This window comes from Pseudomonas sivasensis, from assembly GCF_052938085.1.
Map to the genome: position 1 here is coordinate 2,440,736 of NZ_CP176442.1, position 57,671 is coordinate 2,498,406.

A 57,671-nucleotide genomic window follows, 5' to 3' on the forward strand; every position below is an offset into this window, starting at 1 on the left:
ATGAGCCCGATCAGGGATGAGGCGGTTAACAGGCTGACGGTAGCGGCTGCCAGTTTCTGGTCTTTGAGACGACGAAGCGTGGCCGCCAGAATCAAGCCGGGAATGGCCGTCGTCAGTTGAAGCGTGCCGTGTACCGTGCCTGCTTGCTCCGGGGATATGCCATGGTCCATCAGAATGGTCGGCAGCCAGCCGACGGCGACATAAAAAGGCATCGCGTTCAGCCCCATGAACAGTGTGACCTGCCATGCCAGCGGCGAACGCCAGACGGCCACGGTTGGCGCTTGTTTCGGACCTGACAGATTTACGTGTTCGTGTTTTTTCAACTGCGGCAGCCACACCACCAGCGCCAACAACGGGGCTGCGACCAACAAACTCAGGGCAATCGGCCATCCCCATGATTGGGTCAGCGGAACTATTACGGCTGAACCGACAGCGCCCGCTGCACCCATGGTGATGGAATAAGCGCCGGTCATGGACGCCATTTTTGTCGAGAAGTCGCGTTTGATCAGGCCGGGCAGCAGCACGTTGCCCAGGGCGATCCCAGTGCCTATCAATATCGTACCGGCGTACAACACCCATGCGCTGCCTGCGGAGCGGAGCAGGATGCCCGCTGAAATGACCAACAGTGCACCGAAAAGCGTGCGCTCGATGCCGAACCTGCGGGCGACCGATGCGCTGAGCGGGGAGAAGGCTGCAAAGGCAAGTAATGGCAGTGAAGTAAGCAGGCCTAGAGCTGAGGCGCTCAAGCCAAAATCATTCTGGATCAGCGGCAAAACGGGCGCGATGCTGGTAAAGGGAACGCGCAGGTTCACGGCGATAAGCAGAATGCCTACGACGAGCGCGATGGCATGCCACTTGTTTTTTGTATCTGACATATTCTTTATCTGTCCTCTTAAAAGAAGACAACTGTAGAGAACTTCAGAACCGGCTAATATAGATATCAAGACACCTGATATCTAAATTATGCCAAGCTCAAAAAATGTCGTTTCCTCGCCGGAAGATTTCGATTCAGACCTTTTCGCCCAGGCAGCGATTGCCCTCAAGGTTGCGCCTGACCTCAATGATTCGGGTGCCCGTCCGCATGATCATCGCAAAGGCCAGCTCATCCTGTCTTTGCATGGCGCAGTGAGCTGTGAGGTGCAAAATGCACTCTGGCTTGTCCCTCCCCAGCACGCCGTATGGATCCCGGGCGGCACGCCGCACAGTTGCCGAGTGACCGAAAACGCCCGGACCTGCTTTCTGTTCGTTGAGCCCGGTGCGGCAGCCATGCCTGAAGAATGCTGCACGGTTGCCATTACGCCCCTTGTTCGGGAGATGGTCCTGCATCTCGCTGAACAGGAACCTGCTTACCATTCCGAGGGCAAGACAGCTCGGCTGGTTGCAGTGCTGCTTGAGCAGCTTTCCGATGCCCCGCTGAAAGAGCTGCATTTGCCGATATCAGACCACCCCAAGATCAAACAAATCGCGGATACGCTCTTCTCAGATCCAGGCGACCGAACCACGTTGCGCGAGTGGGCCACTCGGCTTGCAACCAGTGAACGAACGCTGGCCAGGCTTGTAGAAAGCACGACCGGGCTGAGCTTCGGACGCTGGCGTCAACAATTGCATTTGATGATCGCACTGAGTCATTTGGCGGAGGGGGTATCCGTGCAACGTGTGGCGGGCATCCTGGGATATGACTCTGTTAATGCATTCATCACTATGTTCAAGAAAGCACTGGGTAAACCGCCTACTCAGTATTTTTCCTCTCTGCGCTAGTGCTCTGCTGGCTGATACAAAGCGCCGAGGCTGTAGAACGATCTGTCTGCTATTGGCCGGGAGCTGCGGTACGCAACTGAAAGCTTCCGGCCCAAAAAAGCGGCTCCGAATCGCCGAATGAAGGCTAAGAAACCTGATCACCTATCACTATGATGGGTGCTCCGAAGGTTACATCAGATAGCCGAGTAGCCTCAGCTAATGCCCGTAAAGGGGCACGCAAATCGAAAAGTGTCAGTGGATTCAGTGGGCGGCATTGCAGCTCATACCCCCTCAAGGCCTGGCGTGAATCGCGATGAACGTCTGACCAGTCGTACGCGAAGAACCCACGTTTGGCAAATTCAACGAAAGCGTTTACGCCAGCCCTGGCAGTGACCCGATCTACATCGGACACCTCCGGCAATGAAAGGACAAATTCTTCGGAGTTTTCGACGGAGGGCATTGCGGAATCAGGAACCGGCCCTGGCCCCCCCGTAGTGAAGAGCGCAACCTGCCCGACGGCGTCGGTGGCGACCCATCCAACATCAAAGTCCTGGAGAACGAAGGGAGCCACCATTTGCACCTACTTTATAAAAAGGGACGAGTTGATTTCCTAACTCTACTTGCCAGCCCAGAGTGTGTAAAAGCGCGTCGGCAAACTCTTAAAGCGGGAAGAAATTCGACGAGTTCATTGCCCCAGCTTTAAACATCCGGTTCTGGCCGATTACTGCCCGCTACGACAGGCAGAAATCGGCCAATAGCGGAAAGTTGGTGACTAGAAAAGTCGAAAGCGGAACGAGCCATCGAGACTGCGGCGACTACGCCCTATCTATTCGCCCGGAGTAGCAACCCTGCTTGGCATTGTGAACGTGAATGTAACTAACCCCTGGATCAGCAAACATCCGAGTAACAACAGGTTCTATCGCTATTCCATCTACGACGTCGGCATTGAGCATCATCCCATCATCAGTGAATGCACGAAGTGATAGCAGACGGATTCGCATAGACTCGGGTATCTGATCGACTGCGTCATAAGCTTGCGTAGCCCACTCCCTTATGAAGATCGCATGTGAGGCACGGTATGGCGTCTCGGCTGGCTGAGAGAGATGGTTGAGTAAAAGCACACTCTGACCTAGCTCTGCATCCTTTATTTCGATACGGTCAGGAAAGCCTGGGTTGCTGTCGACCATGTAACGCTTTATCCCGAGAGATGCTAGCTCTTGGTCGGGCAATCCAAACAGTGACTGGAATGGCTCGGGGGAAAGGCCAGTTATACGAAACGCCATGGTTAAACTCCTATTAGTTGGAGTCGTATCAGGCTGGAATTCGTCCAGCACTTACTATCCGTTTCTTGCTGCCTTATTCAAGCTGACCGAGACCGACTGCTTAGGGTCGATAGCTGCCGGTGACGACTGGCAGTCATCGGCCAAAAGCATCCGGTCAGTCTGGTCCTAGCTGAGGAAGCTGACGCTTGGATCTGTCTATACAGCCATGGGCAGTTCATTATTTTGAGGGGGCCGAGCTTAAGTTTTGTGCAGCGGTGTGCCCAAAAGGTACTTTCAGCGGTTGGTATACCAATAGTTTATAAAACCAAAGTCTTCAACAAAATCGGTCAGAAGTGGGTATTCACTCTCGTGAAAGCGCTCTGGGGTGTTTACAGTTCGTCTGTCTAATAATTACCAAAGTTATTTTTTTTGCTGTGAAAACTGACTTGGCGATATGCCATGCCAGCGCTTGAATGCCTGGGAGAAACTTGACAGGTCGCTGAAACCTAAGCGTTCAGCGATCTCAGTCAGGTTGTGACCGTCCTTTAGCAGATTGATGGCGTTGCGACTGCGGACGTCGGCGAGCAGTTTTCGGAATGTTGTCCCTTCCTCTTTTAATCTGCGTTTGAGTGTGCGCGGGCTCACATGTAGTAGTTCGGAAATGCTGGATAGATCGGGCATGCCATTATCCGGGGTGTTCAGGTAGTGCTGCACCAATGCCGTCATCCCGGCGTGTGCGATGCGACGTTGCATCAGTTGCGTGCACATCTGTTCGCACATCGAAACAGTCACCGCGTTGGCTTGAGGTAAAGGGAGACTGAGAAAAGAGCGATTAAAGGCCAAGCTGTTGCTATTAGCCGCGTACGAAGGGGCACACCCCAGCACTTTCACATTGTCAGGGATAGGCGGCGGCTGCTTGCTCAGGCAGAAGCGTGATAACGAGAAGTCATTGCCGCCCAGTTCCTTTAGCAACAGCGCAGCCGCTGACATGTCGCGGGTCAATAGAAATTCGCGTAGGTCCGGTGCTAATCCTAGAACGGCAAAGGTCAGCACTCCTTCATCGCCTTGTTCCTCATAGGCGACCACCGTGAACGCGTAGGTCAACGGCAAAAAGCGCAGCGCCAGGGCCAGCGCATCGCCGACGGTTGCACTGCTAATCAGACCGTAACCGAATAGGCCGTAGGTCGAGAAGTGATAGCGCGTGCCGACTTCGAAACCTAGCCCCGCAGCATGGCCTGATAAACGCAACAGGTTTTCGGCAACGCGCAGCTCCTGGTCGGCAGTTAACTCCAAATTCGGATCGGTCAATTGAGCCAACGTCAGTCCCGAGCCGAGCAAAATCTTTTCAGCCCGAAAACCTTTTTCATCGCCGAACTCAACCATCAGCAAGGTACTGGTCGGACCCCGAAGAAAATTCCTAAAGCTCATACCGAGGTGCCTTCGATGAAAACATTGGCCCAAATAATAAAGTAGTTGTCCCGTTGCAGCATTCGGATCTTTAACAAGGCGCGTCACCATTGAGTCACACGGTTCGCCGTTCCAACAACAATAAAAGGTCACCGCAGCGCCTGGTCAAGCCAGGTCGCGCGTTTGCGAAGCCGCAAACGCCGCTCTGCCTTGCCCAAGGAATAACAACCATGAAAAAGACTTTCGATTTCATTGTCGTCGGCGGAGGTTCCGCTGGTTGCGTGGCGGCCGGACGGTTGTCCGAAGATCCGGACACCAGCGTCTGCTTGCTGGAAGCGGGAGGGGAGGGACGGTCCAGTCTGGTCCGTATTCCTGCTGCGACAGTGGCCATGGTACCGACCAAGGTGAACAACTGGGCCTTCGACACTGTTGCGCAGGCCGCGCTGCTAGGACGTACGGGGTATCAGCCGCGAGGCAAGACGTTGGGCGGCTCTTCGTCGATCAACGCCATGATTTACGTGCGTGGGCATCAGTGGGATTACGACCATTGGGCTTCTCTGGGCAATCCTGGCTGGGGGTACAAGGACGTCTTGCCGTATTTCCTGCGCAGTGAGCATAACGAGCGCCTTGATGATGCCTGGCACGGCAGAGACGGGCCGCTATGGGTCAGCGATTTGCGCTCCGACAACCCCTTTCAGCAACGTTTTCTGGAGGCTGCCCGCGAGACCGGGTTGCCGCTCAACGACGACTTTAATGGGGCAGAGCAGGAGGGGGTCGGTGCCTATCAAGTCACGCAAAAACATGGCGAGCGCTACAGTGCGGCACGCGCTTATCTGCTGCCCCACATTGGCGTGCGCGATAACCTGAGCGTTGAAACCCGCGCCCAAGTGCAACGCATTCTGTTCGAAGGTACTCGTGCTGTGGGTGTGGAGGTGTTGCAACACGGACAGGTTTACGTCCTTCGAGCTCGGCGTGAAGTGATCCTTGCCGCAGGTGCGTTCCAGACCCCGCAGTTATTGATGCTCTCCGGCGTGGGGCCGAAGGTGGAGTTGCAGCGCCATGGCATCCCGTTGTTGCACGAACTGCCGGGGGTCGGGCAAAACCTGCAGGATCATCCGGATTTTGTCTTCGTCTACAAGACAAACAGCCTCGACGCCATGGGCGTTTCCCTGGGCGGCTGCCTGAAAATATTGAAGGAGATCTGGAGATTTCGCCAAGAGCGTCGCGGCATGCTCACCTCTAACTTCGCTGAAGGGGGAGCGTTTCTCAAAACCTGCGACACATTAGACAAACCGGATATCCAATTGCATTTTGTCGTTGCCCCGGTCGAAGACCATGCGCGTACCTTGCGCATGGGGCACGGGTTATCGTGCCACGTCTGTCTATTACGCCCGCGTAGTCGCGGCAGCGTTACGTTGGCGAGTAACGATCCACAAGCGGCACCGCTGATCGATCCGGCGTTTCTGAAAGATCCGCAGGATCTCGAAGACATGGTCGCGGCATTCAAACTCACCCGTCGTCTGATGCAGGCTCCTTCACTGGCCAAGTGGATCACACGGACCCTGTACACCGAAGGGGTCGAAACCGATGAGCAGATTCGCACTCTGCTGCGTGAGCGCACCGATAGCGTCTATCACCCCGTGGGCACGTGCCGAATGGGCGATGATCCATTGGCCGTGGTCGACGCTCAACTGCGCGTACACGGCTTGCAAGCTCTGCGCATCGTCGACGCATCAATTATGCCGACCCTGATTGGCGGCAACACCAATGCGCCTACGATCATGATCGCCGAGAAGGCCGTGGACTTGATTCGTGGTCTCCCGCAGACGCATTCGTCCGCCCGTTTCGAAAACGCCGTCGCTGCTAAAGAGGTGCCTCATGTCACAGCCTGAAGCGCAAGTCGATAATCAAGCGGACAAGCCCCTGAGCGCCATTATCATCGGTACGGGGTTTGCCGGCATAGGTATGGCCGTGGCCCTTCAAAAGGCAGGGGTGAAGGACTTTCTGATCCTGGAGAAGAAACTCGATGTTGGCGGCGTCTGGAGGGACAACAGTTACCCCGGTTCCGCGTGTGATGTGCCTTCGCACTTGTACTCGTTCTCGTTCGAACCGAACCCGGAATGGAGCCGGGTGTTCGCACCCCAGGCCGAAATTCATGCCTATCTGCGTCGTTGCACAGAGAAGTACGGGTTGCATCCCTCCATTCGTTTTGGCGTTGAAGTGTTGTCCGCTGAATTCGATGAAGCCAACTCGCTCTGGCGTGTGATTCTAAAAGACGGCCAGGTGCTGAGTGCTTCCCTGTTGATCAGTGGTACCGGCCAGCTCAGCCGTCCGGCATTCCCCGCGCTGTCGGGTATGGAGCGCTTCAAGGGCCATGTGTTCCATTCAGCGACCTGGGACCATGATTATCCGTTGGCCGGTAAGCGGGTGGCGGTGGTCGGTACCGGTGCGTCGGCGATTCAGTTCGTACCGGCGATTGCCGCAACTGTCGGGCACCTGAAAGTCTTCCAGCGTTCGCCGGCGCACCTGATGCCACGGCCGGACCGCGCCTACTCCGAAAGGGAAAAGTCGCTTTTTCTCAGAATGCCGGGGTTTATGCGCGCCTACCGCGCTCTAATCTATCTGCGCTACGAATCACGCGCGCTGGCCTTCACCCGTTTCAAAGGCCTGATGAAGTGGGCGGTGGGGGTCCCGTTTCGTCGATTACTGGCCGAGCAAGTGCGCGATCCGTCGTTGCGACAGAAGTTGACGCCGGATTATCCGTACGGCTGCAAACGTATTCTACTGTCCAGCGAGTACTTCAAGACCATGAGCCGGTCCAATGTGGAACTGGTGACGCAGGGAATTGCGCGGGTCAACGAGAGCGGTATTGAGACCGTTGACGGTGAGCGACATGAGGTGGACGCGATCATCTACGGCACCGGTTTTGCGGCAACCAAGTTCCTGGCGCCGATGCGTATCGTCGGACGTGGGGGGGTGGACCTGAACTATGCCTGGCGCAATGGTACGCGTGCCTATCTTGGGTTGACTGTGCCCGAGTTTCCGAACTTCTTCATGTTGTACGGACCGAACACCAATTTGGGGCACAACTCAATCGTTTATATGCTGGAGAGTCAGATTTCTCATGTCATGCGTTGCTGGCGTATGCTCAAGGACACGGGTGCCAATACTGTCGAAGTTGATTCGAGCGTGTATCAACGCTTCCACAGGCGTACTCAGCAGCGCCTGGCCGCTACGGTATGGAGCGGCTGCAAAAGCTGGTACGTCGATGCCTCCGGTAATAACAGCACTAACTGGCCGGGTTTCACACTCAGCTATCGCGGGTTAACTCGTTTTTCAGGCTTGCACACCTATCGTTTCAGCCGTCCGTTCGACGGTGGTTCGACCATAGCAGCCCCCACGGGGCTAAAGGAAAAGCTGAGTGCTGGGTTCTTAAGGCTGTTTTTGCGCACCACATTCCGTTCACTGATCGGTCCGGGCTTGAGCGCTGCGGCGCAGCGTAAAGTGGTGCGCGTGTTGTCGGCATTGATGCCGGGTACGCAAGGTGTGTTTCAGTATCGTCAATTGGTCAATAACGTACCGGTGCAAGTAGTTGCTCCTAAGCAAGGCGAAAACGGTGGGGTGATCCTGTATTTGCACGGTGGGGCGTTTTGTGTGGGGTCGCCGCATACTCACTGGAGCATTACAAGCCGTCTTGCCAGGAGCTCGGGTATGTCGGTGTGGGTGGTTGATTATCGATTGGCACCGGAGAATCCGTGTCCTGCGGGGCTCGATGATGCGTTGCTCTGCTACGAGGCGCTGAGGGCTCAGGGCTATACACCCTCACGGATTTTCCTGGCGGGTGATTCAGCCGGAGCTTCGTTGGCGCTGTGCCTGGCGCTAAAACTACGCGACATATACGTTCGCTTTGCCGGCGCGCTGTTATTGATGTCGCCGATGGTCGACCCACGTCTTAGCGGCACCTCTATGTTCTCGCGCAAAAAGCAAGATCCGATGATCAGTCGAGGCTGGCTGGAGCAGGGGTTGAGGTGGTATGCCGGTGAGCTGATGGAGCAGCCGCTGCAGGTCAGCCTGAAAGGGCTACCGCCGATGATGGTTCAGGTCGGCGACGATGAGTTGCTGCTGTCCGACTCCACTCGCTTAGCCGAGCACGCCATCTGTAGCGGAGTCGATTGTCGTGTGGAGATCTACATGACGCGGTGGCACGTCTTTCAATTGCAAGCGTTCTACCTGCGTTCAGCGGCAAATGCGCTACAGGCCATAGGCAGTTTTGCGCAGGGGCAACTGCCCCGCTCAGGAGAGCAGCAATGAAACCCTACGTGCTCAACGGCCGCGTGGTGGCTATCACGGGCGGTGCCGGCGGCCTTGGGTTGGCTCTGGCCAAGGCGCTTCGCGCCAAAGGCGCCCGGATCGCGCTGCTTGACCTCGATGGCGCGGTTGTAGATGAGAAGGCTCGTGAGCTGGGCGGAACCGATGTCGCAGCTGGCTGGCAAGCAGATGTCTGTTCTCTGGATAGCGTCGAAACAGCCATGGCTTCGGTCGTTCAGCATTTTGGCGGAATCGATGTGGTGATTGCCGGCGCAGGCATCTACGTCGTCGACTCCATGGCCACTATGGAACCTCGTCTATTCGAGCGCCACACCGACATCAACCTCAATGGTGTCTTCCGTACGTTCCGTGCGGTGCTGCCTTACGTGAAGGAGCGTAAGGGCTATCTCATGGCGATCTCATCAATGGCTGCATTCATCCATGGCCCGCTCAGCGGTCACTATGCGGCTAGCAAGGCGGGGGTCTGGGCGCTGTGCGACAGTGTCCGACTTGAGGTACGTCATCTTGGGGTCGGCGTAGGATGCGTGCACCCGACATTTTTCAGGACCCCAATGATGGATGCTGTACAAGCTGATCCAGTCGGGAACAAGGTCTGGGGCGGAAACGAGAGGGGGCTATGGAAAATGATTGGACTCGATGATGTCATCGTCAGCATCGTCAAGGGTATCGAGCGTCGTTGTGACACTGTGATTATTCCCAAGCGCAATACTTTAGTTGCATGGTTGCCAGGCATATTTCGCCGTGTGGTCGAAGCAGTCGGCTTCAAGGATGCGGATATTGTCGAGACCATCCGACTCGCCCAGCAAGCACGCGGCGGAAAATAGGAAAGCTTAATTTCCTCTTGACCCCAACCAATATCTTGATACCAATGACTGCTGATGGCCGGTTAGCGACGGCCTGACTTCGACCGTCGCTATGCATGATCAAACCTCAGTCTGTTCCGCCATCTCCAGGGCGTCATCGACCTCAATACCCAGATATCGAACAGTGCTCTCCAGCTTCGTATGGCCGAGCAGCAACTGAACCGCCCGTAGGTTCTTCGTTCTGCGATAGATTAGTGATGCCTTCGTACGTCTCATTGTGTGAGTGCCATACATGGCTGGATCAAGGCCTACGGCTTTCACCCAGCCTTTGACGATACGAGCGTATTGACGAGTGGATAGATGGTCTGAGGTATGTAGCCGGCTAGGAAAAAGGCAGTCCTCGCTGCGAAGTTGTGCCTGATGTATCCAGGCCACGAGAGCTGACCGTGTTTGCTCAGTGATCTCAAACTGCACTGGTCGCTGCGTTTTCTGCTGCATCACCATGGCTCGTGATGATACGTGCTCGCCATGGGCGACATCACGCACGCGGAGCTTGGTTAAGTCGCAGGCTCCAAGCTTACTGTCGATGGCCAGATCGAAGAGAGCCAGATCCCGGGTTCTTTTCGCAATTTGAAGCCTTACTCGGATGGCCCAGATATCTCTCAGTCGGAGTGGGGCTTTCTGCCCGACTAGTTTTCCTTTGTTCCAGGGCTGACGGCCGCAGGTAGCGATGATGTTCATGACAAGTCCTCCACGTGTGGAAAGACAAGGATGGCTAATCAGAGCGACGGTCGCTAACCGGCCAAAAGCGGTCATTCATCCAAGTACCGTTTTCGGCCAAAAGCTGACGTCACCCAAGCCGCTTCCGCTAACGTCGGACGGTCAGCCTGGGTGGCCGCGCTAACAAATGGTTATATGATCTGCCTACTAAATGAGAGCCGATTCAGGCCTATGCTTCTTCAACAACCACCTGTATGAAAAGAGCACGGCACGATGATAAATGATTCAGATTTGGCCGAAATGATTCCTTCCGCGCTAACAGGTGTAACTGTCGGGATCGGTTCGCAGATCCTGCTTTTTGGCGATATGGCTAGCGTGTTAATTCAGTGCCCATTCGCTTGTGATATCAATAGGGTATGCAAGTGGGGGCATGGTGAAGATGCTGCCACAAGCCCTTTACTTTTCGACTTTCTAAACCACGATGTAGAAGCTTTTTCAATTGATAGTTTTGGGGTTTTCACCATCACCTTCAGTACGCAAATGATCTTGCAAATCCATCCTGAGAAAAATGGATTGGAGTCTTATGTCGTGAGTACGCGGCACGATATATTTCCCATCTTGGTGTGGTAGCCAGGAACGCGATGGCTATACGACGCGAGCCCCGGCCTCCGCTCTGACTCTGGTTGCTGACACCTGTGGGTCGTCAGCTGCCGGTAGAGATAGGCTGCAACCGACCCTGTGCTGTCGCTTGTACCCCATGCACCACTTGAGCAGTGAAGGAGTCCCTATATGAAAAAGCCCCCCTTGTACCTCTTTGCCAAGGTGCGGTGCATTTGTGAGTATCGCCCCAGTGTTACGGCTATCGTGCTGTTTGGTCTCGAGGTTGAGGGTGAGGACGAACCACCGGTTTATATGGAGATTCGCTTCATTGATTACACCAGCCAGCAGATTGAAGGGGACCATCTGATGCTTTCGCTGGAGGAGGCACTTGAGTACGCTCAAGCTGATTACGGTATCCACCAGACTGATTGGCGTGCGATGAACCAAGAGGAAATTGATCGGATTACATGGTAGCTAGAGCAGCTACCGGGCCTGTTCCTGACTCGGCGTTAAAAGACGAGTGAGAACCGCAACTGATCAAGAGGAGCCCCTTCCGATGATCGCTCGCAAGACGTTGCAGCCCTCAAGGCCTCAGAAGGAATCCGTTTCGGACATTGTAGAGTTCGGTAATTTGACTGCTCGCCTGCCGCTATGAGTCGAATGCCAGATCGCAGCTCGACGTTGCACTTAAAGCTGTCAAGGTTGCCTAATGCCCTAGGCAGCGTCCGATCCGAAACTGCCATTGCGTCTTTTACACGCCGAGACCAGAACGGCTTGGGCTTGGATTCGTTCGAACCTTTCGTGGATGGTTCAGTGCAGAATTTGCGCGATGGTTTGCGCGACAAAAGCCGACCATGCAAAGAGATTCTCCGACGCTTGTTCGCTCTCGCTGAGCCAGTACGTCCTGGCACCCATAAAATATCCCCTGACATTGATCCGTAAGTGGCAGCCATCGGCTAGGCGTGAATCACACGCCCTTCAGTTAACATCGATGCCAGGATAAAGATCCGCAGGTGGGTGGTAATCGGGATCTTCAAAACGACTATTGTTGTAATGCATTTTGGCAGTAGGCCCCTCGCCTTCGTACGTCACCTCAGAATTGGGAGTCAGATGCCATCCGGTCCCATCTTTGTCGCGTTCGATCAGCGACGGATACAACGTACATGTCCCGCCCGAACCGGATGTCAGCATGAATTGGTAATAGCGTCCGGCTTGGAGCGTGAAGCAGTAACGAGTGCGTGTCCCGTGGATACGCCAGCGGCTAAATCTGTGTCTCGTGCCCAAGAAGCCTCGCAATAACCGTACATATTTCTGGAAACTGTACAAATCCCTCGCGGTCGAGAAAATGTCCCCCACCACTAACGACTTCTTGCTCGGCTTTGAGGTTGCGGGACAGTTCGATAGATGCTGCCGGCTCAACAATTGAATCGTTGTCGGAAAACAGCGAGATGATTTTCTGTGTACGACGGCAAACTTCCGCGTGGTCCAGCGGTGCATCTGTGAAGGCGTGTAGCTCTGGCAACGTAGACACCGTTCTATCGAAGCCGGAGACCAGCAAGACTCCGCCAGTTAGGGTGTGTGCGGGTAAGGACAACAAGTGCCGTAGAGCAGCGATGCATCCAAGACTATGCCCTATGAGGATCGTGTTTGTGTCAGCTGCTGGCAGTGATTGCTGCAACGCCAATGCCCATTTTATTGGATCAGGATTGAACGAATCAGGCATAGCTGGAATGCTAACTTGCGCGCCTTGCTCCCGTAGCACCTCCGCCAACCACGGAAACCAGTTCACATTGGGCGAGGCAGTATAACCATGCACAATTACAACGTGTTTACCGTCATAGCGGTTCGATGTTCTGTTGGCTGCATGCATATTGGGTATCAGAGATCAGCGGATTGATCGGTCGCTGATACTACACTTTCTGCTTTCGGCCGGCGAGGATGTCACAGCTGATAAATTGAGCGATCTGGATGATTCCCTGCAACGCGTGTCGTGGTATGCGTCCAATCGCGGCCATCGGCAATGCGGTTGTAATCTAGGGCTGATGGCAATTCGTGGCCGTCAATGACCACGACTCGTGCTGGTCACTCCGTTGAAAATGGCTGGTCAAATGCGATGCAAACGAGTGGTCAAGTGAGGGCCAATTTCGCATGAGTGACACAAGGCCTGATTTCGGCAAACTCGCCCTGCCGCAAGAAGCGATGCAGTCGTGTTTTTTGCGGCACAGGCGGCAATGGCAATGGATCACTGATTTGGATGTGGCGGATGGCTCCTAGGTGACGTCTGCGCATAAGCAGCTTCCTTGGTATACCGTTGTCGTACGCTTTTCCGATCATGCGAAAATGTCAGCGTAACCCTCCACTTAAGTCAGTCGACCTACCTGTAAAGATCCTAACAAACCAAACCGTCGAGGGCGTGGGTGGCTCACAATCACACTGCGATTTATCGGGCTGGCGAGTTGGAGGGCTGATGGGGTTTTCGCGAGCAAGCTCGCGCCTACAGGCGTGAGATGTCGGGGGGACGTATGCATAGCGCCAGGTCAGCGCCTTTCCAGCCAGGCAAGCCTGAGCATTTCATGTGCCCCGGTCGGTTACGAGGCACATGGTAGCTCCCTTCAGCCACCGATATCCTGAGGCAACGCCAAGTAGAACGATAAGGCACCAAAATATACTGGCGAGCGTCTGCTTCTGGCCGAAGCACCGCCTCCGATCAGGCTTGTTTGACGCCGTTGGGTAACATCAGCAGGCAAGCATCAGCAACGGCATGGGCAAACGGGGCGAAGTCCTCGGTATTAGCGGCGATGATGTTATCAGTCGCGCCATGGACGCCCGCATAAATGAGCAATGCCACAACGTTCGGATGTTCTGGCGCCCAATTGCCGGCCAGCTTGCCCCCTTCAATAATCGCAAGCAATTGCTCGAGAATAGCGTTCTTCGAGCCGTTGGCACGATCATGATGGTGGTGGTTCACGTAGACGATATCGTGGATACGATATGTCTTGACGTAGGTTTCGATGTTGGCGTGAATCCAGGCGCGAAGACGCTCTTCCCAGTCATCGGCAGCGCAGCGCGCCATTGCATTGTCCAGGCTGAGCATGAAGCGCTCGGTATAGCGCACGGCCAGAGCGTCAAGCATTTCGTTCTTGGAAGAAAAGTAGTGATAAAACGTGCCCTTGGCCACTTGAGCTGACTCAACGATCTCGTTGATCGTGGTGGCCTCGACCCCCTGAGCTAGAAAAAGCTTCTCGGCTGCCGCCATCAGTTCATCCAGACGTACTTCGGCGGGTTTGGTCCGGGGCTTGGGAGCACGTTCTGTCGCCGGAGCTTTTACGGGGGCTTTGGTTTTCATCGTCTCGTTTCAAACAATTCGTCAAAGGAAATCAGTGTAAAGGAGGGAACCAATCGAGGTGGGAAAAAGTTGGAATGATCCATTGACCGACGGTCAGTCGGCAAATATCATGAGGCATGAACATTGATCGCTCCGCCTCAGATAACCCGGTCACCCGCCGCTTTCCCCGCATAGCGGCGCTATGTGCAGCCTACCTCGGCACGTTTCTCGCTACGCTGGATATCAGCGTCGTGAACGTGGCACTACCGACACTGCAAGACGCGTTGCAAACGGATATTTCCGGTCTTCAATGGGTCGTCAATGCATACACGATCTGTTTGTCAGCCTTCATGCTGTCTTCGGGGCCAATCGCCGATCGTTATGGGCATAAGCGGGCCTGGCTGGCAGGTGTAGGGGTGTTTACTGTCGGCTCAGCAGTTTGCGCTATGGCATCCAACCTGGATTTACTGCTGTTCGGGAGGGCGGTGCAGGGAGTCGCCGGTGCGCTTCTGATCCCGGGTGCCCTGCCAATTCTCAGCCATGCATTTCCAGACGCTGAAGAGCGTGCTCACGTCATTGGTGGCTGGTCGGCGTTCAGCGCATTGGCGCTTATCCTGGGGCCATTGCTGGGTGGCTTGTTGCTCCATGGCATAGGTTGGCAGAGTATTTTTGTTATCAACCTGCCTCTTGGGATGATTGCCATAGGCCTGGGCATCTGGGGGATCAGGGAGCACAAACAGCAAGCGCGCACAGCGCTGGATCCGGCAGGGCAAGTGCTCAGCGTCGTGTGTCTTGCCAGCCTGACTTATGGGCTCATCAGTATCGGCCAGCCGGGCTTGAACTCTTTGATACCCATAGCGGCGCTGGCAGTTGCCCTGGTGGTGTTTATTTTGTTTATGTTTGTAGAGCGGTGTGTAGATCGACCGTTATTGCCACTTTCGCTGTTTCGCAGGCGTTCGTTTGCCGTGGTCAACCTGGCCTCTTTTACCCTGGGTTTTTCGTACTACAGCTGCCTGTTCTTCTTCTCGATCTATTTACAGACGATTCAAGGCTTGTCAGTGGTTGAAACGGGTTGGCGAATGATGCCGCAGTTTCTGGTCACCGGCTGCGTGTCGATTTTGTACGGGCGCTTGAGCGCAGTGATGACATCGCGAAGACTTCTGGTGGCCGGTTATGGCGTGACGGCGCTGGCGATGTCTACCATGGTGACCTTCACAGCACATACCCCTTATTGGATTGTGGGCACCCTGTTCGGGCTTCTGGGGCTCGGAGCCGGTCTCGCAGTACCTGCCACCAGCATGGCGGTTATGACCGCCGCACCGATTGATCGTATGGGGGTGGCCTCTACCACGATGAACGCGTTGCGTCAGATGGGCATGACAATCGGCGTCGCCTTTTTGGGCACGCTCATGAGCAGCGAGGCGTCACGAGTGCTAGCTGCCGCGCTGCGTGATCAAGGGGTAGCCAAAGCGCCTGAGATTGCGCGGTATGTGATTGCTCATGGTGTGGCATCAAGTGACTCGCTGATTGTTTCTACACTTTTTGTTCCCGCGATGGAGCACGGGTTTCATGTGGCAATGATGGTTTCCGGGCTCGCCTGTGCACTGGTGGCCCTGATGCTGTTAATCACCTCTTTTGAGGCCGACACCTTGCCATCGCCCCCACCGAAACACACAGATGGCGGCTGACTTTGCTTCAGAGTGGAGCCAGCCTTGAAATTCACCTGCAGTTCTGTGGTCTGTACAACAATCCCGTAAAGGACTGTTTTATGTCTATTCGCCGTACCCTCTGTTTCCTGACGCTGCCGTTGTTCGCAGGTTGCCAGTATTTGCCCCACACCAACTACTTCACCGCGCCCGAAAACGAGCCCAATCCTGCCTGGGTACGTATCGTCGACTACACGCAACATGCCGAAGTTTACCAATACGAAAACGGTAAACGTTCGGGCGGCGCTGTTCGCACCGGCCTCCTGCCGTTCACCCATACACAAGACGTGGGCATGCCCAAGGCAGGGCAAGACCTCACATGGGACTATTACGAAACGCGGATCCGACCCGGTATCGAAACGCAGGTGGATCTTTTCTGGGAGGGGTCACGCACTCGCTCCTGCCACATCTCGACGAAGTTTACTCCCCAAGCCGGACTCTATTACCAGTTCAGGCTGACATCCGGCTCATCAGGCAGCTGTAGGGTGTACGCATCGCTGATTGAGCGCGACACAGAAGGAAACGGTTGGCATCTCACGCCAAATCCGCAGGTGACCTACAACGGTGATGGACCGACGGCCCAAACCTATTACCAGAACAGTAGGTTTGAGGACCCCGATTATCATCCACCTGAAGCTCTGTATCCGGGGATGGACATTTACTAGACAGGTGCACGACTACAAGGAATCGTTAATTGGCTAGCGCGAAATACTTCCGAACGCTCGGCGAGCGAGCCTCAGAAGATGTGTTCGCATGGGCGGCATTTGTCGCGCAAACAGAATTCCAGTGGAAAGACACAGCGTCAGTCCAGGACGCCGTCGCCTGGCAGCGTATTTGGTTCGAGCTTGAAATACTCAACGGGCTTGCGTTGGCGCATTGGGAGGATGAGGGAAAGCCTATTAACTGGTCGAGCCGCTGGAATACCGACTATCGACAAGAAGCGGCGGCCCTGGCGAATGACTTGCTGGAGCTTTTGTGCGATGCAGAATCATCTGGAGGCTGAACCATCACGCTGGTCTCACGCAAAGAGCCCAGAAGTCGGATTGCGGCGAACAACGACCCGACGGTCAGCTCAATAGGCATCTAAACCGCTCTTCAGGGAGTTTCTCTGCAAAAATCGCGTCGGCTTTCAGCAGCACACCCTCAAATATGCCAGCTTATCCATCCCCATCCGCGCGCTTGTGCAATAGAGCATTTTATAAACCGCTCACACCGTATTGTTCCTCACTGCGTTGATGCTCTTTTGGCTGATACTGCGCGTAGAGGTTGTAGAGTGATCACGGGATGACTGCTTCTGGCCGATTTCTGCCTGTCGCGACCGGCTGAAACCGACCCAAAGCTGACGGTGGACTTAGGCAGAGATCGGCCAGCAGCTGCCAGCCGCATGCGTCTTGAAAAGTAGCGGCGCTTCACTCCTTCCACATTTAATTATCTTCGCTGTGCATCTAGTGAATGGGTTGATCCGTATGTGCTCTTGAGGGCTCGAGTGCGATGAGTATCCGAGATTATCAAGCGATGCAGTGCGATGAGTGGTTAGGCATTTCATGATCCGAACCGTCATCTCTGCCAAGGACAGCTACGATCATGATACGACCACAGTTAGGTACTGCCATGAACGCCAAGGATGACGCTCATTTTTTGGACCGCCTATTGCGCGGAGAACAAGACGCATATCGTGATTTGGTGTGCACGCATCAGGGAGCCATGAAGGCCATAGCTTATGGAGTCGTGGGGCGGCACCATGCAGATGACGTAGTGCAAGAGGCATGGCTTGCGATTGTGAAAGGCATAGGCAAATTTCAGAGACGATCTAGCTTAAGAACCTGGATGATGGCCGTCACGTCCAATACGGCGAAGTGCCGATATAAAGCTCGGCGAAGTGAGTCGAATTGTATTCCATGTACCTCGTGGATTGAGGGAGGAGGCGTTTTAGTCGTAGGTGATTATTCCTACACTCCTTCCGTGATATCGCATGAAGATAGCCCTGAAGCACTTCTGAGCGAATCCGAGCTATATGCTCGCATCAACATTGCTCTCGAGACTCTACCGGAATTGCAGAGAAGCGTATTGATATTGAGGGAGCGCTCTGGGTTGGATCTAAACGAAATTTCTACGCTTCTTGGGATATCGCTGACTAACGTAAGAGTGCTATTGCACCGAGCTCGTTTAAAGGTTTTTTCTGCAATAGCGAAGTACCAGTCCGCTCTTGATATGTGAGCATTAGGAGGATTTTTCCAACGGTCTGGATGGCTGATTGAATAGCCCCTGTTTCTGTAGACACCTGATGACCGCTTTTGGCCGATTTCTGCCCTTCGTGAACGGCAGCTTTGGACCGGTCAGGCTCGGCCAGCGGACTGGTCAAATCCGATGCAAACGACTGGTCAAGTCGAATGCAAATGGGTGGTCAAGTCCATGCAATTACTCAGCGCGGTCGCTAGCCTGGGCCGGCACCCCATTGAAAGCGGCCAAAGGCTTGCGGGGGATGGAGGCATTCTTCATTCCAGATTTGATTCCCTGCCCTCAGAGTCATGAACGGTGAATACCGTTGCATCCCGGCTCATTCATCCCAACTTACTCGCCTCCGACAATTTATTCCTACCGCTGACCTTGCGCGTCCAGAGGACATCCTAGTGGTGGATGTTTGTGGTGACCAGATCAGGGCCATCATTGATTGGATCACGCGGGCGGTGGCCCTCGAGGCAGGAATAGCAAACGATGGGTGCCTGACGGAAACCATCGTTTGAATTTGACTGGAGATTAATGTGCCAGCCAAGACTCAACAGTTTTTGAGCCGTGTTCAGCTTTCCACTGCTTCAGCGTTTTGTGATTGCCGCCCTTGGTTTCGACGACTTCACCGGTTGTAGGATTCTTGTAGATTTTCACTTGGCGTGGCTTGCGTGCACCAGACTTTGTCTCTGAGGCAGGGACACGACGACTGGCCTGAGGATCAAGCAGGTTGATTATGTCTCTCAAGCTATACCCGTACTTGGCAAGCAGGGCCCGCAGCTTCGTTTCGAATTCGATTTCTTGTTTGAGGCCGGCGTCTCCTTTCAAAGCCTCAAGCGCGTGCAACTGCTCCGCCAGGTGTTTTTCAAGCTGACGAAATTCTGCGAGTTTGGACATGAAAATCTCCGTTTCGGTGGTTGCTAACGCCACATTAAAGGTAAGGTTCAGAGGCAGCTTATATGAGGGCTATTAAGCGCGCATCGATAAAATGGTGCCCAGAGTCTATATGTTGATTTCACATTAATCATTCTCGTGTAATTCATTCGTTCGACCGCGATGATATGTAAAGTCTAAGGACTCTGTTACCCGCACAACGGCCGTGGTATGCTTGAACTGCGAAGAGCGATCCCCGAATCCTGGCTCATACTGGCGCAGGACTATCAAGAGGACTAGATGCGCGTTATTCGCAGCAAGGTAATTTCGAATTAGGTCGGAGCGGCATAGCATACGAGTTCCGCTCGAGCGATCTCCTTCATTGCGTTGGGCTTCTTGGCACCAAGCCTCGCAACGCATGAGAACAAACCCAGACGGGTCGGCCCAACTGCGCCCATACGGGTCTTGAGGAGTGATTCGTGCAAATGCATTCACAACACTGGACAGCTTTCTCCGCTCAGCAGCGTCGACCACTCCGAATGGGTCGGTCTCATCAATGCCAGCATCTGAGCTCGTATTGACCACCCAAGGTACAAATGGAGGGTGCGCTAGCTCGGTTGCAGGATTCGTATCGTCGTATTCGTCCAGACGCGGGATATAGGCTTGAAAAGGGTCCTGGGAAGCTAAATCGGACGAGACTGTTGAGCTCTCCTCGGCAGAGACCAATGCAGAGTTGATGTGAACGTCAATTCCGTCGACAGACTTCCAGTCACCATCAACCACCATCCAGTCGCCCACATCGATATCGATGCCCAGCAGGGATTGAAGCTTGCTAGGCTCTCCCGTTATGCCCACTCTATCTCCACTTACATCACGTAAATTAATTCGTGTTTCCATAGGCCGCCAATCCGTTCCATCCGCCAACCAGAGCCCATCCTTGCGAGTCAAAACTCTCCGACTCAGCCATTCATTCCAAGGGTTACCCTCATCATATGGCCGCCGAGATACCGCATATTTGGCAAGAAACTCACCGGCTACCCCATGTAGGGCATGCCAACATAACTGCCCTCCGTAGGTATGCTGATCAGCAGAGAAGTTCATATGTCCACCACGACGGTATACAGATCGACCACCTTGATCCGACATATGTGTGATTTCAGCATCGTGCTTTCTCACCCATTCATTCATCGCATCTGCCGTAAACCAGTACTCTTTGCCGAATACGTCTCCTAAATTAGAGACATCGCACTTACCAAAGTCGTATTCAAGATGTAGCTCCTTTTGTGGTTTGAGCGTGCCTTCTGGGCGGGATTTGTAAAAAGAACCACTAAAATACTTTTTTGTCTCATGTAGTAAATTTTGCGATTGGTTGACATGCTGAAGCGCGCTTAACGTTGTTTGACTAATATTTAGATGGCCGACGCGGGCACAGATGAGTAGGGCTTCCGCTGCGAAGTGTTTGAAAAGCACGTGAGGGTCTACGCTGCTCAGAGCTATTCGCTCAAGAAAATCGTGATGTTTAGCGACAGCTTTTGGTTCATCGAGAGCAATTCTGGCCAAGGCTATCAGTAGCCAAAGCTTTGCGTGTAGATGAAAGAATGGTAACTCCTGTGCTTGAAACGAATCTGCGCAGGTCGTAGTAAATTTCAATACGGCCTTGTCCAAAATTTCCGATCGGTTAAGTCGTACGGCTACTCTGAGGCTATGAGCCGCCATCCATCGCCTCTCAGCCTGAGCAGAACCAAGCGCAAACCAAATAAGTCCTGCCGCGACTTCCGTTTGATCGCCTCGCGGGTAAAGAGCAGATCGCCAAGGTCCATCCACTACAGAAGACGCAAGTTTAGCTGCCCCTGTATTTAAGAGCCTCTGCAGCGCAGCCTGGCCTACACCACTCGCAGCCATAGTATTTACGGCTGTTGCAAGGGCTAGCCAAACGGATGCAGAGACTTCAGCACTCGGCCGACAGAACTCCCTGATCAAAGCGAAGATAATTGAATGACGATCTAATCCTGAAAGCTTTGAGAGTTCGGCTATATCTGAGATGGATAAATAATCAAATGAAACGAAGTCCGAAACGTGCTGGCGAATGATGATCTTGGCGCAGCCGGTTAGGGTGATAGCAACAGCATTCGACGCCTTAGACCAAGCCTCCTTGCACGCACTAAGTATGCGAAGCTTCTCATGGAGTACCAATTGGTCTTGACGAGCGATCAAAGTGAGATATTGAGGCCACTCGCCATATGGAACCTTTACCTGTAATCGATCAAAAAAATCGCGCTGATGCCCCCACCCCGACCCATTCAAACTTTTTAGCTCTTCCATTGCATTTGCGAGGGAAAGCTCATTTACGGGGGTAGATTTGATGACAAGTGACGTGAGTAGCGACTCGGCGGCGTCCTGTGCCTGTTGTCGTCTCTGAATATTTGAAACAGGCGGTGAAGTTCGCCAATTATTCAGATCGTTGAATTCGCGTGTAGATACTTCAATTTGATCAGCCACAGCGAACAAGTCGTCATACTTATTTGAATCGCCCAAGGTGGCCTTCGCCAAACGCGCCAATGCCCGCGGTACTGCTGGCCCAAATCCGTTAGGATTGTTTTGTTTGTATTGAGTGATCAGCTCCTCCGTCAAGTCATCCGCATGAGGTACCTGCTGGCTTTCCAGCGACTCGACCAACTGCTCTGTACCACAGACCCATAGCTCCGCTGGACTGGAAATGCGGAGAATTGCTGTCGCAATCGCGGGATCTATTTTCCCGCAGTGGATCAACGCTCTGGCATAGGGGAGTAGTGTGTAATCCAATGAGATCCTACCGCGATCCTCCCAACGCGCTAGCTTGGCAAACCCCTTAAGCCCTGAAACTTTGGCCATCGCCATGCCATACATTCCCCAATTGAACTTGTTTTCCTCACCAAGATTCAGCTCGCAGATGTTGGAAAGCGTATGACTGTCTTCGTCGGAAAGCTCTTCTCCTTGCAGAGAACTCGCAAACTGCATTAACTCGTTCACAAACTTATAATCGCCAGAACCGACGGCATCCATTTGCTCTAGCCCGCGATGGAAGTAGTCCGTCGACTCGTGCCGGCTGGCCGGTGATATCGCTCTTGCCAGATCTGCAAAAAATGACGCTCGTTGACTGACGTCATCGGCTTTCTCAATTGCCATTTTCACTTTTATGGCAGTTGTGCCTGCTGAGATCTGAAGCGCAGGTCGGACCGCTAGCACGCTGACAATCTCGATGGCGTGCGAGACATTTGTAATTCCACGAGCCTCAACTGCTTCTAGGTATTTGACGGCCTCTGCCTGATCCAGAGACGGATCTGCTTCGAATGCCAGCGTCAGAAGCCGTTCCGATACTTCAAAACGTTGTCGCTGTGCATCGCCCCCACCTGATCGGTAGTCTTTACGATTGAGAAGATCGGGCCAAAGATCAAGCAACGGGCTCAATCTACTTATAGTTTTCTTCCGTTGATCGAAGCACGCCGCAAATGCGATGGAAATTTGTAACCAGTGCTCCAATTGGTCTGAAAGGAAGCGCATGGCAGAGCTTTTTGTGTCGGCAGTAATCTGCTTCTTTTCACTGTTTTTGGCTTGTCCCCCCACAGACTGCTTTTCGAGCTCTGACTTCATTGCTTTTTTGAAATCCGTCCCCTGGAGCTGGGCCGGAAGATTCACGACGAGCTCAGCCAGTTCTTGGGGTAGCAGGTGCTGCTCTATGACGTTTTCATCAGACGCCGCACAGAGAAGCGCTTGCATTGCCAGAAATGAATGAATCTCTCCGGACCAGTAGTTGCTCGTATAAACGTGTAAAGAAGGTGCAGGTATTTGCAACGCGGATAGGATAGTGCGGGCCTCAGCTTTCATGCCCTGCACGAGGGCGATCGATGCGCATCTCAGCAATCCACGGATTATCCGTCGCTCATTTGAACCGTACTGTTTCTCACCTAGTCGGACCTTCTCCACGTTCCCACAAGCTTGAGCGAGTCTGCTAATCAGCAATTGCTGAAGGGATTCGTCCTCTTCAACAAAGGGGATAGAGGCTGCAAGCACCCCAGGCCCCAACAACGTTGATGTAAGGAAAGCGCGAATTGAGTCCTGTTGGACAGTCCCGACATGAGCACCAAGACGTAAGAGGGAAAGCAATGACTCAGCAACATCGAATGCGAACCAATCTACCCATCCCGACATATCCCGTGCGGCGACCTCAGTCTCCCCTTTGACCAGTTGGCAGAAAGGAATAGCTGCCATGTCCAACGCGGTCGGATCTGCCTTTTCTCTTTGAGGCTGCTGGTGCTGATCAAGCCAGTGGGTCCTCCACTCGATAACCCTTTGAGAGTGGTGATAAGCATCTGCCAAATCACCATCAAGGCCGTAAGCAATTGCCAACCTCGCATGGCGTGTACCAGGCCAATTTGTGCGTAACTCAAAAAGACGCCGTACGGAGTCTGCATCATTGGAAAGGACTGTCAGATCAGGATTATCGAGAATGTAGCTGGTACCACGCTGATCCATCGCTGCAAGTGTCGAAAGCTCAACAAGAAGAGGTACAAGTCGATCTACTTCATTCCTGTCAGCCGCATATGCAGATGCAGCTCGCAAACGCGCATGCCTGATGGACTGTCGACTCACGGCGCTCTTTATAGCTGCCGGGATCCTCTCGTCAAAGGCAAGGTCGAACAGTTTCTCGCCATCCTCTAATTGCTGTAACAGATGAGGTAATGTGATCGCGGCATAAATCGAAGTTGCCTGCATGCCAAGAAGGTTTCTAGCAAGGCCCCCTAGGGTCTCCTTGTCAGCACAGTATTGTTCTCGAATTAGGGTCTCTGTCGGCTCATCACGAAACATAAGTCCATGCTTCGTCTGCTCAAGCAGCGGGGACAAATCCGCGGCGAAGCTAGCGACCGCCCCCTCGTCCAGCCCGCTTGCTTCCGCAAACTCTCGCAAGGGGACTGGAGGCGGCAAAGCTGCCAATCCGGCCAAGAAGGCGTTGATGGCTGCGTCTCGATACCCCTGCTTTCGCGCCACTTTTAGCGCGTCTTCGATACGCTTGTGGAGTAAGTCATCAAGTTGAATGACTTTATCAATTTCGGATGGGGCGAGAAGAGTGGCGCCATCCGACACCAAGTGTTCGAGAACTCGAGCGTTACCTCGCGATCGGGACTGTGCAACGTGAATCCTGGCTTCAGTGTGCCCATCGAGACGCTGGCGCAGAAACTCGCCAGTCTCTTGAATAGTGAACGGTTTTAACTCGAACTCTTCGCATGCAGCGCCCCCGGTCGCAGCCACGCGTCGATGACTGCGCGAACTAACGATTAGTTGTACTCCCGTGAGCGCACCGCCGTGACTTATGCTCGCTAGCAGCAGTTCTGGAAAAGACGGTTCGCCTCGGTCTTTCGCCTGTTCGCCGGCGTTATCGATCGCGTCGAGCAAGATGATCAGCTGTCGATCACTCATAACTCGACGGATAGTCTCTGCTGCTTGCCCTATTTTCAGCCGAAAGGCACGGATCAGGTCATCGCTATCGTCCGTACCCGGCAAAAGCGGATCACACAGGCCGCGACACGCGAGCTCATTGACGATATGAACTAAGCCTTTTCTCGGCAGATGCCTTGCATCCCCGGGAGCACGATACTGTCCCATGCCGAAACAATCGAAGAGCACTATTTCATGCTCATTCGCAAGCCGACTCGCGATCGAATTCATGAAGACGGTCTTGCCAACTCCCCCGTCCGCATGGATAACCAGAGGACTATCGAGTAGTGGAATTTTCGCTACAACCTCGGACAGTTGGCTTCGTTCGAGGACTGGGCCGACGTTTGGAAAGCAAGCTGGACATGGCAATAGATCGTTTTCATCTTGCAGCTCAAGGGCTGTAAGGACGTCAGCGCGCGATATGACATTCCGATTCTGGTTTGCCAGGTTGGCCTTATCCCGAGCAAGCTCTCGAATAGAATTGAGCCGAACTCTCGCAAGAGGGTCGCGGGCAGCAGACCAGTCCGCGAGAGCTATCGCCAATCTATTCTTGCTTTCTCGCAAGTCGCCTCTAACACCGGTGAAATGTAGGCGGCTAACAAATTCAGCGAGATCCTTGCCTTGGAGCTTACAAGCAGCCTGGATTTGGTCTGCCTGGTCTTTCACCGTGCCGCGCAATACAGCTCCTGCAATTATTCCTGCTACAGCATCGTGCAGTTCGGCCAAAATGGGACGGTTAGTGACCAATTCAAAACGGAGTTTTGCCCGTGCCTGCTCGGTGCCATGTTTTCTCTTGTGAGACCGATATGTCTTGGCAAATTTCTCAATCGTTTTTTTTGCGTCGGCCGCCCGAAATGGCTTGTCTTCCGAAGCTTTCGAATACTTGACCTGAACCACCACGACCTGATTCGCGTGTTCAAACGAGGAGCGATCCCCAAAGTAAAGAACGGCGTCTGCGATTTCGTTTCCGGCATCTTCCGCAGTTTTTTGGTCAGCCGGAGAAAAGCCCTCGATCGCCAAGCCGATGAAATCGTCTTTCGGCAGCAGCAAACCCAAACATTTTCGTGCTACCCAAGCCTCATGGAACTCATGACCGTCTCTTGACGCTCGAACACTGTCGTATTTATCGCGTATTTTCGTCATTGCGATCGATTAGCTCCCTGCCAAGACATTGCACTCATTGGTGACCATGCACGTCACTCACTGACCAGCAGCTTTTCAAATTTTTTCATGGGGCGAGCGCCAAAATGCACCGCCAAAATCTCGTACTCATCCTTGTGAAGTGACTCTGGCTGGAAGTTCTTTAAAGCTGCTTGGCTGACAAGCTTGTTACTTATTTCGGCGATACGCCCTTTTGTTGAATTGGTAGAGGCACCTGAGAACTGCTTCATCAAGCGCATCGCCATTTCAGCCTGTAGATCTTTAGAGTTCAGTACGGTCATGACGATGCTGAAGTCGTCAAACACTGCCTTGATCGTCTCATCTGCGTTGGCGAGTGCGCTTACTTTGGGTATCAACTCTAGGAAGAACGGAGCGCCGAGCTCTTTGACCTGCTCAATCGAGCAAGCCCATAACCTCCGTCTATGGGTATCCTCCAGCGCGTTGCTTGCTAGCAGATTTGCCATAAGCTCGTGCCCTTTGTCCTGCTGGGATTGAATCCAAATACGGGCCGCCAAGTCAGGCTGTTCTGTATTCCCAAGTAGACCTCGCTGAAGAATTCGCACCATTACCTCACTAGGTGCGGGGCGTTTCTTATTGGCTGCAATGGCTGTCCAAGCCTTTTGTAGTGCATCAAGGTGCTCGGGTTTATCCCACGAGATGTTTGAAGCAAGGTTGGCAGCTTGATCAGGGGTAAGCTCGCAATAGCCCCTCTCGAAGGTGTCCAATGCGGAGTTCGGATTGGATGACCAGGCCGAACACGCAGCGGCAATGAGTTTTACACGCTCCTCACTTCCAACAAGGCCGCTCTCAACCATATGGCGCATGGAACGCAAAACCCCCCGCTTCGTCTCGGCGGAGTAAGTTACTGCAAACGTGCCAGCTTCATCAAAAATGGCCTGTGGGTCGTAGCCTGGGAGGCTGTCTGACTTCGAAGGCCAACGCTCCGCAAGACAGTGGTGCAGCCATGAAAAAAGACTCGGATAGCTTTTACCCTGAACAAAAAGTTGCTGCAGGTTGGGTCCTAGGATGCTCGGCGATGCATGTTGTATGAGGGGCGTGCTCGGCTCTAAGATCGATCTAATGTATGTCTCGGCGCTGATCTGAGATACCAAGTGCGGAAGGAGGCTGTTTACATAGCCATGCAACGGACCGACTTTCCACGCCGCTTGAGGGGTAGCAAGAGAGAATATTTTGTACCTTTCCAGTGCAGGATCAGTCACAGCAACACTGGTGAGAAAGGTTGAAAGAGAACTACCTATCGCGGTTTGAGTCGGTGCAGGCAAAGTTTCAAACTGAGTCGCGATCAGTTTCACGCATTCGATGGGAAGGTTAGCGAAGAGTTGGGGGATCCACCCGCCAAGCACTCGTATGAAGTCTGTGTCATTACTTTTTCGTAGTTCTGAAAGCAACGCACATGCCTGCTCAGGAAGGACGTCGCTTTTACCCCATTGATCAGCCAAATCAGCGATTGCTTTGACCGTTTCATCGTCAAGGGCATCTATCCGTTCGCGGACAAACGCTAGCAAGATTGATGCTGCCACTTCATGTTCGATTGTTGACTCTTCGTCGTTGAAGGCCCTCAACAGCCGCGCGACGAAACTGCTGACGAAATGACAAACATCTTCATCATCAGCGTCCCGGTGGTTGCTTTGAGCGACCTCCCAAGCCATACGCACTGCGACTTCCTCAGAGAGAGATACATATCGTGCCAACGGAACCCATAGCAGCGTTCGTGACTCGGCGCCTTGCGCCATCATCTGGTCAAAAATACCTCGGGCCCGAGAGATACTGGAGGCCATATCAAATTGAGGATTCTGATTTCTCTCAAGCTCGTCTGCGAGCGCATTTATGTAGTCGAGGCCTAAGTCAGCAACTAACTTCTCACCATAGCTTTCCAGCCATTGTTCCAGCTCGTTGAAGGAGAGCTGGGCGTGTTTAGTGCCGATAGAAATATTCCGATCGAGCAACCAGCCAAGCAGTTGTTCGTCAGCCCGACGCTCCAGTCCAATGCTTACACGCACTGTCAGAATCATCGGGACTGCCATGTGAACCATAGCGATTGCTTCATCAAGACTAGGGGGCTCCATGGTCTCGCGCAGAAGCTTAACGGCGTCGTTACCGCCGAGTACATCGCCTACAAGGCGGGAGGCAATAATTCGTTGGTCGTCGGAAACGGCAGATCGCAGAATCTTGCCGATCTTTTCTAGCCCAAGTTGTGAGCGCAGATCCAGAGAGTCCGCCATTTCACGACAAAGCATACTGATGAGCTGGTAGGCCGGTGGCTCGGGTAGGCGCTCCACTAGGTCTGCTACTACCCGTGAAGCGCGCGCTCTGAGCTCAGGCAATTCCTGTCGCAGGTCTTCAAGCATCTGATAAAGCGCTCGGGCTTCGTCTTCGTGCAGAGGAGCATTATCGCTGTGCCTGGCGAGCCCCTCCAAAACCCCCTGCGTGTTACCGGAAATAAAGTCACCGTAGATTGGGGCGATCTTCGGCCCCAAACGTCGAGTGATGTGGTCCTCGGAAAGTAGAAGCAGGCTTTGTAGTGAGGGCGGCCACCTTAAGCCAACGAGGCTTGCAATAAATTGCCGAAGTGGCCGGTGCTCTGCCTTAAGAGTGAACTCTCCATCAGTGAGCTTGTAATAGCGCTCCTTTAAGCGATCCTGTGTTTGTAGAGGCTGGTCGTCCAGCTTTAGCCCGCGAATGACAACATCAGTGAAACGCTGCAGGAATGCTGGGTCTTCCTGGAGGTCACGATAAAAATCAGGAAAACTTACTTTCATCGCACATAGTGCACCAAGTGAAATGGGATGCGACGTGACAGCCCCTTCGTGGAGCCCTCCGGGCTTGTTAGTGCCTAGGCCTTCGGCTTCCCTCTTCCGAGCAATCCACCAAGCTTGAGCGAAAGCATTCACGATCTGAAGAGCGTTTCTCGGATCCTGGACGCTGACATGAATCATACGATCAATAATCGGCGCAAGCTGGAAACCACGGGCCTCAAGATCTGCCGTGACGCTAGTTAACTTGGCCAAGTGAAAGCGCGCGAACTCGCGCATGTCATGACGGGGGGGCGGTGGAATCTCCAAGCGGAATTGGAAGATCCTATCCAGATATCTACGTGCGTCGTTGTGAGTCACTACCGAGCCAGGAAGGTCACTATTTCTTCGCCCCCGAGCAAGAGCGTCAGCTACTTTGGCTTCGTCACAGGAAATAACAAACACTAAGCCAATGCCCTTCGGAAGACGATTTGCAGGAATCTCCATAAAGGTGCGTACAGCATCCAAACCAAGGACCATTTCCTCGGCTGAAAGGCGATCCAAATCGTCAACAAAAACAACCAACCGTTCACAGGACTTTCCTGAGCGACCCTCCAAAGATCTACAGTCACCAGACTTGTAGTTTCGGATTTGATCGAGGAGGAGGTCTTCGTATTGTTCGGACGTAGTGTTAGGAAGCTCCACTCGCGTGATCGGGGTTGACGATCCAACGGCAGGTGGTTTGATGTGCTTTAGAAGGTAGGTATAAGCCGCGGTTACACACAAAAAGACGATGCTTTTCAGAAACTCACTTTGAACATTGAAAACGAATAGCGTTAGGTAGCAAATCCCAAACAAAAGGGACATTGCAGCGATCAAGGCAGGTACCGGCAACGCCCATGCCTTGAGTGTCTCCAGAGTAATTTTTAACCATCCCTTCGATTTTTGGGTTGTCTCGCTGATCTGCCGAAAAAGCTTATCGTGTAGGTGACCTTCCTTGCCGCCCAGCTCCAGGTACACATGACGCAACAAGGCACGCTTGATGTCCTGGTCGTGCCCGCCGAATCGCCAAGCGTTGAATGTGATGCAGTGGAACCGATCCTTTCTGAGCTTCCCGCCTTGTTTGGAAGCATCATTTTTCAGATGGGTTGTGTACAGCTCCTTAATACTGCTTTTGCCGGTACCCCAGCCACCAAGGAGACCAATGCTAAACGGAGGGGCTAATTGCTCTGACTCGATAAGGCTTTGCAGGCCCTGAGCGAAATGCCTATGGCCGAATGCATCTTGATCCGCACCAGAAATTTCACGATCCAAAATGGCGGGCATGATCCTATTGTCGGAGGGCATCAAATCATCCTTTGGCTGCTGGCATTTGGCTACACATACTGTCGTTACTTCAGTAGGGCTGCAATAGCAAACCACACCGCCGTGGCAGATCTACTCCTGAGCACCCGTTGGCGCCCTATTTTGCTCAAGTCCTCGGAGTTCTCGGCATTGATGTGCAGACGCGACTACGCCTGATGTGGTCCGAAATGATGGCATTCGAGTTACCCTGTAAACCTATTTTTCGCACTGTAAGCATCAATGGTTAACAACTACAAAAATTAGTTTAGGCATCCGTTGTCTCGATGTTATCTCAATAGTGGCCTCGGCCCGTTTAAGCTCGGAGGACTAGATCCCATTTACGAGTTGTCAGTTCGAGGCAAACGGTTGGTGATCCACCGAAGCAGTGCTGCGATACGGTCTCCATATTGGCCTCCGTGGCGTAGCTGATGGCAATTCCATTTTCGTTTAGCAGCACACCACCGGCGCCTCTCAACAGTGCATGCCCAGCAACAACATCATGTGCTGAAACAGGGTAAAGCGAAACGCCGCACACACCGTCACCAGCGGCTACTCTAGCCAGTCTGTATGCGATGGATGGCATTGCATGAAAATTCCCTGGAGCACACATCTCTCGATTGAGGTCCGGTTTATTTAGAGCCGCAGCGCTGACCATTATAGTGCTGTCGCTCGACAGCTTTTTATCAGCAAGGCAGGAGCTAACTGGTTGACCATTGCGAATCAGATGGGGCATGCCTTCCGCCCACCCAATGCAGTCTGGTGGCCCCTCAGGAGTTACGGGGGCAAATACAATCCCGAGTGCTGGAATGGTTTTATGCAGTAGCCCCACCGATATTGCAGATCCCTTCAAGCCGTTCAGAAAGTCACTCGTTCCGTCGTTAGGGTCCACAACCCAACACCAAGCATTCCCCGTGAGGATGTGTCCCGTCTCTTCACCCCAAAAATCGCAGCAAAGCAGGCTGAGGAGCTCAGGCCTCAAAATATTTTCAATTTCTACGTCAATCGCAGCCTTATCCCCCTGGCCTCGAGGTCCATCCGGACGACTCCACTCTTCGGATAGCAAAACGCCTGCTCGTTGAACAATTTCGGATGCTCTGGTGAGAAGCGCTATTAGATCTGGACTAGTCATGACGCTCTATAAAAAATTATCGTTTAAGGAATGCCTCCAAGCCAGCAGCGATCTATTGTAAGCAGCGGCGCGCGACCTTAGACGAGACAGCTCACCACATAAATTAGGGCAACGTATGGTATTTGACTAGGCGTTTACACGCGATTCGACTATTCCTCTGCAGTGGGCCAATCACAGTCCCGATCGCTGCACCCACCAACGACGTGACGTGCGCTTGATGATCCCGGCTGTACTGATGGCGGCTGCTGCCGTCCCAAATGGTAGAGGATGATCTGTCGCCATAAGTGTCTTTGAGGCCAATCAACCTTGGTCACCAGCAGTACTCCGTGGTGTAGTCAATCACTGAGGCGCCCTAGCGAAGCGGAAAGCGATCGTTGGTCAGGGCGCACTTAAAACGTAGACACAATCTTGTTATGATACAGCCAAGTCAGATATCGTTCGCTTTATCTCTTTTTCGAGTTTTAAGCGTCTAGATGAGATGTGAAGTGTCTGGGCCAATGCATGTTGTTTGTCATGGGTTTTTTGTTTTTGCGTTAACTAGCTATCTTAATTCATTGCAAGAATATGGATGTTTTAGAAGGGCTATTTTTTCATTGGGATTATTTATAAATTTCTAAATTATTGGTCGGAACTTAAGCCATGATGATATATGAAAGTACAGCTCAATTAAATAAGGCGGCAGAGCTTCGTCGTAAAAAGCTGCGTGGTAATGTCGGAAAGGCTGTTGTAGATTACGCGATGATCGACGACGGCGATAAAGTTATGGTGTGCGTAAGTGGTGGCAAAGATTCATTTGTAATGCTGGATGCGCTGCTACACCTCCAGCGCGTTGCGCAAATAAAATTTAGCGTTGTAGCCGTAAATCTTGATCAGAAGCAACCAGGGTTTCCTGAGCATATTTTGCCTGAGTTTTTTGAGAGTAAAGGAATTGATTATTATATAATTGATAAAGATACTTATTCAGTCGTCAAGCAAAAAATTCCTGAAGGTAAAACAACCTGCTCTCTTTGTTCAAGACTTAGAAGGGGTACGCTTTATAGTTTTGCCGAGGAAATAGGGGCTACTAAATTGGCGCTTGGACATCATATGGATGATATGGTTGAGACCTTATTTCTCAACATGTTTTTCCAAGCGCAGATGAAAGGAATGCCGCCTAAACTTCTCAGTGACGATAAGAGGAATATCGTTATTCGGCCGCTCGCCTATTGCCGAGAAAAAGATGTAGCGAAGGTCGCTGCTGATAGTGCGTATCCGATCATTCCATGTAATCTCTGCGGCTCACAAGAGAATCTCCAAAGGAAAAAAATTAAATCGATGATTGCGGAGTGGGACTCGGTAAATCCCGGGTGTGTGGAAAATATTTTTCACAGCTTACAAAGCGTAAACCCTTCCCAGATGGCCGATCGCTGTCTGTTCGACTTCGTAAATCTGTCTATTGATAGATCGGAAGCCCGGCCGCCCAACAAGTTTGAAGACGCAACGGTTTCTTCTTCTCGCGTTGAAAACTGGATAGATGTCGTCCAGGTTTTGTAAAGGTTCAACGTCGTTTTTTGTGAGGAAAGGGTGGTTCTGGAGCTCGCTAAACCATGATAATTTACATTATCGACTTTTTTTGTAAATAATGTTATTCGTAAAACGTAGTAAATTTATAGGGTTATGATCATGAGTGTACTGTTTACTAGGATATCCTTGAGCTATAAGGTAAAGACAGTTACACCCTGCTCGATGTACTGCTGCACCTGCAAAAGGTCGCGCCGATCAAGTTCGACATCGTTGCCGTCAACATGGACCAGAAACAACCGGGGTTTCCCGAGCACGTGCTGCCGGCTTACCTGAAAGCGCTGGGCGTCGAGTACCACATCGTCGAGAAAGACACCTATTCGGTGGTCAAGGAGTTGATCCCGGAAGGCAAGACCACCTGCTCGCTGTGCTCGCGCCTGCGCCGTGGCACGCTCTACACCTTTGCCGATGAAATCGGTGCGACCAAGATGGCATTGGGTCACCATCGCGACGACATCGTCGAAACCTTCTTCCTCAACATGTTCTTCAACGGCTCTCTCAAGGCCATGCCGCCCAAGCTGCGCTCCGATGACGGACGCAACGTGGTAATCCGTCCGCTGGCGTATTGCAACGAGAAAGACATCCAGGCCTACTCCGACTTCAAGCAATTCCCGATCATCCCGTGCAACCTGTGCGGCTCCCAGGAAAACCTGCAGCGCCAGGTGGTCAAGGAGATGCTGGTGGACTGGGAGCGCAAGACGCCGGGGCGCACCGAAAGCATCTTCCGCAGCTTGCAGAACGTGCAGCCGTCGCAGTTGGCCGACCGCAACCTGTTTGACTTCACCAGCCTGAAAATCGACGAGACGGCCGCTTCGCGCTTCGTCAACGTAGTGAACCTCTGAAGCAGTTCAACGCTCTGAAAGACGGCGCTCAAGGGCGCCGTTTTCATTTCAATCCCCAGGAGAGGGCATGCGCGATTACAAGTGGCTGCACGAATATTGTCTGAACCGCTTTGGTTCAGCGGCTCAACTGGAAGCCCACCTGCCGGTACCCAAGACCCCGGCCCAATTGCGCAAGATCAGCGATGATCGCTACCTGTCGACCTTGGCGCTCCGGGTGTTTCGCGCCGGGTTGAAGCACAGCGTAGTGGACGCCAAGTGGCCGGCGTTTGAGCAGGTGTTCTTCGGCTTCGATCCGGAAAAAGTCGTGCTGATGGGCGCCGAGCACTTGGAACGCCTGATGCAGGACACGCGTATCATCCGTCACCTGGGCAAGCTCAAGAGCGTGCCGCGCAATGCGCAGATGATTCTGGATATTGAGCAAGAGAAGGGCAGCTTCGGCGCGTTTATCGCCGACTGGCCGGTGACGGATATCGTCGGGCTCTGGAAGTACCTGAGCAAGCACGGCCATCAGTTGGGCGGCCTGTCGGCGCCGCGATTCTTGCGGATGGTGGGCAAGGATACGTTTGTGCCGAGTGATGACGTAGTGGCTGCATTGAATGCGCAGAAGATCGTCGACAAGGCGCCGACCAGCCTGCGGGATCTGGCAACGGTTCAGGGCGCGTTCAACCAGTGGCATGCCGAGAGTGGGCGGCCGATGTGTCAGTTGTCGATGATGTTGGCTTACACCGTCAACCACTGACCCCAGTCGGAGCAAGTTCTTGTGTGGTGAGCTCGTTCGCCACACAAGCTGGATGCACTGCAAATCGTTGATCAGGCCTCAGCCAGCCGCCGATTCAACTGATGCCGCCACCGCACATAGAGCAGTGCGGTACAAAACACCGCCAGACTCGCCAGCATCTCAAGCACCCCGAACCACTGACGGTTCGGGTCATACGCCGCCAGCGCGCCCTTGATGAAATACAGGTTCACCGCAAAGCACATCCATGAGTGCCCCCGCGCACTGCCGCTGATCATGCCCGGCGCCAGCAACAACAGCGGCACCAGCTCGATCAGCAGGATCACCCATGGGCGTGCGCCGTGCAGGTCGGCGACGAACAGGTAATACACGCAGAGCAAACCCACCAGGCTAAAAAACGCCAGCAGGCTCAGCGCGCGTGCCACCTTGACCCGCGGCTCCAGCCACGCTTGGGGCGGCAGAACTTTAGGCTTTTTGGCCACGACCATTCTCCAGCAGCGTGGCGGTGGTGGCGAGGCGCAACCCCAGTGCCCGGCACAGGGTGATTTCATGTTGATCGAGCATGCGCTTGCCGTCCGGCCCGGAATGGTGGCTGGCGCCATATGGCGTACCGCCGCCCTGGGTGTCGAGCAATGCCTGTTCGCTGTAGGGCAGGCCAGTGATCAGCATGCCGTGGTGCAGCAGCGGTAGCAGCATCGACATCAGCGTGGTCTCCTGGCCGCCGTGCAGGCTGGCGGTGGAAGTGAACACGCCAGCCGGCTTGCCGACTAGCGCGCCGGTGAGCCACAGGTTGCTGGTGCCATCGAGGAAGTACTTGAGCGGCGCAGCCATGTTGCCGAAGCGCGTCGGGCTCCCCAGGGCCAGGCCTGAGCAGTTCTTCAGATCATCTAGATTGGCATACAGCGCGCCTTCGTCCGGAATGCTCGGTGCCACGGCTTCGCATTCGGTGGAGATCGCCGGCACCGTGCGCAAGCGCGCCTCCATGCCGCCTTGCTCAATGCCCCGGGCAATCTGCCGGGCCATTTCGCTGACCGAGCCGTTGCGGCTGTAATACAGCACCAACACGTACGGTGTGGTCACGGCAGAATCTCCAGCACGTTTTCTGGTGGGCGGCCGATGATGGCTTTGTCGGCGGTTTCCAGGATCGGACGCTCCATTAGCTTGGGGTGTTCGGCGATGGCGGCGATCAGATGGGCTTCGCTGAGGCTGGCGTCGGCCAGGTTGAGAGTTTTGTACTCGTCTTCGCCGGTACGTAGCAATTGACGGGCGCTGAGGCCCAGTTTGGCCAGCAAGGCCTTGATTTGCGACGCATCCAGCGGGGTTTCCAGGTAGCGCACCACGGTTGGGGTGAGACCGCGGGTTTCAAGCAATTCGAGCGCACCGCGGGATTTCGAGCAGCGCGGGTTGTGATAAAGCGTCAGATCGGTCATGTGCGGGTCGCATCTTGCGTAAGGTGGCGGGTATTCTACCCGCGCTGCACCCCGTCCTTAAACCGTAAGAGGCGATAGGTCGCAGCCAACGTTCATTTTTGCGAAGGATTACCCCATGACACGTCGACTGATCGGTGCATTGGCGATCATTACAACCCTGCTGCTCAGCGGCTGCGGGAATGACTATGGCGTTGACCAGTACGGCCAGAAAGTCGCGGCCGAGCGCTTGGACAAGCAATGGCTGGTGGTCAACTACTGGGCAGAATGGTGTGGCCCGTGCCGCACGGAAATCCCTGAACTCAATGCCTTGGCGGAACAGCTGAAGGGGCAGGGCGTGGGGGTGTTCGGGGTTAACTTCGACAATGTGCAGGGTGCAGAGCTGAAAGAGGCCAGCGACAAGTTGGGCATTAAATTCACCGTGCTTGCGCAAAACCCCGACGGGATCTTTGAAATTCCGCGCAGCGAGGCATTGCCGGTGACTTACATCATTGATGACAAGGGCAAGGTGCGTGAGCAGTTGATGGGCGAACAGACGGCGGAAGGGGTACTGGCCAAACTCAAGGCCTTGCGCGGTTAAAGCAACCACTCAAATCAAATGTGGGAGGGGGCTTGCCCCCGATTGCAGTGTTTCAGTCAATACATCCGTTGACTGTTACACCGCCATCGGGGCCAAGCCCTCTCCCACATTTGGACCGCAAGCAGCGTGATCAGCCTTCTTCCAGCCACAGGCGAATCGGCTTGCCTTCGGCCGGCCAGAAGCGGGTCTGCTCGATCGGCGAGATGTCCCAGCGTTGTACGCTTTGCAGGGCCTGGAAGAAGCGATGCTCCTGCTCCATCAAGGCCTCGGCGCAGAGCTTGCGGGTGCTGCCGATTTTGCCGAAGCTGAGCTTGTCGCCCTCGACCGTGTACGGCGCAAACCAGTGGTTGCAGCCGCCATTACCGTAGGCGCGGCCATCGGCGCCGAGGGTGACAGTCAGGTGTGCGTAGTCCATCAATGGCCGCTCACCAATCCACTCCACCACGTAACTGTGATCCTGCTTGAGCTTGACCGCATCACCGGCACAGCCGCTCAAGGCCACGCCGACGGCGGCGAGCAGAAGCAGGCCTTTCATTGCGCAGCCTTCTGGCATTTCGGGCAGCGGTGCTTGTCGCCTTCACTGGCCCAGCCCAACTCTTTGATGCGCGCGTTGGCGGCAGGCTGCAGCGGTTCTTTGGTCAGCTTGGTTTCTACCGCGAATTCAAACTCCAGCACGGTGTCGCAGCTGTCGCAGTTGACCTTCCAAGTGTGAATCTCCAACTCGCCGAATTTCGGCCCTTGAGCCATGGCGACCCATTGGCCCGCCGGGCGGATGGAGTAGCGCGCGTCACCTTCAACGGTCAGGCGCATTGACAGGGTTTTACTGCCGCGCAGGGTGACGATCAGTACGTCGCCATGCTTGATCGAACCACCGTTGCCGGTGACTTGGTAACGGCCCGGCACTAGGGCGCGGCATTCGATCAGGGTGTGTTGCGGGCTCAGCAAGCTGAAGCGGAAATCGTGTTCGGCCATGGATCCTCCAAATAGGCGCGGCATCCTATCACGGGTGCCTGCTCATCATGAGCTTGCTATGTGACCGCTGATCATCCTTCGACGAGGTTCTGCGCCCGACCATCGGCCCATGCAGCAATGTTGGCAAGGGTAGTGCCGGCAATGGCCGCCAGGGCCTCGCGGGTAAGGAACGCCTGGTGTGCGGTGATGATCACGTTGGGGAAGGTCAGCAGGCGTGCGAGCACGTCGTCTTGCAGGGGCAAGTCCGAGCGGTCCTCAAAAAACAGCTGGGCTTCTTCTTCGTAGACATCCAGCCCCAAGTAGCCGAGTTGGCCGTCCTTGAGGGCTTCGATCAATGCCGGGGTATCCACCAGGCCGCCACGGCCAGTATTGATCAGCATCGCGCCGGGCTGCATGTGCGACAGGGAACGGGCGTTGATCAGGTGCTTGCTGTCAGCGGTCAGCGGGCAGTGCAGGCTGATGATCTGCGCCTGGGCCAGTAACTCGGGCAGGCTCACGTACTTCGCGCCCATTGCCTGCACCTGTTGATTGGGGAAGGGGTCGTAGGCGAGCAACTCACAGCCGAACCGGCCATGATCCTGGCAAATGTCGCGCCGATCTGCCCTGTGCCGACAACACCGACAGTCTTGCCCACCAGGTCGAAACCGGTAAGACCGTGCAAGCTGAAGTCACCCTCGCGGGTGCGGTTGTAGGCACGGTGCAGGCGGCGGTTGAGTGCGAGGATCAGCGCTACGGCGTGTTCGGCGACCGCATGGGGCGAGTAAGCAGGTACCCGTACGATCGTCAGGCCCAGGCGCTTGGCGACGGCGAGGTCGACATGGTTGTAACCCGCCGAGCGCAGTGCAATCAGTCGGGTGCCGCCCTTGGCCAGGTGTTCCAGCACCGGGGCGCTGAGGTCGTCGTTGATAAAGGCGCAAACCACCTCGTGGTGTTCGGCCAGGGCCACGGTGTCGAGATTGAGTCGGGCCGGCTGGAATTGCAGTTCCAGCCCAGGTGGCAGTGGCTCGCCGAGGAAACTATCGCGGTCGTAGGTCTGGCTGCTGAAAAGAATCACGCGCATTGAAAAGCTCCCTGCAATTTGTCAGTGGGTCAGCGCCATGAAATAGGGTCAGACACTGACCCGTGCTTCGCTGGCCAGTCGCGCGATGGCCATGTCCAGTTCGTCCAGCGCGGTCATCGCCTTGGCATCGTCCTGCTTGAGCAGGGTTTCGGCGCGCTGGCAGGCGGCGCGCAGTTGCGGTACGCCACAGTAGCGGGTGGCGCCGTGCAAGCGGTGGACGCGTTCGATCAGCGCCAGGTTGTCCTTGGCGTCGCGGGCGATGTGAATGGCTTGGCGGTCGGCTTCCAGGGAGGCCAGCAGCATGGCAAGCATGTCAGCCGCCAGATCGGTTTTACCCGCGGCCAGGCGTAGGCCTTCCTCATGGTCCAGAACCGGCAACTGCACCCCTGGGCCAAGACCTTCAGTGACACGCTCAGGCACTTGGTTGCGCAAGGCCAGGCCGGTCCACTTCAACACCACTTGGGCCAGTTGCCTTTCGCTGATGGGTTTGGTCAGGTAATCGTCCATGCCGCTTTGCAGCAAGGCGCGTTTTTCGTTAGCCATGGCGTGAGCGGTAAGGGCGACCACTGGCAAGGGTGTGCCATGGCGCTCACTTTCCCACTGGCGGATCGCCTCGGTGCTCTGGCGCCCATCCATGCCAGGCATTTGTACGTCCATCAGCACCAGGTCGAAGGTGTCCTGTTTTACCGCGTCGACTGCGGCGTAACCGCTTTCTACCGCACGTACCTGGGCGCCCATGTCCTCCAGCAACGTTTGCACTAAGAGCAGGTTTGCCGGGTTGTCGTCGACACACAGCACACGCGGCGCGCGGCTGGACAGCGGCTCGCCCGGTTCGCTGCGCGACGGGCGCGGGCTGATCAGGTCGGAGAGGGCGCGGCGAAGCTTGCGGGTGCATGCCGGCTTGGCCTGCAACTGGCTGTTGGGGTTGGGCACCGACTGGTTGAACAGCATCTGTTCCGTGGTTGGGCACAGCACCAGCACTTTGCAACCCAGGCGTTCCAGGTCCCAAAGATGCTGGTTGAGGCGTTCGGGCGGGATGTCGTTGGCGGTGACGCCGAGCACCGCCAAGTCGATGGCTTGCTCGGTCTGATGGGCGCTGGTGATGCCGTTGGTCAGGTTTTCCAGGCTATTGAACGGCGTGACTTCCAGGCCGCAGTCTTCCAGTTGATGTTGTAAGGCCTGGCGCGCCAGTTCGTGGTTTTCCAGTACTGCCACGCGATGGCCCAGCAGCGGCGCGCAGGGCAGGTCTTCGATATCGTCGCGGGTTTTGGGCAGGTTCAGGCTGATCCAGAATTCCGAGCCTTCGCCCGGCGTACTGTCGACGCCGATTTCACCGCCCATTTGCTCGATCAGGCGCTTGGAAATCACCAGGCCAAGCCCGGTGCCGCCCGGCTGGCGCGACAGAGAGTTATCGGCTTGGCTGAACGCCTGGAATAAAGCCCGCACATCCTGGCTGGACAGGCCGATGCCGGTGTCCTGCACGCTGATGCGCAGTTGCACGCTGTCTTCCTGTTCCTCCTCGATCATCGCCCGGGCCACGATAGTGCCCTCGCGGGTGAACTTGATGGCGTTGCTGATCAGGTTGGTCAGGATCTGCTTGAGCCGCAGAGGGTCGCCCACCAGTGCTAGCGGCGTGTCGCGGTACACCAGGCTGACGAGCTCCAACTGCTTGGCATGGGCAGCGGGGGCGAGGATGGTGAGGGTGTCTTGCAGCAAATCCCGCAGGTTGAACGGGATGCTGTCGAGCACCAGCTTGCCGGCCTCAATCTTCGAGAAGTCGAGGATCTCGTTGATGATGCCCAACAGGTTGTCGGCGGATTTTTCGATAGTGCCTAGGTAATCCAACTGGCGCGGTGTGAGCTCGCTTTTTTGCAGCAGGTGGGTAAAGCCCAGGATACCGTTGAGCGGTGTGCGGATTTCATGGCTCATATTGGCCAGGAACTCGGACTTGATACGGCTGGCCTCCAGCGCTTCTTTGCGAGCCAGGTCCAGCTCGATGTTCTGGATTTCGATGGTTTCCAGATTCTGGCGCACGTCTTCGGTGGCCTGGTCGATGCTGTGCTGCAACTCTTCCTGAGCGTTTTGAAGAGTTTCGGCCATGCGGTTGACGCCTGAGGCGAGTTGGTCCAGTTCCTGGCTGCCCAAAGGAGGCAAGCGGGTTTCCAGGTTGCCGTCCTTGAGCTGGGCCACTGCTTGCTTGATCAGGCCAATCGGCTCGTTGATCGTGCGGCTGATGCGCAGCGCCAGGGCTGCTGTGCAGGTCAGGCCAATGGCGATCAACAGCAGGCTGGCGAACAGACTGCGATAGCCGCGCAGCAACATACCGTTGTGGGACAGTTCTACTTCGACCCAGCCCAAGAGGCGGTCGGCTTCGTCGGGGATCAAGTCGCCGGCAAGGTTGCGATGGCGGCCAAACACCGGCAGCAGATAGCGCGTGGCGTCATTGTCGGTGCGTTGCAGCAGGTGAGAGCTGTTGCCGGCCGGCGGCTGGTTGAGCATGGTCGGGCCAGCGTGGGCGAGGGGCGTACGGTCCGGCGCAAGGAACGACACGGTGCGCACGTCCAGTTGTTCCAGGGATTGAGTGGCGATGCGCTCCAGCAGGTCAGTGTTCTTGCTGCTTAAAGCAGGAGCCACCAGAGGCGCCAATTGCTCGGTGATCATTTCGCCGCGCTGCAGCAATTGGGTCTGCAACTCCGAGAGTTGCATCCAGGTGAAGTAGCCCCCCAACAATAAGGCCATCAGGCTGGTCGGTAATAAGCTCAGCAACAGTACGCGGCCTTTTATCCCCATTCTTCTAAGCACGCCACTCTCCTGCTACCACACTGAAATCAATCTTCCGCGCCGGCATCCGGCCCGCGCCACCTGCGCAGTGTAGCCATTTGCACGGCCTGGAATCTCGCAAATTGTTGAGAGAGGGCAATCTTCGGCTCGTTTGGCCCCGTAGCGATTGCCTGCGCCAGGGTAATCTTGAATAATCAGCGATTGAGAATGACTTGCAGACGCTAATGAATCCCGCAGCAGTTGGCCTACCCAATATCCTGACCATCGAAGATGATCCCGTGCTGGGCGCCTATGTCCACGAGCATCTGGGGCGCTTTGGCTTCCAGGTCACCTGGTGCCAGAACGGCCAGCAAGGGCTGGCGATGGCGCGCGAACAGGCGTTCGACCTGGTGTTGATGGATATCCTGCTGCCGGGGCTGGATGGTTTGTCGATCTTGACTCATCTACGCCAGAGTCATTCGATCCCGGTAATCCTGATGTCGGCATTGGGTGCCGAGGCCGATCGCGTCAGCGGTTTTCGCCTGGGCGCCGATGACTACTTGCCTAAGCCGTTCAGCATGGTCGAGTTGCGCGTGCGCATCGAAGCCATCCTGCGCCGGGTGGCCCTGGATCGACGCCCGCTGCCGACGCTTGCGCCGGTGCGTGGGGATGCTCGCACACTGCGTTTCGACGATGAGCTGTGCGATGTGTTTCATCAGGAACACTGGGCAGGCCTGACCCGCAGCGAATACCGCCTGTTGGAAACCCTGCACCGAAACACTGAAGAAGTCCTCAGCAAAGCATTCCTTTACCAACATGTGTTGCAGCGCGGCTATGCGCCCCATGACCGCAGCCTCGACATGCACATCAGCCAGATCCGTCGCAAGCTCAAGGCGATCGGCTACAGCGAGCGCGAAGTGCGCACGGTGTGGGGCAAGGGCTATGTGCTCAGTGGTCACGACGATGGGCTTTGAAAGGGCGCTGAAACGGCTGCCGGGCAAACATTCATTATTTTGGAAGCTCGCCTGCCTGTTGATTGCCTTCTGTTTGCTGATGATCTGGCTTAGTTGGTCCTGGGGCCGGTACATGGAGCAAAAGAACGCGTATTTGTCCGACGAGGCGAGGGTCACGCTGAGTGGTTATGCGGTGAGCGCCGAGCAGGCCTGGAACCGTGGCGGCCATGCCGGTGTTGATGCGTGGCTGCAGGCGATGGGCAAACGGGAAAGCACGTGGATCGGCGTAATAGGCAACGACTTGCAGTCGTTGAGCAGCTACCCACTGACCGCTACGGAAAGCCAGCGCCTGACGTTCTTGCGGGGCCTGGATTGGCCGGTGAGCCGCCACGTCAAGGGCTTGCCGTGGCTCAAGATCCCGTTTGCGGTAGATCCGGGTGCCGGTTCGCTGGTCATTGAATTGCCACAGCGTTTTATGCCGGGGCGTTATCAAGTGGTCTGGCGCGTGGTGACCAATGGTGTGATTCCAGGCCTGTTTACCTTGTTGCTGTGCGTCGGCCTGTACCGGCTGCTGATCATGCCTCTCAATCAACTGCGCGAGCAGGCCAATGCCTGGCGTGCCGATCAATTGAACACGCGGATGCCCCTTGACGCCACCAGTCGACAGGACGAATTGGGCGAGTTGGGCCGTGCGTTTGACCACATGTCTGAGCGTTTGCAGGGCACTGTTGTATTGCAACAACAACTGCTGCGGGACATGTCCCATGAACTGCGCACTCCGTTGAGCCGCTTGCGCGTGGCCTGCGACAGCGAGCAGGATCTTGCTCAGTTGCGTGAGCGTTTGGGCCGAGAGATTGACGCTATGCAGCGGCTGGTGGAAGACAGCTTGCAGCTGGCCTGGCTGGACACCGAGCGGGCGCCACTGCCCAAGGAGGATCTTCAGGTACAGGCGTTGTGGGACATGCTGCGGGAGAATGCCTGCTTTGAAAGCGATTGGTCCGCATCGCGACTGCCGTGCCTGCTGGGCGCTGACTGTTGGGTGCGCGGTAATCTAAACGCCCTGGCCCAGGCCTTGGAAAATATCCTGCGCAACGCCATACGCCACTCTCCGGAGAACGGGGTTGTGTGTCTGGATGGGCGACGCGATGGGGAGTACTGGCACCTGTGGTTGGAGGATCAGGGCGGGGGGATTGATGAGCGTGATCTGGAGCGGATTTTTGCGCCGTTCACGCGCTTGGACGGCTCACGGCCCGGTGATGGTGGTTTCGGCCTGGGCCTGAGCATCGCGCGCAATGCCGTTCAGCGTCAGGACGGCAGCCTTTGGGCGCAAAACACCGGTCAGGGCTTGCGTGTACACCTGCGGTTACCGGCGCGCTAGGGCTCAGCCCCGGCGCAGCTTGCGCTTCTTCCATTGGCGCGCGACCCACCAGCGCCAATAGCCCATCGTCAGGCAATAGGCCAATGCGCCCAGCACCAGCCCCAACACCACTGAGCCGAGCAAGAAGGGTTGCCACAGCGTACTCAACTGGCCGCTGATCCATTCCCAGGTCAAGTCATCGGGCAGGCTGCGCGGGGGCACGTTCATCAACCAGGCGCCGGTCATGTAAGTACAAACAAATACCACTGGCATCGTGATCGGGTTTGTCAGCCAAACCAGGCTGACGGCGATGGGCATATTGCCGCGCACGGTAATTGCCAGCACCGCAGCCAATAGCATCTGCAACGGAATGGGGATAAATGCTGCGAACAGACCCACCGCCATGGCGCGCGCCACTGAGTGCCGATTCAGATGCCAGAGGTTCGGGTCATGCAGCAGCGTGCCAAGAAACTGTAATGACTTGTGTTCCCTGATACTGGTGGGGTCGGGCATGTACCGTTTGAATAAGCGCCGTGGCATAAGGGGTCCAGGTCAGTTCGAGGGGCAAGTATGCCCGCATTCTATAAACAGAAAATTCAGACTTTGTGACAAAACATCATAGGACGTACCGAGCACCCAGCTAAGACTGAGTGGATCACTTGAAAAGGATGATTCATGAAGACAGGGATGTTCGCGCTGGCGCTGGGCTTGCTTGCCCTGCGTTTCCTACCTGAGTTACCGACCACTGGATGGCTGATAGCCATGCTGGTGCTGGTTTTGATGCTGCTGCCATTTCGTACGTCTCCCTTGGCGTTTTTCCTGCTGGGCTTGAGCTGGGCGTGCATCAGTGCGCAATGGGCGCTGGATGATCGCCTGCCACCGGCGCTCGATGGTCAGACGCGATGGTTGGAGGGGCGCGTCATTGGGTTGCCACAACAGACCGGCACCGGGGTGCGTTTCGATCTGGCCGACAGCCGGTCGCGTAACGCCCGGTTGCCCAAGCGCATTCGTGTGTCCTGGCACGGTGGGCCCGAGGTACGCAGCGGGGAGCGCTGGCGCCTGGCAGTCACGCTTAAGCGGCCGTCCGGGCTGCTCAATTTTCACGGTTTTGATCAAGAGGCATGGTTGCTGGCACAACGCATTGGCGCCACCGGCTCGGTAAAAGATGGTGAGCGCCTGTCGCCGGCCCGCCATGCCTTGCGCGACACGGTCCGCCAACGGTTGATTGCCGTCGACGCTCAAGGTCGCGAGGCGGGCCTGGCAGCTTTGGTGCTGGGGGACGGTTCCGGGCTGGCAGCCGAGGATTGGCAGGTGTTGCAGGACACCGGCACGGTGCACCTGCTGGTTATTTCCGGCCAGCATATCGGCTTGCTGGCGGGGCTGGTCTACGGGTTGGTCGCGTTACTGGCACGCTACGGTTTCTGGCCTCGAATGTGGCCATGGCTGCCGTGGGCGTGTGGCTTGGCGTTTGCGTCCGCGCTGGGTTATGGCCTGTTGGCGGGGTTCGGTGTGCCGGTCCAGCGGGCCTGCGTCATGGTGGGCCTGGTGCTGCTGTGGCGTTTGCGCTTCCGTCATCTGGGGTTCTGGTGGCCGTTGTTGCTGGCGCTCAATGGTGTACTGATCCTTGAACCATTGGCCAGCCTGCAACCGGGGTTTTGGCTTTCTTTTACGGCTGTTGCCGTATTGATCCTGGCTTTCGGCGGGCGCCTGGGGCCGTGGGGTGTCTGGCAGGCCTGGACGCGTCCTCAATGGTTGATTGCCATTGGCCTGCTTCCTGTGTTGTTGGTGCTCGGGTTGCCCATCAGCGTCAGTGCGCCGCTGGCCAATCTGGTGGCCGTGCCTTGGATCAGTCTTGTGGTGTTGCCGCTGGCGTTGCTGGGGACCGCCATGCTGCCGCTGCCATATTTGGGGGAGGGCTTGCTGTGGCTGGCGGGTGGGGCGCTGGATGCGTTGTTCCTGGGTCTGGCATGGCTCGCGGGGCAAGCGCCCGCGTGGATACCTGCCGATGTGCCCTTGGGTTACTGGCTGATCAGTCTGATGGGCGCAGTGCTGTTGTTGCTGCCCAAAGGCGTGCCGTTTCGGCTGTTGGGCTGGCCGATGTTGCTGTTGGCAGTCTTTCCACCGCGTGAGCCGGTGCCCCATGGGCGGGTGGAGGTGGTGCAGTTGGATGTGGGGCAGGGGCAGTCCTTGATTCTGCGTACCCGGCATCACACGTTGCTTTACGACGCCGGCCTGCGGTCTGGCACAGTTGATCTGGGGGCTCGTGTGGTATTGCCGTCGCTGAAAAAACTCGGCGTCGAGTCACTGGACATGATGTTGCTCAGTCACGCTGATGCCGATCATGCCGGTGGGGCAGCGGCTGTTGCCCGAGGGGTGCCGATCAAGCGGGTCGTGGGCGGTGAAACCGAAGGGTTGCCAGCGTTTCTCGGAGCCCAGCCATGTATCAGTGGCGAGCAGTGGGAATGGGACGGTGTGTCATTCGAGTTGTGGCAGTGGTCTGAGGCTATTAATGGCAATCCAAAGTCTTGCGTTCTGCAGGTCCAAGCCAATGGTGAACGGCTATTGCTCACCGGGGATATTGATCGCGCCGCCGAACGGGCATTTCTCGACTCACCACTGGCCGTGCGGACCGATTGGCTGCAAGCCCCTCACCATGGCAGCCGGAGTTCGTCATCCTGGCCTTTTCTACGGCGGCTGGCACCCACGTCAGTGCTGATCTCCCGTGGGCGTGGCAATGCGTTCGGCCATCCTCATCCACAGGTGGTTGAGCGCTACCAGACGCTGGGCAGCCAGTTATATGACAGTGCTGAGCATGGAGCGGTGCGCTTGCAATTGGGGGCTTTCCTGCCACCCATTGTTGCGCGTAGTCAACGCCGTTTTTGGCGCGAAGCGTTACCGTAATTCGACGTTACTATAAGGCTGGAGCCTACGACAGGCGAAGCCATGCCTGACGAACCCCGTTGCCGAACCTGTATGGTAAAGTGGCGCACTTTTTCGAGGGGACATTCACTGTGTGGGAATTGGTCAAATCCGGCGGCTGGATGATGTTGCCGATTATCTTGAGCTCCATCGCCGCACTCGGCATCGTTGCCGAACGCTTGTGGACCCTGCGCGCCAGTCGAGTCACGCCCGAGCATCTATTGGGGCAGGTCTGGGGCTGGATCAAGAACAAGCAACTGGACAAGGAAAAACTCAAGGCATTGCGCGCTGATTCGCCTTTGGGCGAAATCCTCGCCGCGGGCTTGGCTAACTCGAAGCATGGCCGCGAGATCATGAAAGAGTGCATTGAAGAGGCCGCCGCCCGGGTTATTCATGAACTGGAGCGCTACATTAATGCTCTCGGCACCATCGCTGCCATGGCACCGTTGCTCGGTCTGCTGGGAACGGTATTGGGCATGATCGATATTTTCAGCTCATTCATGGGGTCGGGCATGACCACCAACGCGGCGGTGCTCGCCGGGGGGATTTCCAAGGCCCTGATTACCACGGCAGCAGGCTTGATGGTCGGTATTCCTGCGGTGTTCTTCCATCGTTTCCTGCAGCGGCGCATCGATGAGCTGGTGGTCGGCATGGAGCAGGAGGCCATCAAGTTGGTGGAAGTGGTGCAAGGCGACCGTGATGTGGACCTGGTTGGGGGCAAAGCGTGAAATTTCGCCGCAAGCAACGGGAAAATGTCGATATCAACCTCGCGTCGCTGATCGACGTGGTATTTATCCTGCTGCTGTTTTTTGTCGTCACCACCACCTTCACCCGGCAGACCGAACTGCGTGTCGACTTGCCGGAAGCGGTGAGTGGTTCGCCGGCGGAAGACCAGGAAATCAAGCAACTGGACATCGCCATCAGCGCCGACGGCGCGTTCTCGGTGAATAACCAGTTACTGGAGAAAAACGATCTCGCCAGCCTGATGGTCGCCCTGGAGAAAGAATCCGGAGGAGACACCAAGATGCCGTTGTCCATCAGTGCCGATGGCAAGACCCAGCACCAGGCCGTTATCACCGCGATGGACGCCGCCGGCAAGCTCGGTTTCAGCCATCTGCGCATGAGCACTGTCGAGGCGGCGAGCCAACCTTGATGTCCATGTCCGATCGTTTGCTCAAGGCCTGGTACGAGGGGCATCCGGCGCTCGCGTTATTGCGGCCGCTGGAGTCTTTGTATCGCCGCGTAGTGCAGCGCAAACGCGCGCGGTTCGTGGCGGGCGAGGGCGACATTTATCAATCGCCCGTGCCAGTGGTGGTGGTCGGTAACATCACCGTAGGCGGCACCGGCAAGACGCCGTTGATCCTGTGGTTGATCGAACACTGTCGGCGCAAAGGCTTGCGTGTAGGTGTGGTCAGTCGAGGGTACGGCGCCAAGCCTGCGCAACTGCCATGGCGCGTCGAGGCCAGCCAAAGCGCCGAAGTGGCGGGTGACGAACCTTTGTTGATCGTGCAGCGTTGCGGCGTGCCCATGATGATCGATCCCGATCGCAGCCGTGCGGTCAAGGCACTGTTGGCCTGCGAGCCGCTGGACCTGATTCTTTCCGATGATGGTCTGCAACACTATCGCCTGGCCCGTGACCTGGAACTGGTGTTGATCGACGCCGCCCGTGGCCTTGGTAATCGTCATTGCCTCCCGGCCGGGCCGTTGCGCGAGCCGGTCGAGCGCCTGCAGAGTGTAGATGCGCTGCTCTATAACGGCGCAGTATCAGATCGCGACGATGGCTTTGCCTTCCGCCTGCAGCCTACGGCACTCGTCAACCTGTATACCGGCGAACGCCAGTCGGTGGAGTATTTTCAAGCAGGTCAACGGGTGCACGCGGTCGCCGGTATCGGCAACCCGCAACGTTTCTTCAACACCCTTGAAACGCTACACTGGCAACCGATACCCCATGCGTTTGCCGACCATGCGCCCTACAGTGCCGAAGTCTTGAATTTTACGCCGTCATTGCCGCTGGTAATGACCGAGAAGGACGCGGTGAAGTGCCGCGCCTTTGCCCGGCCCGACTGGTGGTACCTTGCGGTGGATGCGGTGCCGTCACCGGCGTTCGTCGCGTGGTTCGACACGCAGCTGGCGCGCTTGTTGCCCGCCCGTCTCTTGCCTTAAAACACTTCTTTCCAGGAAACATTCATGGACACCAAACTGCTCGATATCCTTGCTTGCCCGATCTGCAAAGGCCCGCTCAAGCTCAGCGCCGACAAAACCGAGCTGATCAGTAAAGGCGCGGGCCTGGCATATCCGATCCGTGATGGCATCCCGGTGATGCTGGAAAGCGAAGCCCGCACCCTGACCACCGATGAGCGCCTGGATAAATGACCACCGCCTTTACCGTTGTCATTCCCTCGCGTTACGCATCGACCCGCCTGCCAGGCAAGCCGCTGCAATTGATCGGCAGCAAGCCGATGATCCAGCTGGTGTGGGAACAGGCCTGTAAAAGCAGCGCTGATCGGGTGGTTGTAGCGACCGACGATCCACGCATTATTGACGCGTGCAAAGGCTTCGGCGCCGAAGCGGTATTAACCCGCGAAGACCATAACTCCGGCACCGACCGCCTGGCCGAAGTGGCCACGCAGCTTGGTCTGGCGCCTGACGCCATCGTGGTCAATGTACAAGGCGACGAACCGTTGATTCCGCCGAGCGTGATCGACCAGGTGGCCGCCAACCTGGCTGCCCATGGTGAAGCGCGCATGGCCACTCTTGCCGAGCCGATTCACGACATTGAAACCCTGTTCAACCCGAACGTGGTGAAGGTGGTCAGTGATGTGAATGGCCTGGCGTTGACCTTCAGCCGTTCCACCTTGCCCTGGGCGCGTGACGCCTTTGCCAAGAACCGAGACGTGTTGCCGGAGGGCGTACCGTACCGCCGGCATATCGGCATCTATGCCTACCGCGCAGGTTTCCTGCATGACTTCGTCAGTTGGGGGCCGTGCTGGTTGGAAAATACCGAATCCCTGGAACAACTGCGGGCCCTGTGGCACGGCGTGCGTATTCACGTAGGCGATGCGTTGGAAGCGCCGCCTGCCGGTGTCGATACCCCGGAAGACCTTGAGCGCGTCCGTCGCCTGCTGGGGGCCTGATGGAGGTTCTGTTTGTCTGCCTGGGCAATATCTGTCGCTCGCCCACCGCTGAAGGCGTCCTGCGCCATAAATTGCGCGAAGCCGGGCTGGCCGGACAGGTCGAGGTAGCTTCTGCTGGCACCGGCGACTGGCATGTCGGTAACCCGCCGGACCAGCGCAGCCAGCGTGCAGCGTTGGTCCGCGGTTACGATTTGTCGGCCCAGCGTGCCCAGCAGGTCTCCCGTGCTGACTTTGCGCGTTACGACCTGATCCTGGCGATGGATAGCAGCAACCTGCGTAACCTCAAGGCGCTACAGTCAGGGCAGGGTAAGGCCGAACTGGATTTGTTTCTGCGCCGCTACCATTCGGAAGTGGACGACGTGCCAGACCCTTATTACGAGGGCGAGCAAGGCTTCGAGCGGGTGCTGGACCTGATCGAGCGGGCCTGTGATTTATTGGTGATCGAATTGAAGGGGCGGTTATGACCTTGCAAGTGCATGCGCAGGTTTCGCTCAAGCCATTCAACAGTTTTGGCATCGACGTGCGCGCCCGGCTTTATGCCGAGGCCCGCAGCGACGCCGATGTGCGAGAGGCATTGGCTTACGCTTCGGCACAAGCGTTGCCCTTATTGGTGATTGGCGGTGGCAGCAATCTGCTGCTGACCCAGGACATACCTGCGTTGGTGCTACGTATGGCCACCCAGGGCATTCGCGTGCTGCACGATGACGGCGTGCATGTGGTGGTTGAAGCCGAAGCGGGCGAGGCGTGGCACCCATTTGTACTTTGGACATTGGCGGAGGGCTTTTGCGGTCTGGAGAATCTCAGTCTTATCCCTGGGACCGTTGGGGCTGCCCCCATGCAGAACATTGGCGCCTACAGTGTGGAGATCAAGGATGTATTTGCCGGCCTGACCGCACTGGATCGTCACACCGGTGAGCTACGGGACTTCAGCCTGCAAGAATGCAACTTTGCCTACCGTGACAGTCTGTTCAAGCACGAAACCGGACGCTGGTTGATCCTGCGGGTACGCTTTGCCCTGAGCCGCGTCAGCCACCTCAAACTCGACTATGGTCCGGTACAACAGCGCCTGGCAGGGCAGGGCATCACTGACGCGACGCCAAGCGATGTCAGTCGCGCGATTTGCAGCATTCGCAGCGAAAAATTGCCAGATCCGGCAGTACTGGGCAATGCCGGCAGCTTCTTCAAGAATCCGCTGGTGACCAGGGCATTGGCTGAAGAACTTCGAGCGCAGTATCCGGACCTGGTGGCCTACCCCCAGGGGGATAGGCACATGAAGCTTGCCGCCGGTTGGCTGATCGACAAGGCCGGCTGGAAGGGCTTTCGTGAGGGTGACGCGGGCGTGCACAAGCTGCAGGCGCTGGTGCTTGTCAACTATGGCAACGCCACAGGGCATGATATTGCGCACCTGGCCCAGCGTATCCAAAAGGATATCGTTGAGCGTTTCAAGGTCGAACTGGAAATGGAACCCAACCAGTACTGATGCCTTCCTCCTGATAAGTAAAAAAATAAAAATGCCCCGTATCTTTCGATACGGGGCATTTTTTATTCGGCTAACAATCAGTCATCGCGGCTCATGATGCCGAAGATCTGCAACAGGCTGATAAACAGGTTGTAGATCGACACATACAGGCTAACAGTGGCCATGATGTAGTTGCGCTCACCGCCGTGGATGATGGCGCTGGTCTGGAACAGGATGCAGACCGAGGAGAACAGCACAAACCCCGCGCTGATCGCCAGTTGTAGGCCACTGATCTGGAAGAACATGCCTGCAACCACCGCTGCCAGCAACACGAAGAAGCCTGCGGTGATAAAGCCGCCCAAGAAGCTCATGTCCTTGCGGGTGATCAGCACGTAGGCCGACAGACCGCCAAACACCAGGGCCGTCATGGCAAACGCCGAGCTGACCACTTCCGCTCCGCCAGCCATGCCGAGGTAACGGTTGAGGATAGGGCCGAGGATGAAGCCCATGAAACCGGTCAAGGCAAACGCCGACACCAGGCCCCAGGCCGAGTCACGCAGCTTGTTGGTCAGGAAAAACAGACCATAGAAGCCAATCAGCACGACAAAGATATTCGGATAGCCGACGCGCATCTGCTGCGCTACAAACGCCATCACGCCGCTGAATGCGAGGGTAAGGGCGAGCAGGCCATAGGTGTTGCGCAACACGCGGCTGACTTCAAGCTGCTCAGCCTGCGCGTTACCATTCACTGCGTAATTCTGTTCGCGCATGGCGACACTCCTTCGATTTTGAAACGTTCAGTCGCAAAGATCATAACAGACGCTCTGTAACAAGCGATGGCGAGAGTTTGACAGTGTGTTTCATTCGGGTATTATGGCGCCCGCTGAGACAGGATGACCTACTATAATCCTGTGACGCAAAAGGGAAATTGGCAGAGTGGTTGAATGCACCGGTCTTGAAAACCGGCGAACGTTAATAGCGTTCCCAGGGTTCGAATCCCTGGTTTCCCGCCAAGATTCAAACGAAAGCCCCGCAAATGCGGGGCTTTCGTGTTTCTGGAGTTCTGGTTGCGGAAGACGGTTAGTCATAGGCATGCCTAAATTTGCCTATTCGAAGGATTTGAGGGTTGCATATCTCCTTCTGTAACCCGTTTGGTAACCGCCTGCTCACCGTGCACCAGTGGCTGACTCGGGTCGCCCATGTCGATAACTTTCGATGCTGTCTTGGGCCGTCTATCACGAAGTTGAAGCCACCACAGTGGCTTAGTAGCCGCGTTGTACCTCCTTTTTCTTCCTGACGCGTCGGTCCGGATTCACTCGCTCAGCATCCCCAATCAGGGGGCATGCTTAGTTTGGTCCCATAAATTGTCCCAATAATTTTGTGGCTTTTCTGAAGAGCTTTTACTCGTCATCTTTTTGTTTTTTTACTATTATCGCTCATCTGTGCACTCAAGGAAGAGAGGCTGAGCGCCTTGAGTCTGGTAGAAAATTTACACTCGATCACTGAATGAGTTATGACTTTTACCCAGAACCTAACGACTCAGCCAACCGTAATTACTTCTTGGTGAAACCGATGGATAAAATGTGTGGCATCGTTGTAGTGGTAGGACTTGCCCTCTCGGGATGCGCTACGAAAACTCCAGAAAAACCTAACGTGACTCCACCCCCTGCCGTGGTCCATGAAGCACCACCTGAAGTCGCCCATTCGACACCAGAAAATTGGACTGTGCGTTATGAAGCTGCACCTGCTGCGAACGCCAGTGCTGAATCCCCAGTCCATGCCTCTGCTGAAGCCGCTCAGTCAGAATCAGAAACAGACCTAAATCAAAATCGCGCTGAGCAATGCCGTAAAGAGCTGGATGTTTTAAAGGTTTACAACAAAGCGTCTTACGCCAAATATGAAGCTGAATACCAAGCCATTGCTGCCAAAACTGCTAAATACATGGAAATTAAAGACTCGTTAGGTCCCGATTTAAACTACATGGTTATGCCCGCTTATCAATTTCAAATTCGCGAGTTCTGCTTCCGAGTTAAAACTCGTCTGTCGGAGCTTGTGCTTCGCCAAGCCAAATAATGACTCCACGTTAGGGGCGGTCTTTTTCCAGTAAAGGAAGCGCTGAAAAAGACTTCCGTCTCTGGTGAAGTACGTGCCTCACGGGACTCGAATGGTTGAGCGCCGATGAAGTATATTTTCTTCGCGGTTGCCGAATGCGCTGGCAAGCATAAGTAGATCGAGCATGGGCACTTCTTGGCCTAGAGAGGCTATGGGGTGTCCAAGAAGCGCTCGAATCCCTGGTTTCCCACCAAGATTCATACGAAAGCCCCGCAATGCAGGGCTTTTTTGGTTTTGGGATTTTGGAGTCAGATGGGCAATACCTCTCACTGCCACACCCGCAGCCACTGTTAAAGGCAGTTTCTCATCTCAATCAGCAGAAAAGCTGAGCCACCGAAAGCAGGCAAATCATCTGGGCAAACATCTGTGCTCGAATTGGATGCTTCATCGCCGTCACCTCTTAGGCAGTTGCTGGTGGTAGTGCCGTAGGCAATGTACATATATGCGCCAGAACGCTCGAAGATGGAAATGCAACCCTGGCTCGCCAACAACACATTCAACTGCTTCCAGAAGTATAGACCCTGCGACGAATTCGTCACGAAGCGCTCTGGCACACACTTCGAACACAATCTGCCGATATCTGTCGCACTTTTTTTGATTTCTCGGCTCTATCCTTGTCCCAGCCCCGCCGATTCCCCGCGAGGGCAGTACAACAAGATCGGGTGCCGATGGATCGTACGTTTCCTCTTTCAATCATTCGTCGCCTACGCCGGCCACTGCTGTTGGTTGCGATGTTTGTACTCGGCGCCACTGGTTGCACCCAGCAACAGGGGCAGGACATTGCCAAGCAGTTCAGCAATGGAAAGCCCGATGAGTTCTTTCAAACCAGTGTCGATCGTATGGCGACCCTGGGCATGCGTGACAACCTGCAAAGTTTGTATTTACTGATGAGCAAGCTCTATCTGCGTAATCCCAGCCAGTGGAGACAGTCGGGTTACCCGGATGCGGTGAGTGCCGAGCGAGAGATTCGCCAGGCGATTGAGCAGCGACGACCGCTGCCCGCCCTGGGCGAGCGTCGCGATCTGGTCGCCTTGAGCTACTCCTTGAGCCCAGAGTTTCAGGGCGATCGAGTCGGTGCGTTTATCTATGCGATCGGCAGCATGCTGGTGACAGCCCATGGTGGGCGCACCGAGTTCTACATAACCGACTCGATCAATCCACAGTTTGTCAGCAATGCCGCGCGCAATATCGAGAAGGCCACATGGCTGCTCAGCAAGCGCCAGGATGCGAATGGCGTGTTGCTGTTGTTTTCCAATGAGATATCGGAGGAGGGCAGCAACCTTAGTTTTGCGGTGGAATTTGGCAAGATCGTGGCGCGCCTCGATCTGCTGACACAGATGCTTGATGAACGATACCGGCGTATAGGTCTCAACTATGCGCAAAGCTTATTGCTGATGAATTTCCTGCCAGTACAGTGAGCTGCCGGCAGGCAACGCGGTAGCGTCAGCCCGATATGCACTACCCTAATCCTCGTGCAGGTGAGGTCTTTCTCTTTTGGCTGTAGGAAACAGCCTATCTTGCACCCCCGTGCTTGAAACACCCCGACGTCGGCAATAGCCTCGGACTTTTCCGAAAAAGTGAGGCCCTACCTTGGGGAAGCGAAAAACGGTGTGGCCGACGGACCGCGAGATACGCCTGCGCTTTATCCTCTTTGCGGTGATCAACGCCGCGAGTATCGAGGGAGTTCCCGCCGAGTTGTTATTGCCTGCGCACAAACTGCTGCGTGACTCACCCACCGAAGCGCAGTTGATCGAGGCCCTTCGGGAAATACTGGCGGCTGATGAGATGTACGGGTTCAGGTTTGCGGTGGGATCCGAGGCAGACGATCTGATGCAGGCACTGGATAAGCCCGGCGATTAATCCATCTTCGTTGAGCGGAACAACTGAGGGGCAAGTGACTATTCGTCGGCCTATGCTTAAGCCGTAGGCCGCATGGCCGATGCAGTGATGACTACCCCAGGGACGCCGCCATGTTTAATCGCCGTTTGAAGAAGGATCTGCAGGACCGGGACGACGAGCTTTTCCAGTTACGACAGCTTGTTGCGCAGTATGACCGTGGCATGCTCTCCATATGCCTGGATGCTGACTTGCGGCTTACGGCCGTCAACGGGGATTTTGCCCGGGCTTTGGGCTACTCCCGCGAACAGTTGCAGGGTCGACTCCTGAGTGAAATTGTTCCGCCTTACGTCATGGATTTACCCTGTTTTCGTGACTTCAACGCAGCAATCGCCCGCTCAGAGCCGGTGAGTGACGATTACCGCTTCCTGCGCAGTGACGCCAGCCTGGCGTGGATCAACCTGACATGGTGCCCGATCAGAGGGCGTGACGGCCGGCTGTCGCAGATCCAGGGCTACGGCACCGAAGTCAGTCGCGCCATTGAGCAAGCCAAAGAAAACGAAGCGTTTATCAACGCGTTGATACGTTCGACGGCCGTCATCCAGTTCCGACTGGACGGAACGGTGGTCACCGCCAATACCCAGTTCCTCGACGCCATGGGCTACACGCTCGATCAGATCGTCGGCAAAAAACACAGTATGTTCTGCACCACGCAGGAGGCCGCTTCGAGCGGTTACGCCGCGTTCTGGCAAACCCTCAATCGCGGCGAATTTGTCGCCAGCCGCTTCAAACGCGTGGACAGCCGTGGCAACGAGGTGTGGCTCGAAGCTACCTACAACCCGGTGCACGATGCGGAAGGCAAGCTGTGCAAAGTGGTCAAGTTTGCCAGCGTGGTCACCGACCAGGTCTTGCGCGAGTCCGAGGTCAAGGCCGCCGCCGGCGTGGCCTACGAGGTGTCGCTGCAAACCGATGTCACGGCCGAACGTGGCGCCGCGGTTGTGCAGAACACTGTACAGACCATGCAAAACATTGCTCTGCAAATGCAATCCGCCACCGGGAGCATTGAGGCGTTGGGCAAACAATCGTTGCTGATCAGCGCGATTGTGCAGACCATCGGGGGCATCGCCGCGCAAACCAATCTGCTCGCGCTCAATGCCGCAATTGAGGCCGCCCGAGCGGGTGAACAGGGCCGTGGATTTGCGGTCGTAGCTGATGAGGTAAGGCAATTGGCCAGCCGTACCAGCACTGCAACCGAAGAGATCGTCAGCGTGGTCCAGCAGAACCAGCGCCTCGCCGACGAAGCCATCACAGAAATGTTCAGCAGTCGCGAGCAAGCTGAGCAAGGCCTGACACTGGCCAACCAGGCCGGCGCAGTCATCACCGAGATCCAGGGTGGCGCCAAGCAGGTGGTGAACGCGGTGGGGCGTTTTGCGAATGAGCTGCAATAGCCCAGGTATAGGGCTGCTTGGTTTTATTTGAGAATCAGGAGAGCGCTATCAAACCTTTAACCTCTGAAGAACTGGCGGTCATCGCCGAGATAGAAACGGCGTCCAATATTCTGCGGCTGACTACACGCCTGACGGATATGCGCTTCTCGGCGATCTCGAAAATGACCGATACCCATTGGGTGGCATGTGCGGTGTACGACGAGCTGCATTTCGGCGTGGAGGTCGGCTATGAATTGCAGCTTGAAGCCACGCTGTGCAACGGTCTGCGTGCTAATCCCACCCCCATTATCATCGAACACGCCAGCAAGGATCCGGTTTTCTGGCAAAACCCATTGCCCAGGGAGCATGGCTTCGAAAGCTATATCTCACTGCCGATTGTCTTCTCCGATGGCAGCGTTTTCGGCACCCTATGCGCTTTGGACGTACTCCCCAAAAAACTGGAAAACCCGCAAATGGTCGAGATACTCACCATCTTCACCCGCCTGATCAGCACCACGCTGGAATTGCAGTACAGCCGGACCTGAGGCTGGTGTTTCTGAGCCAGCGTTAGATCGTTTATTTCCTTAAGGTTGGTGGGTATTCCTGGTTCGAATATCCATCACATCGATTACGCTGTTTTGATTTACCAAACCGTTGTCATCACAGCGCAATCCCGGTCATCACATTACGTTTCGCTGTTGCGGTTGACTAAGCGGGCTGCGCAACACCCATTCCCGCTGCTCTGCCGTCGTCTTGTGCAGCGCTCCGGCATCACTAGAATCGGCGCCAGAACTTAGCCATTTCCTGTCGATTACGGAGTTTCGAACATGATGAACGCAATGCAGATGCCGATGAATACCGCCATGCCAATGATGCCGATGATGGGCATGCCGATGATGATGGCGACCATGAAGTGCGAAATGGCCGGTGACGCGATGATGTGCACCATGAAGCCTGCCGCCGGCATGGACATGGCTCAGTTCAAGACCAACGCCGAGATGATGGCGATGATGATGAACTGCGGCATGCCGATGATGATGCAGTGCGCCAATATGTCGATGATGTGCCTGTCGGCCGACGCCATGGCCATGATGGCGAGCATGAATATGCCGATGATGATGCCGATGGGCATGTCGATGCCGATGATGAAGTGCGTGATGGAATGCACGATGCAGGCCGATGGCATGCTGTGCAAAATGATGCCGATGCCGGGCATGAGCATGGCCATGATGGACAACTGCTGCATGCTCATGAACAAGTTGATGAGCGATTGCGCCATGCCGATGATGATGAGCTGCAACGGCATGCCAATGATGTGCTGCACCTGCTGACAGGCCCCGCGCAACCAAAAACGCCCCGAATAGTCGGGGCGTTTTGCATTCAGTCCAACCGTTCTGGGTAGGTGATCACCAGGAACGCCACCGCCTCGCTGTCCGCCGGGTTGCGGTAGCGGTGGGGCTGGTCGGCGTAGAACAGGATCGAATCGCCGGTAGACAGCAAGTAGCGCTCTTCATTGACGCTGACTTCCAATACGCCCTGGGCGACCACCAGGTTTTCCTGGATGCCTGGGCCATGGCCTGCGGACACTTCCTCACCCAGAGCGCGCAGGCGGATCTCGTAGAACTCCGACTGGCGCGCCGTATCGTAGGGGAACAACGCTCGACTGATAAACGCCCCATCGGCACTCACC

General features: G+C 55.6%; 48 protein-coding genes, 1 tRNA gene and 2 pseudogenes (2 of these 51 running past the window's edge). 31 read left to right on the top strand and 20 right to left on the bottom strand.

Annotation, left to right across the window (positions count from 1 at the left end; translation table 11 throughout):
* Positions 1-875 carry the 5' portion of an MFS transporter gene (locus ACKZ62_RS11380; RefSeq protein ID WP_447096680.1) on the bottom strand. Its footprint begins 373 nt before the window's first position, so only the first 875 of its 1,248 coding nucleotides appear in the window; its start codon is at positions 873-875; the stop codon falls past the left edge of the window.
* Between the two features lie 88 nt (positions 876-963).
* On the opposite strand from ACKZ62_RS11380, the gene ACKZ62_RS11385 reads away from it, so the two are divergent.
* Entirely contained in the window at positions 964-1,758 is a 795-nt protein-coding gene (locus ACKZ62_RS11385) for an AraC family transcriptional regulator (protein ID WP_041931406.1), read from the top strand.
* Positions 1,759-2,552: 794 nt separating this feature from the next.
* On the opposite strand, the gene ACKZ62_RS11390 is transcribed toward ACKZ62_RS11385, so the two are convergent.
* On the bottom strand, positions 2,553-3,020 hold the full coding sequence (locus tag ACKZ62_RS11390; RefSeq protein WP_003192632.1) for a DUF1203 domain-containing protein: 468 nt from the start codon (positions 3,018-3,020) through the stop codon (positions 2,553-2,555).
* Positions 3,021-3,419: 399 nt separating this feature from the next.
* Positions 3,420-4,427, bottom strand: a complete 1,008-nt coding sequence (locus tag ACKZ62_RS11395; RefSeq protein ID WP_015371097.1) for an AraC family transcriptional regulator — start codon at positions 4,425-4,427, stop codon at positions 3,420-3,422.
* Between the two features lie 209 nt (positions 4,428-4,636).
* Between ACKZ62_RS11395 and ACKZ62_RS11400 the strand changes: the two genes are divergently transcribed.
* The 3 genes from ACKZ62_RS11400 to ACKZ62_RS11410 are packed head-to-tail and all read left to right on the top strand — an operon-like array spanning position 4,637 to position 9,559.
* Positions 4,637-6,298: a GMC family oxidoreductase gene (locus ACKZ62_RS11400; RefSeq protein ID WP_003192627.1), complete on the top strand. Its 1,662-nt coding sequence runs from the start codon at positions 4,637-4,639 to the stop codon at positions 6,296-6,298.
* Positions 6,285-8,717, top strand: a complete 2,433-nt coding sequence (locus tag ACKZ62_RS11405) for a flavin-containing monooxygenase (RefSeq protein WP_447096681.1) — start codon at positions 6,285-6,287, stop codon at positions 8,715-8,717. The genes ACKZ62_RS11400 and ACKZ62_RS11405 overlap by 14 nt, the downstream gene beginning before the upstream one ends.
* Positions 8,714-9,559 carry an SDR family NAD(P)-dependent oxidoreductase gene (locus ACKZ62_RS11410; protein WP_015371099.1) on the top strand — a complete coding sequence of 282 codons (846 nt, stop codon included), beginning with the start codon at positions 8,714-8,716 and terminating at the stop codon, positions 9,557-9,559. Before ACKZ62_RS11405 ends, ACKZ62_RS11410 begins: the two co-directional genes overlap by 4 nt.
* 99 nt (positions 9,560-9,658) lie before the next feature.
* On the opposite strand, the gene ACKZ62_RS11415 is transcribed toward ACKZ62_RS11410, so the two are convergent.
* Positions 9,659-10,279, bottom strand: a complete 621-nt coding sequence (locus ACKZ62_RS11415) for a tyrosine-type recombinase/integrase (RefSeq protein ID WP_447096682.1) — start codon at positions 10,277-10,279, stop codon at positions 9,659-9,661.
* A 252-nt stretch (positions 10,280-10,531) separates the two neighbouring features.
* Between ACKZ62_RS11415 and ACKZ62_RS11420 the strand changes: the two genes are divergently transcribed.
* Positions 10,532-10,888, top strand: coding sequence for a hypothetical protein (locus tag ACKZ62_RS11420; protein WP_003192646.1), 357 nt, complete (start codon positions 10,532-10,534; stop codon positions 10,886-10,888).
* 159 nt (positions 10,889-11,047) lie between these two features.
* A complete protein-coding gene (locus ACKZ62_RS11425) occupies positions 11,048-11,332 on the top strand; it encodes a hypothetical protein (protein WP_032900782.1) in 285 nt (94 codons plus the stop codon).
* 787 nt (positions 11,333-12,119) lie between these two features.
* Here ACKZ62_RS11425 and ACKZ62_RS11430 read toward each other — a convergent pair.
* Positions 12,120-12,728 (bottom strand): RBBP9/YdeN family alpha/beta hydrolase, encoded by a 609-nt coding sequence (locus tag ACKZ62_RS11430; RefSeq protein ID WP_003192641.1) that lies wholly within the window; start codon positions 12,726-12,728, stop codon positions 12,120-12,122.
* 837 nt (positions 12,729-13,565) lie between these two features.
* Positions 13,566-14,204, bottom strand: coding sequence for a TetR/AcrR family transcriptional regulator (locus ACKZ62_RS11435; RefSeq protein WP_003192639.1), 639 nt, complete (start codon positions 14,202-14,204; stop codon positions 13,566-13,568).
* A 116-nt stretch (positions 14,205-14,320) separates the two neighbouring features.
* On the opposite strand from ACKZ62_RS11435, the gene ACKZ62_RS11440 reads away from it, so the two are divergent.
* The 4 genes from ACKZ62_RS11440 to ACKZ62_RS11455 all read left to right on the top strand — a co-directional run bounded on the left by ACKZ62_RS11440 (position 14,321) and on the right by ACKZ62_RS11455 (position 18,106).
* Positions 14,321-15,871 (top strand): MFS transporter, encoded by a 1,551-nt coding sequence (locus tag ACKZ62_RS11440; RefSeq protein WP_015885950.1) that lies wholly within the window; start codon positions 14,321-14,323, stop codon positions 15,869-15,871.
* 80 nt (positions 15,872-15,951) lie between these two features.
* Positions 15,952-16,554, top strand: a complete 603-nt coding sequence (locus ACKZ62_RS11445) for a hypothetical protein (protein ID WP_003192635.1) — start codon at positions 15,952-15,954, stop codon at positions 16,552-16,554.
* A 29-nt stretch (positions 16,555-16,583) separates the two neighbouring features.
* Positions 16,584-16,892, top strand: a complete 309-nt coding sequence (locus ACKZ62_RS11450; RefSeq protein ID WP_015885952.1) for a hypothetical protein — start codon at positions 16,584-16,586, stop codon at positions 16,890-16,892.
* 608 nt (positions 16,893-17,500) lie between these two features.
* Entirely contained in the window at positions 17,501-18,106 is a 606-nt protein-coding gene (locus tag ACKZ62_RS11455) for an RNA polymerase sigma factor (RefSeq protein WP_447096683.1), read from the top strand.
* A gap of 540 nt (positions 18,107-18,646) precedes the next feature.
* Here the strand turns inward: ACKZ62_RS11455 and ACKZ62_RS11460 are convergent.
* The 4 genes from ACKZ62_RS11460 to ACKZ62_RS11475 all read right to left on the bottom strand — a co-directional run bounded on the left by ACKZ62_RS11460 (position 18,647) and on the right by ACKZ62_RS11475 (position 30,847).
* Entirely contained in the window at positions 18,647-19,012 is a 366-nt protein-coding gene (locus ACKZ62_RS11460) for a histone-like nucleoid-structuring protein, MvaT/MvaU family (protein WP_447096684.1), read from the bottom strand.
* A gap of 123 nt (positions 19,013-19,135) precedes the next feature.
* Entirely contained in the window at positions 19,136-25,516 is a 6,381-nt protein-coding gene (locus tag ACKZ62_RS11465) for an NACHT domain-containing protein (RefSeq protein ID WP_447096685.1), read from the bottom strand.
* A 140-nt stretch (positions 25,517-25,656) separates the two neighbouring features.
* A complete protein-coding gene (locus ACKZ62_RS11470) occupies positions 25,657-29,721 on the bottom strand; it encodes a KAP family P-loop NTPase fold protein (RefSeq protein WP_447096686.1) in 4,065 nt (1,354 codons plus the stop codon).
* 310 nt (positions 29,722-30,031) lie between these two features.
* Positions 30,032-30,847, bottom strand: a complete 816-nt coding sequence (locus ACKZ62_RS11475) for an inositol monophosphatase family protein (RefSeq protein ID WP_447096687.1) — start codon at positions 30,845-30,847, stop codon at positions 30,032-30,034.
* A gap of 639 nt (positions 30,848-31,486) precedes the next feature.
* On the opposite strand from ACKZ62_RS11475, the gene ttcA (ACKZ62_RS11480) reads away from it, so the two are divergent.
* The 3 genes and pseudogenes from ttcA (ACKZ62_RS11480) to ACKZ62_RS11490 all read left to right on the top strand — a co-directional run bounded on the left by ttcA (ACKZ62_RS11480) (position 31,487) and on the right by ACKZ62_RS11490 (position 33,988).
* Positions 31,487-32,380: a tRNA 2-thiocytidine(32) synthetase TtcA gene (gene ttcA / locus ACKZ62_RS11480; protein WP_447096688.1), complete on the top strand. Its 894-nt coding sequence runs from the start codon at positions 31,487-31,489 to the stop codon at positions 32,378-32,380.
* Positions 32,381-32,547: 167 nt separating this feature from the next.
* A pseudogene (gene ttcA / locus ACKZ62_RS11485) lies at positions 32,548-33,249 on the top strand (tRNA 2-thiocytidine(32) synthetase TtcA); the annotation flags it as partial.
* A gap of 67 nt (positions 33,250-33,316) precedes the next feature.
* Positions 33,317-33,988 carry a DNA-3-methyladenine glycosylase I gene (locus ACKZ62_RS11490; protein WP_032889657.1) on the top strand — a complete coding sequence of 224 codons (672 nt, stop codon included), beginning with the start codon at positions 33,317-33,319 and terminating at the stop codon, positions 33,986-33,988.
* Positions 33,989-34,059: 71 nt separating this feature from the next.
* Here the strand turns inward: ACKZ62_RS11490 and ACKZ62_RS11495 are convergent, their stop codons facing one another.
* Genes ACKZ62_RS11495 through arsC form a run of 3 tightly spaced genes read right to left on the bottom strand, consistent with a single transcriptional unit; the run spans position 34,060 to position 35,415 of the window.
* Positions 34,060-34,467, bottom strand: a complete 408-nt coding sequence (locus tag ACKZ62_RS11495; RefSeq protein WP_032890035.1) for a DUF2069 domain-containing protein — start codon at positions 34,465-34,467, stop codon at positions 34,060-34,062.
* The gene (gene wrbA / locus ACKZ62_RS11500; protein ID WP_032889655.1) at positions 34,451-35,065 is read right to left on the bottom strand and encodes an NAD(P)H:quinone oxidoreductase; all 615 of its coding nucleotides are present in this window, start codon (positions 35,063-35,065) and stop codon (positions 34,451-34,453) included. Before wrbA ends, ACKZ62_RS11495 begins: the two co-directional genes overlap by 17 nt.
* Positions 35,062-35,415 (bottom strand): arsenate reductase (glutaredoxin), encoded by a 354-nt coding sequence (arsC, locus tag ACKZ62_RS11505; protein WP_447096689.1) that lies wholly within the window; start codon positions 35,413-35,415, stop codon positions 35,062-35,064. Before arsC ends, wrbA begins: the two co-directional genes overlap by 4 nt.
* Before the next feature lie 115 nt (positions 35,416-35,530).
* Between arsC and ACKZ62_RS11510 the strand changes: the two genes are divergently transcribed.
* A complete protein-coding gene (locus ACKZ62_RS11510; protein WP_032889653.1) occupies positions 35,531-35,992 on the top strand; it encodes a TlpA disulfide reductase family protein in 462 nt (153 codons plus the stop codon).
* Positions 35,993-36,122: 130 nt separating this feature from the next.
* Here ACKZ62_RS11510 and ACKZ62_RS11515 read toward each other — a convergent pair whose 3' ends face one another.
* The 4 genes and pseudogenes from ACKZ62_RS11515 to ACKZ62_RS11530 form a co-directional block, all read right to left on the bottom strand.
* Positions 36,123-36,527, bottom strand: a complete 405-nt coding sequence (locus ACKZ62_RS11515) for an META domain-containing protein (RefSeq protein ID WP_032889652.1) — start codon at positions 36,525-36,527, stop codon at positions 36,123-36,125.
* The gene (locus tag ACKZ62_RS11520) at positions 36,524-36,964 is read right to left on the bottom strand and encodes a hypothetical protein (protein WP_032889650.1); all 441 of its coding nucleotides are present in this window, start codon (positions 36,962-36,964) and stop codon (positions 36,524-36,526) included. Before ACKZ62_RS11520 ends, ACKZ62_RS11515 begins: the two co-directional genes overlap by 4 nt.
* 71 nt (positions 36,965-37,035) lie before the next feature.
* Positions 37,036-38,024, bottom strand: a pseudogene (locus ACKZ62_RS11525) (2-hydroxyacid dehydrogenase).
* 48 nt (positions 38,025-38,072) lie between these two features.
* Positions 38,073-40,826 carry a response regulator gene (locus ACKZ62_RS11530; protein WP_447096690.1) on the bottom strand — a complete coding sequence of 918 codons (2,754 nt, stop codon included), beginning with the start codon at positions 40,824-40,826 and terminating at the stop codon, positions 38,073-38,075.
* A 203-nt stretch (positions 40,827-41,029) separates the two neighbouring features.
* Between ACKZ62_RS11530 and ACKZ62_RS11535 the strand changes: the two genes are divergently transcribed.
* Both ACKZ62_RS11535 and ACKZ62_RS11540 read left to right on the top strand, forming a co-directional pair.
* A complete protein-coding gene (locus ACKZ62_RS11535; protein ID WP_401379824.1) occupies positions 41,030-41,758 on the top strand; it encodes a response regulator transcription factor in 729 nt (242 codons plus the stop codon).
* A complete protein-coding gene (locus ACKZ62_RS11540) occupies positions 41,748-43,115 on the top strand; it encodes a sensor histidine kinase (protein ID WP_447096691.1) in 1,368 nt (455 codons plus the stop codon). Before ACKZ62_RS11535 ends, ACKZ62_RS11540 begins: the two co-directional genes overlap by 11 nt.
* Positions 43,116-43,118: 3 nt before the next feature.
* Here ACKZ62_RS11540 and ACKZ62_RS11545 read toward each other — a convergent pair whose 3' ends face one another.
* Positions 43,119-43,634 (bottom strand): DUF2062 domain-containing protein, encoded by a 516-nt coding sequence (locus ACKZ62_RS11545; RefSeq protein WP_032889645.1) that lies wholly within the window; start codon positions 43,632-43,634, stop codon positions 43,119-43,121.
* A gap of 135 nt (positions 43,635-43,769) precedes the next feature.
* Here ACKZ62_RS11545 and ACKZ62_RS11550 point away from each other — a divergent pair, with 135 nt between their 5' ends.
* The 8 genes from ACKZ62_RS11550 to murB all read left to right on the top strand — a co-directional run bounded on the left by ACKZ62_RS11550 (position 43,770) and on the right by murB (position 50,627).
* A complete protein-coding gene (locus ACKZ62_RS11550; protein WP_447096692.1) occupies positions 43,770-45,995 on the top strand; it encodes a DNA internalization-related competence protein ComEC/Rec2 in 2,226 nt (741 codons plus the stop codon).
* 110 nt (positions 45,996-46,105) lie between these two features.
* Complete coding sequence (locus ACKZ62_RS11555) at positions 46,106-46,741, top strand: flagellar polar localization protein PocA (RefSeq protein ID WP_032890033.1); 636 nt, start codon at positions 46,106-46,108, stop codon at positions 46,739-46,741.
* Positions 46,738-47,166, top strand: a complete 429-nt coding sequence (locus ACKZ62_RS11560) for a flagellar polar localization protein PocB (protein ID WP_095184456.1) — start codon at positions 46,738-46,740, stop codon at positions 47,164-47,166. Before ACKZ62_RS11555 ends, ACKZ62_RS11560 begins: the two co-directional genes overlap by 4 nt.
* Complete coding sequence (gene lpxK / locus ACKZ62_RS11565; protein WP_447096693.1) at positions 47,166-48,176, top strand: tetraacyldisaccharide 4'-kinase; 1,011 nt, start codon at positions 47,166-47,168, stop codon at positions 48,174-48,176. Before ACKZ62_RS11560 ends, lpxK begins: the two co-directional genes overlap by 1 nt.
* A 24-nt stretch (positions 48,177-48,200) precedes the next feature.
* The gene (locus tag ACKZ62_RS11570; RefSeq protein WP_003174668.1) at positions 48,201-48,386 is read left to right on the top strand and encodes a Trm112 family protein; all 186 of its coding nucleotides are present in this window, start codon (positions 48,201-48,203) and stop codon (positions 48,384-48,386) included.
* Positions 48,383-49,147: a 3-deoxy-manno-octulosonate cytidylyltransferase gene (gene kdsB / locus ACKZ62_RS11575; protein ID WP_032889641.1), complete on the top strand. Its 765-nt coding sequence runs from the start codon at positions 48,383-48,385 to the stop codon at positions 49,145-49,147. The genes ACKZ62_RS11570 and kdsB overlap by 4 nt, the downstream gene beginning before the upstream one ends.
* Positions 49,147-49,611, top strand: a complete 465-nt coding sequence (locus ACKZ62_RS11580) for a low molecular weight protein-tyrosine-phosphatase (RefSeq protein ID WP_095184458.1) — start codon at positions 49,147-49,149, stop codon at positions 49,609-49,611. Before kdsB ends, ACKZ62_RS11580 begins: the two co-directional genes overlap by 1 nt.
* On the top strand, positions 49,608-50,627 hold the full coding sequence (murB, locus tag ACKZ62_RS11585) for a UDP-N-acetylmuramate dehydrogenase (protein WP_447096694.1): 1,020 nt from the start codon (positions 49,608-49,610) through the stop codon (positions 50,625-50,627). Before ACKZ62_RS11580 ends, murB begins: the two co-directional genes overlap by 4 nt.
* A 77-nt stretch (positions 50,628-50,704) precedes the next feature.
* On the opposite strand, the gene ACKZ62_RS11590 is transcribed toward murB, so the two are convergent.
* Positions 50,705-51,376, bottom strand: a complete 672-nt coding sequence (locus ACKZ62_RS11590) for a Bax inhibitor-1/YccA family protein (protein ID WP_003174664.1) — start codon at positions 51,374-51,376, stop codon at positions 50,705-50,707.
* Between the two features lie 152 nt (positions 51,377-51,528).
* Here ACKZ62_RS11590 and ACKZ62_RS11595 point away from each other — a divergent pair.
* The 7 genes from ACKZ62_RS11595 to ACKZ62_RS11625 all read left to right on the top strand — a co-directional run bounded on the left by ACKZ62_RS11595 (position 51,529) and on the right by ACKZ62_RS11625 (position 57,312).
* Positions 51,529-51,619: transfer RNA gene (locus tag ACKZ62_RS11595), tRNA-Ser, on the top strand.
* 493 nt (positions 51,620-52,112) lie between these two features.
* Complete coding sequence (locus ACKZ62_RS11600; protein ID WP_233896834.1) at positions 52,113-52,679, top strand: YuaE family lipoprotein; 567 nt, start codon at positions 52,113-52,115, stop codon at positions 52,677-52,679.
* 707 nt (positions 52,680-53,386) lie between these two features.
* Positions 53,387-54,136, top strand: a complete 750-nt coding sequence (locus ACKZ62_RS11605; RefSeq protein WP_032889588.1) for a hypothetical protein — start codon at positions 53,387-53,389, stop codon at positions 54,134-54,136.
* 172 nt (positions 54,137-54,308) lie between these two features.
* Entirely contained in the window at positions 54,309-54,578 is a 270-nt protein-coding gene (locus ACKZ62_RS11610; protein WP_095184460.1) for a hypothetical protein, read from the top strand.
* 110 nt (positions 54,579-54,688) lie between these two features.
* Positions 54,689-56,002: a methyl-accepting chemotaxis protein gene (locus ACKZ62_RS11615; RefSeq protein WP_447096695.1), complete on the top strand. Its 1,314-nt coding sequence runs from the start codon at positions 54,689-54,691 to the stop codon at positions 56,000-56,002.
* Between the two features lie 17 nt (positions 56,003-56,019).
* A complete protein-coding gene (locus ACKZ62_RS11620) occupies positions 56,020-56,526 on the top strand; it encodes a GAF domain-containing protein (RefSeq protein ID WP_241089485.1) in 507 nt (168 codons plus the stop codon).
* 282 nt (positions 56,527-56,808) lie between these two features.
* Positions 56,809-57,312: a hypothetical protein gene (locus ACKZ62_RS11625; protein WP_164440486.1), complete on the top strand. Its 504-nt coding sequence runs from the start codon at positions 56,809-56,811 to the stop codon at positions 57,310-57,312.
* 49 nt (positions 57,313-57,361) lie between these two features.
* On the opposite strand, the gene ACKZ62_RS11630 is transcribed toward ACKZ62_RS11625, so the two are convergent.
* Positions 57,362-57,671 carry the final stretch of a helix-turn-helix domain-containing protein gene (locus ACKZ62_RS11630; protein ID WP_032889585.1) on the bottom strand. The gene runs 317 nt beyond the window's last position, so 310 of the gene's 627 nt are visible here — the last part of the coding sequence; the start codon falls outside the window, past its right edge; it ends in the stop codon at positions 57,362-57,364.

Excerpts from the sequence above, each read along its gene's own strand:
- ACKZ62_RS11385 (WP_041931406.1), top strand. The coding sequence starts at position 964 with ATGCCAAGCTCAAAAAATGTCGTTTCCTCGCCGGAAGATTTCGATTCA.
- ACKZ62_RS11390 (WP_003192632.1), bottom strand. The coding sequence starts at position 3,020 with ATGGCGTTTCGTATAACTGGCCTTTCCCCCGAGCCATTCCAGTCACTG.
- ACKZ62_RS11395 (WP_015371097.1), bottom strand. The coding sequence starts at position 4,427 with ATGAGCTTTAGGAATTTTCTTCGGGGTCCGACCAGTACCTTGCTGATG.
- ACKZ62_RS11400 (WP_003192627.1), top strand. The coding sequence starts at position 4,637 with ATGAAAAAGACTTTCGATTTCATTGTCGTCGGCGGAGGTTCCGCTGGT.
- ACKZ62_RS11405 (WP_447096681.1), top strand. The coding sequence starts at position 6,285 with ATGTCACAGCCTGAAGCGCAAGTCGATAATCAAGCGGACAAGCCCCTG.
- ACKZ62_RS11410 (WP_015371099.1), top strand. The coding sequence starts at position 8,714 with ATGAAACCCTACGTGCTCAACGGCCGCGTGGTGGCTATCACGGGCGGT.
- ACKZ62_RS11415 (WP_447096682.1), bottom strand. The coding sequence starts at position 10,279 with ATGAACATCATCGCTACCTGCGGCCGTCAGCCCTGGAACAAAGGAAAA.
- ACKZ62_RS11420 (WP_003192646.1), top strand. The coding sequence starts at position 10,532 with ATGATAAATGATTCAGATTTGGCCGAAATGATTCCTTCCGCGCTAACA.
- ACKZ62_RS11425 (WP_032900782.1), top strand. The coding sequence starts at position 11,048 with ATGAAAAAGCCCCCCTTGTACCTCTTTGCCAAGGTGCGGTGCATTTGT.
- ACKZ62_RS11430 (WP_003192641.1), bottom strand. The coding sequence starts at position 12,728 with ATGCATGCAGCCAACAGAACATCGAACCGCTATGACGGTAAACACGTT.
- ACKZ62_RS11435 (WP_003192639.1), bottom strand. The coding sequence starts at position 14,204 with ATGAAAACCAAAGCCCCCGTAAAAGCTCCGGCGACAGAACGTGCTCCC.
- ACKZ62_RS11440 (WP_015885950.1), top strand. The coding sequence starts at position 14,321 with ATGAACATTGATCGCTCCGCCTCAGATAACCCGGTCACCCGCCGCTTT.
- ACKZ62_RS11445 (WP_003192635.1), top strand. The coding sequence starts at position 15,952 with ATGTCTATTCGCCGTACCCTCTGTTTCCTGACGCTGCCGTTGTTCGCA.
- ACKZ62_RS11455 (WP_447096683.1), top strand. The coding sequence starts at position 17,501 with ATGAACGCCAAGGATGACGCTCATTTTTTGGACCGCCTATTGCGCGGA.
- ACKZ62_RS11460 (WP_447096684.1), bottom strand. The coding sequence starts at position 19,012 with ATGTCCAAACTCGCAGAATTTCGTCAGCTTGAAAAACACCTGGCGGAG.
- ACKZ62_RS11470 (WP_447096686.1), bottom strand. The coding sequence starts at position 29,721 with ATGCCCTCCGACAATAGGATCATGCCCGCCATTTTGGATCGTGAAATT.
- ACKZ62_RS11475 (WP_447096687.1), bottom strand. The coding sequence starts at position 30,847 with ATGACTAGTCCAGATCTAATAGCGCTTCTCACCAGAGCATCCGAAATT.
- ttcA (WP_447096688.1), top strand. The coding sequence starts at position 31,487 with ATGATGATATATGAAAGTACAGCTCAATTAAATAAGGCGGCAGAGCTT.
- ACKZ62_RS11490 (WP_032889657.1), top strand. The coding sequence starts at position 33,317 with ATGCGCGATTACAAGTGGCTGCACGAATATTGTCTGAACCGCTTTGGT.
- arsC (WP_447096689.1), bottom strand. The coding sequence starts at position 35,415 with ATGACCGATCTGACGCTTTATCACAACCCGCGCTGCTCGAAATCCCGC.
- ACKZ62_RS11510 (WP_032889653.1), top strand. The coding sequence starts at position 35,531 with ATGACACGTCGACTGATCGGTGCATTGGCGATCATTACAACCCTGCTG.
- ACKZ62_RS11515 (WP_032889652.1), bottom strand. The coding sequence starts at position 36,527 with ATGAAAGGCCTGCTTCTGCTCGCCGCCGTCGGCGTGGCCTTGAGCGGC.
- ACKZ62_RS11520 (WP_032889650.1), bottom strand. The coding sequence starts at position 36,964 with ATGGCCGAACACGATTTCCGCTTCAGCTTGCTGAGCCCGCAACACACC.
- ACKZ62_RS11535 (WP_401379824.1), top strand. The coding sequence starts at position 41,030 with ATGAATCCCGCAGCAGTTGGCCTACCCAATATCCTGACCATCGAAGAT.
- ACKZ62_RS11540 (WP_447096691.1), top strand. The coding sequence starts at position 41,748 with ATGGGCTTTGAAAGGGCGCTGAAACGGCTGCCGGGCAAACATTCATTA.
- ACKZ62_RS11545 (WP_032889645.1), bottom strand. The coding sequence starts at position 43,634 with ATGCCACGGCGCTTATTCAAACGGTACATGCCCGACCCCACCAGTATC.
- ACKZ62_RS11550 (WP_447096692.1), top strand. The coding sequence starts at position 43,770 with ATGAAGACAGGGATGTTCGCGCTGGCGCTGGGCTTGCTTGCCCTGCGT.
- lpxK (WP_447096693.1), top strand. The coding sequence starts at position 47,166 with ATGTCCATGTCCGATCGTTTGCTCAAGGCCTGGTACGAGGGGCATCCG.
- ACKZ62_RS11570 (WP_003174668.1), top strand. The coding sequence starts at position 48,201 with ATGGACACCAAACTGCTCGATATCCTTGCTTGCCCGATCTGCAAAGGC.
- kdsB (WP_032889641.1), top strand. The coding sequence starts at position 48,383 with ATGACCACCGCCTTTACCGTTGTCATTCCCTCGCGTTACGCATCGACC.
- ACKZ62_RS11580 (WP_095184458.1), top strand. The coding sequence starts at position 49,147 with ATGGAGGTTCTGTTTGTCTGCCTGGGCAATATCTGTCGCTCGCCCACC.
- murB (WP_447096694.1), top strand. The coding sequence starts at position 49,608 with ATGACCTTGCAAGTGCATGCGCAGGTTTCGCTCAAGCCATTCAACAGT.
- ACKZ62_RS11590 (WP_003174664.1), bottom strand. The coding sequence starts at position 51,376 with ATGCGCGAACAGAATTACGCAGTGAATGGTAACGCGCAGGCTGAGCAG.
- ACKZ62_RS11600 (WP_233896834.1), top strand. The coding sequence starts at position 52,113 with ATGAGTTATGACTTTTACCCAGAACCTAACGACTCAGCCAACCGTAAT.
- ACKZ62_RS11605 (WP_032889588.1), top strand. The coding sequence starts at position 53,387 with ATGGATCGTACGTTTCCTCTTTCAATCATTCGTCGCCTACGCCGGCCA.
- ACKZ62_RS11615 (WP_447096695.1), top strand. The coding sequence starts at position 54,689 with ATGTTTAATCGCCGTTTGAAGAAGGATCTGCAGGACCGGGACGACGAG.
- ACKZ62_RS11625 (WP_164440486.1), top strand. The coding sequence starts at position 56,809 with ATGATGAACGCAATGCAGATGCCGATGAATACCGCCATGCCAATGATG.